Source organism: Coprobacter fastidiosus (assembly GCF_030296935.1).
In the GTDB taxonomy this organism is placed as follows: domain Bacteria; phylum Bacteroidota; class Bacteroidia; order Bacteroidales; family Coprobacteraceae; genus Coprobacter; species Coprobacter fastidiosus.
The window spans coordinates 3,402,613-3,444,538 of the sequence record NZ_AP028032.1 but is presented as its reverse complement, the minus strand read 5'-3'; the positions used below and the strand labels follow the sequence as shown (position 1 = coordinate 3,444,538).

The following is a 41,926-nucleotide window of genomic DNA, read 5'->3' as shown; positions in this document are numbered from 1 at the left end:
AAGAATATAATATACTGTCTTGCAGCTAGTTATCGACACCTTATTTCTCCCCTATTAAAGACTGCAATTTCAACATATTATCAAACTGTAAATCAACATATTAATAAGAAATACAAACTCAAAACAAACGACAAAGAAAAATAATATTCCAATAGAATTCCTTTGCTGCTAAATACTTTCAAGTTCTTATTTCAAAATTATTACAAAAACCAATTATTTATATTGATTCTAAATAATAAGATTTATTTTTTCCTTCCGAATAATGAAAAATGAACATACCTTTTAGGGTTCAATCTTAAGTCTATCAACAAAGAATCTGCACTTCCTACCGTATTCAACAAACCGTCATATAACTGTTTGTCATTAAGAAGCAATCCTAATGTATTATCGTTATTATTCAACTTATTCGTAATGCTCTGCAAACCTAATAATGTAGAATCGACCGAAACTACTGTTTTCTTCAAATCCAATTCGTTCAACTGGGATGAAAATTCATTTACATTTTCTGTTATACCGGTAACATTTGCTAAAATAGGAGGCATATCCTTATCCATAATATGAGAAAGTTTTTTAGAAGAAACCTCCAGATCAGCAGTAATACGATTCAAGTGATCTATTGATTCGGATAAAGCCGGATTGGTCACAATTGTCTGTATTCCTGTAAGAATTGTATCTATTTTAGGAAGCATGGCCGTTAATTGCGGGAGTACATTATTTTGAATACTGCCCAACATATCGGGAGCATTCTCTCCGATCAACACATCACCTGCCGAATGATAAGTACTTACGTACTTATTCAACCGCAAATCGATTGTTGCCGTACCCAAGAAATCAACCATTAACACGGCTTTGCTTCCCGAAGGGACTTTCAACTGATTATCCAAACTCACTTCAACGGTTACAGTTCCCGGTTTATCATAATTATAATTAATCTCTCGCACTAAACCGACTTTAAAACCATCGATCACAACAGGGGTGGAAACGGTTAATCCTGTCACATTTTTATACTCTATGTAATAATAATTGGTAGGCTTCATCAAGTTAATGCCTTTCAAATACTCTATACCTACCACCAAAATAACAGCACTTATCAACACGGCAAGCGCAATTTTGACCTCTTTTGTAAAAAGCTTTTTCATATTTTAATCTCTAAACACTGCACCTCGACATAATCCATCGAACAAGTTCATTGTTTCTGCTTCTCGATCTGCAGTTTATTTTAATATCTCCGTTCGTCTTTTATTTCACTTTTACACCATCCTTAAAAGAAACAATAAAAGCGTCTTTAAATAATTTCCGAGCTCTTGGTAATTCTTGTAACAATTTTTTCCGATCGGTTGTTTCCCCATAAGTATATTTATATAATCCGTTTTCCCGATAATATGACACAGGAGAAAGACCTTTAAAGCAGGAATTCTTTTCTCCGTACTTTTTAGGTGAAACCATGATCTGTATTTTATATACAATTCCGCTACCGGAAGATACCGAACTCTTTTCCGAATCTGTTTTTGTCGCGACAATTGTTCGATTCTCATTCCGAAGCGACGAATCCGTCTTTTCTTTTGCTCTATTTCTGCTTATGACAGCACCTTGTTTTCGATCACAATCCGATTTATAGTCACAAAAGGCATTATAAATAGATTTTGCCATCTGCAACTGTCCCTTTTCCGATGCAAGATAAGCCTCTTCATTCCTATTGGATATATACCCTACCTCTATAAGGACACTCGGCATACCTGTATTACGCAATACAAGAAATCCTGCTTGACGCACCCCCCGATCAACTCTTTTCGCCGAATTCTTAAACTGCCTTTGTATAGAAGAAGCAAGATTAATGCTTTGTTCAAGATGTTTATCCTGCAAAAACTCAAACATAATATAAGATTCGGTAGAGTTCGGATCAAAGCCTTCATAACGTTTAGAGAAATCATCTTCCAGAAGAATTACCGAATTTTCCCGTTTAGCTACCCTCAAATTTTCTTCTGTTCTCGCCAAACCTAAAGTATAGGTTTCTGTCCCGTAAGCGGAACGATTTGTGGCAGAATTGGTGTGTATAGAAATAAAAAGATCGGCCTTAACACGATTTGCAATATTCGCTCGTTGCTGTAATTCTACGAAAATATCACGATCACGAGTATATACAACCTTTACATCTGGATGATTTTCCCGAATAAGTGCACCTAATTTCAAAGCAATACCCAAATTTATATTTTTTTCCCGGATTATTCGTCCTATTGCTCCCGGATCTTTTCCTCCGTGTCCGGCATCAATCACAACAACGAATTTCTTTCCCGAAGCCTGAGTATATGCAGAAAAAGGGAATAGAAAAAGAACAATAAAAATATATAAACAAAACCGACATATAGATTTCATCATCGTAATCTGCTGAATAAAACAGACAACCGTCAAAAAAATTCGAGCTATCTGTATATATCACTTAACTTGCAGTTACAAAGATAAAAATAAAAGGATATAAAAGAGGTTAAAGGTTTATGATTTTTTATCTCAAGTATCAATTTACAATATAAAAGACCTCTATATCTGAATAAAAATTCTATTTTTGCTTTTCGAAAAAGAGAGAAACAAAATGATAAAAAAAAGAGTATCAGAATTTCTTATTATTTGTATTATCGGATGTATATGGGGATGTAAAAACAGGGAAAACGATTCTGTTTCAGAAACAAAATCCATCACACTGGAACGATTCGACCAAGACCTGCAAAAATTCATATCGGGAAACATGAGCGACACTGCCCGTTTTATAAAAGAATATTCTGATTTTCTTCCCATTTATTGTTATGGAATATTGAATTTGATACAGAACAATCCACAAGATTCCTTATATAGCAAAACCGGTCTAAACAAATTCTTTTCTAACTCTGCAATAAAAAAGTTGTATAAAGATACCGAGTCTGAATTCAAAACGACCGATGATATAGAATCCGGATTATCGGATGCTTTTTCCCGATATTCCCTCCTATTTCCCCAGGCCTATCTTCCCAGAGTGTTAACACACGTGTCCGGATTGAATCAATCGATTATTACTACCGATTCTATAATATCCATCTCTTTAGACCATTATCTTGGAGCATCATATCCAGGTTACCAAAACATATATAATCCTTATCAACTTCCGACAAAAGAACGAAGCCGCATTCCCGTCGAGGTCATGCAAGTGCTATTATATACTCAGTACCCGCAAGAAAATGAAAATAAAACTCTTCTTGACGAGATGGTCTATGAAGGTTTCATATTATATACGCTACAACAACTATTTCCACAAAAAGATATAGGAGAAATACTTGGTTATTCAGACAACAATATTTCGTGGTGCAAAAAAAACGAACATGCAATATGGGATAAAATAATACGTCAAAGGCATCTTTTCTCGACAGACTTATTATTAAAGAATAAATATCTCGGACCTGCTCCATTTACATCACCGATTTCGCCCAATTCTCCGGGCAGAATAGGTCGTTGGATAGGTTGGCGCATAGTATCTGAATATATGGAAAGATGCAACTGCTCTCTTCACGAATTATTGGAATATCCGATCGACGGGGAACAAATACTAAAGGTATCGAAATATAAAGGAAAAGGATAATAAAAACAATATGAATACAACCAACTCTCAAAAACAGCTCTACGGATTATTAGGATATCCGTTAATACACTCTTTCTCAAAAACATTTTTCAATGAAAAATTCATTGCAGAAAACATACCTGCCGAATACATTAATTTTGAAATAGACAAAATAGAACTTATCAAAAAAGTAATTGTCGAAAATCCGGAATTAATGGGACTGAACGTAACTCTTCCCTATAAAGAAGCCGTTATTCCATATATGAACGAAATGGATGAAACCGCCCGTATGATCGGAGCTGTAAATGTCATCAAATTTATACGTGAAAAAGGAAAACTTAAACTCAAAGGGTTCAACTCAGATATTATAGGTTTTACCGATTCTATACGGCCTTTATTAAACTCTGAACATAAAAAAGGTTTGATATTAGGGACTGGAGGAGCTTCTAAAGCAGTATGGTACGGATTATTATCTTTAGGGATTACCCCCCAGTTAGTTTCCCGTACAGCAAAAAAAGATGTTCTTACATACGAAGATCTCACTCCCGAAATTATGTCTGAATATACGGTCATCATCAATACTACCCCTCTGGGAATGTATCCACATACAGCGACCTGTCCTCCTATTCCTTATGAACAATTAACAAATAAGCATCTTGTCTATGATTTGATTTACAATCCCGATCAAACTTTGTTTATGGAAAAAGCATCTAAACAAGGTGCTGTTACTAAAAATGGACTCGAAATGTTACTGCTGCAAGCTTTTGCATCATGGGACATTTGGCATCGATAAACAAAAATTAAATATTCTGCAACTATTCGTCCGGTCGATTGTTATATCAACAAAACCTATTAAGAATCGACCGAACGAATGATAACGTTATTATCTCCTACACGAACGATGAATATGTCTCCGGTTTCCGGAACATATCCTCCAGCAACAACTCCACAATTCTTGTCAGAGGCCGAACGTATCATATCCGGTGTAAAAAAACTTTCTGCAAAAGAATTGGAAGGACAAATGAACTTAAGTCAAAAAATAGCAGAAAACGATTTTCATTATTTCCAACAATTCGATTTACCTACAACAATACAAAAACAAGCTGTATTAGCATATAGCGGTACTATTTATCAAAAACTCGACGCATCGACATTTAAAGAAAAAGATTTTTTATATGCCCAACAACATCTACGCATTATATCGACTTTATACGGAATCCTCCGCCCTCTCGACGCAATCAAAGCATACAGATTAATGTTCTCATTAAAAGTTCCCGATTTAGGGACAAAGGATCTATACCAATTTTGGCAACCTATAATAACAAAGGCATTAATCGACGATATAGTAGCAGATGACGGTATTCTGATAAATCTGGCATCAGAAGAAATATTTAAATCGATAGATATTTCAAAAGTTCCAAATCACTTGAAAATCATTCATATCAAATTCAAGGAACACAGAAACGACTCTTATAAAAGCATACAAATATATTCAAAACAATACCGGGGAAACATTGCCCGGTATATAGTAAAAAGTCGGATTAACCGTCCCGAAGACATACAACAATTCAATCAAGATGGTTATAAATTCAATAAACAACTATCAACTCTTGATAAATATATTTTTACCCGTTAAATAACAATTATATTATGAATAAAAAAAACGTATGGAAAATTATCGGTGTGTTTATCGCTATCATTCTTATGCTTTACTGGCTGTTTGCCGGCACAAAAATAGAAGAAGAGAGTGACGGGATATACACGCCGGAAGCAATAGAACAAGCTGTGCCTTAAATACCATACTCACACTGCGTAATAAAACGAGGTTTTAAAGCAAAAAAAAGTGAAAATTTAAAACATTTCCGAACCGATACTTGTTATTGGTTTAGATTTTACATATCTTTAAATACAGTTTTCACTAAAACCCAACATGTTATGAAAGCGCTCATTATTGCACAGAATGCCGGACGGATATGGTGCTTGCTCGAAGGTACTTACACCATTACGGTCGATCGTATGAAACGGACATTGGGGCTTGATGATGCTGCTTTTTTTGCGGCAATCGGATGGCTGGCACGGGAAAAAAAGATTTATTGTAGTGAAGACAACGGTGAGTGGTACATCAGTAATAAACAACCTTTAGGATTCTTTAGTTTTGGATAAAGCTTTTTACCACGTAACATTCTATCAGAGGAGTATTAACGAATAATACTCCTCTGTATTTTTATAACCAGGAAAACTAATTTTATCAGAAAATATGCTATAAAACATATTTATTATCTATATTTGCCCCCGAAATATGACTCTTCCGGAGGGATAAACGGATACAGAAAGTGTTTCGGAAAGAAGAAATGAATTGATTTAAAACGACTTCTTCTTAAAATTTTAAAGATTTATCGATATAACTAATTAATTTAATAATTATCCCAATTATTAAAAAGCCTGAGTTAAGGTTGAATTACACTACAATACTATATAACAGGGAAATTAGAAATTCCGGTCAATTAAAAAAACGTAGATTTTAATCCTTACTCAGACATAAACATAATTAACAAAAAACAATGATAAAGAAGATATTGGTAGCCAATCGCGGCGAGATCGCTGTCCGAGTGATGCGGTCGTGCAAGGAGATGGAGATACGGACCATCGCCGTATTCTCCGAGGCCGACAGGGCGGCCAGGCATGTGATGTATGCCGATGAGGCGTATTGTATCGGCCCGGCTGAGGCCAGGGAGAGTTATTTGAATATCGACAGAATTATTCAGGTGGCTCTCGAGCACGGGGCGGATGCGATTCATCCCGGATATGGCTTCTTGTCTGAGAATCCGGATTTTGCCAGAAGGTGCAGGAGGGCTGGCATCGTTTTCATCGGTCCTGAGCCCGAGACTATGGAGGTTATGGGGGATAAGATTTCTGCGCGTAGGAGAATGAGGGAGGCGGGTGTGCCGGTTGTACCCGGTACTACTGAGAACCTGAATTCTTCTGAGGAGGCCATAGACGTCTGCAATCGTATCGGATATCCGGTGATGTTGAAGGCTTCGGCCGGTGGCGGTGGAAAGGGTATGAGGCTGGCAAGAAGGCCCGAAGAGGTCGAGGAGGCGTTTCTGGCGGCTAAGTCCGAGGCTTTGGCTTCTTTTGGGGATGATACCGTATATATCGAAAAATTCGTAGTGCATCCGCATCATATCGAGTTCCAGATTCTGGGGGACAGGCACGGGAATGTGATTCATCTTTGTGAGAGGGAGTGTTCGGTGCAGAGGAGGAATCAGAAGATCGTGGAGGAGACGCCTTCGCCGTTTATTTCCGAGGCTTTGAGACGGGACATGGGTGAGAAGGCTGTGGCAGCGGCTAAGGCCGTGAATTATGTCGGGGCTGGAACGATAGAGTTTCTTGTGGACGGGGACGGGAATTATTTCTTTCTCGAGATGAATACTCGCCTGCAGGTCGAGCATCCGATTACAGAGGAGGTCCTGGGGATCGATCTGGTAAAGGAGCAGATTCATATTGCTAATGGAAGGCCTTTGAGATTGAGGCAGGGGGATATTATCCAGAGGGGGCATGCGATTGAGTGCCGAATTTGTGCCGAGGATACGCTGGCGGATTTCTTGCCTGCGCCCGGGATTGTCAGACAGATTACTGAGCCGAACGGTATCGGGGTAAGGGTGGACAGTTATGTGTATGAGGGATATGAGATTCCTGTGTTTTATGATCCGATGATCGGTAAGTTGATCGTGTGGGCTACTTGCAGGGAGTATGCGATCGAGAGGATGAGAAGGGTTTTGTTCGAGTATAAGATTACCGGGGTGAAGACGAATATCGCTTATTTGAGGAGGATCATGGATACGCCGGATTTTGTGACAGGGGGGTATGATACGGGATTCGTCGAGAAGAATGCGGTGTTTCTTCGTGAGGGGTATGATGCCCGGGACGAGGTTTGTGTGGAGGTGGCGATGATTGCTGCTTATATTGATTATTTGATGGGGTTTGAGGAGAATGTGACGGGGAGAACCGATAACAGGCCGATCAGCAGATGGAGGGCGTTCGGTATTCATAAGGGGGTTTTGAGAATTTAATTTTATTGGGATATGGAGATTCGTGTTGGTAACAGGATAGCGGAGGTCGAGTTGATCAGTAAGGTGGGGAATTGTGTGAGGATGTCTATTGATGGCAAGGTCTTGGACCTGGATGTGATGATGGCTGAGAATGGGGTGTGTTCGATTTTGATGGACGGGGTTTCTTATAATGCCGAGTTGATCAGGGCTGAGGGGGGAAAGTCTTATACCGTCAATACGGCGTTTGCTTCTTTGCCGGTGGAGATTCTGGATGCGAAGGCCAAGTTGTTGTCTGCCCGAAGAAAGGAGGGGGAGAGACAGGCTGACAGGATTGTCGCTCTCATGCCGGGAAAGGTCGTGAGGGTGATGGCGGCCGAGGGGGACAGGCTGGCGGCCGGGGATACCGTATTGGTAGTCGAGGCCATGAAGATGCAGAGTAATTTTAAGGTGAGTGAGGATTGTGTGGTCAGGGAGGTTCTCGTCAAGGAGGGGGATCTGGTGAATACTGATCAGGTGTTGGTGTGGCTTAATTTAAATGGTTTGGAGGCTTATGGAGAATAAGGATAGTTTATATGCCGTGTTTGACGAGAGAAACAGGGCGGCGGAGATGGCCGGAGGGGCTGACCGAATCGGTAAGCAGCATGCGGCCGGTAAGTTGACGGCGAGGGAGAGGATCGAATTGTTGTTGGATCCGGCTTCTTTTAATGAGCTGGACAAGTTCGTGGTGCACAGGTGTAAGGATTATGGAATGGACGGGGCGAGGATTCCCGGGGACGGGGTCGTGTCGGGGTATGGCAGGATCGAGGGCAGGCTCGTGTTTGTGTATGCTTATGATTTTACGGTGTTCGGGGGTACGTTGAGTGCGGAGAATGCTCGGAAGATCATGAAGGTGCAGGATCTGGCTTTGAAGAACGGTGCTCCGGTGATCGCTTTGAATGATTCGGGCGGCGCGCGTATTCAGGAGGGGGTGGAGAGCTTGTCCGGGTATGCGGGTATTTTTTTCCGCAATACCATGGCTTCGGGGGTGATTCCGCAGATTTCGGCTATTCTCGGACCTTGTGCCGGGGGGGCGTGTTATTCGCCGGCTTTGACCGATTTTATTTTTATGGTCAGGGGGTACAGTCATATGTTCGTTACCGGGCCGGATGTGGTTAAGGCGGTGACGCATGAACTGGTCGGTAAGGAGGAGCTGGGGGGAGCGGTGACGCATGCTTCGGTCAGCGGTGTGGCCCATTTCTTGGGGGATTCCGAGAAGGAGGTGATATTGGAGATCCGGGAGTTGTTGAGTTTCTTGCCGGCTAATAATATGGAGGATGCTCCGTGTGTCCCTTGCAGGGATGATATTCGTCGTGAGGTGACGGGATTGAGAGAGGTGATTCCGGATGATCCGAATATTCCTTATGATATGAAGGAGGTCATTGTGCCGGTGGTCGATGATGGATATTTTTTTGAGGTCATGCCGGATTTTGCCAAGAATATTGTGATCGGATTTGCAAGGTTGGGGGGACGGACTGTCGGGATCGTGGCGAACCAGCCTGCTTTCCTTGCGGGGGTGTTGGATATCGATGCTTCGGATAAGGCGGCTAGGTTTATCCGCTTTTGTGATTGTTTTAATATTCCGTTGGTGACGTTTGAGGATGTGCCGGGATTTTTGCCGGGGACGGTACAGGAGCATAACGGGATTATCAGGCACGGGGCGAAGGTGGTATATGCTTTTGCCGAGGCGACTGTTCCAAAGGTCACTTTGATTACCAGAAAGGCGTATGGCGGGGCGTATATCGTTATGGCCAGCAAACTGACCGGGGCGGATATCAATCTGGCTTTCCCGAATGCTGAGATTGCTGTCATGGGGGCTGAGGGCGCCGTGAATATCTTGTTCAGGAATGCGGATAATGAAAAGAGAGCGGAACTGACCGAGGAATACAGGGAGAGGTTCGCTAATCCTTTCAGGGCCGCGGAGCTCGGATATATCGACGAGGTGATTCTTCCTGAGCAGACCAGGGCCAAGCTAATTGCCGCTCTGGAAATGGCTCAGAACAAGAATGTTTCTAATCCTCCTAAAAAGCATGGAAATATGCCGTTGTAATTATTGAATTATTGAAAATTTAATTTATAAAAAGCCATTATCAATTCTCAAAATAGAGTTTGATATGGCTTTTTTCAATGCTATCAGAATCTGTGTAGATTCACAAATAAGTTTCGACAAAAGCAGAAGAAGCACATACTTTTATCGAAACTTATTATTTTGTAATGCAATCGTTTTTGAAGCTAACCTATTATTACATTACGCACTTTACTTACTGGAGAGCTATGTTTTGTCTAACTTATAATCAGAAATTTATGCAATAGAAACCGATTTAGGTGCTGGAGCTGGATTTTCAGTCTTAGTAGAATCTTTCTTTACAGGTTCATCCATTAAAGCAAATTTCTTTGCAGGCTCGGTCTTGGTTGTATCTTTTTTCACCGGTTCATCCATCAAAGCGAAATTCTTTGCAGGCTCGGTCTTGGTCGTATCTTTTTTCACCGGTTCATCCATCAAAGCGAAATTCTTTGCAGGTTCGGTCTTGGCCGTATCTTTTTTCACCGGCTCGTCCATCAAAGCAAAATTCTTTGCAGGTTCGGTCTTGGTCGTATCTTTTTTCACCGGTTCATCCATCAAAGCGAAATTCTTTGCAGGCTCGGTCTTGGTCGTATCTTTTTTCACCGGTTCATCCATCAAAGCGAAATTCTTTGCAGGCTCGGTCTTGGTCGTATCTTTTTTCACCGGTTCATCCATCAAAGCGAAATTCTTTGCAGGCTCGGTCTTGGTCGTATCTTTTTTCACCGGTTCATCCATCAAAGCGAAATTCTTTGCAGGTTCGGTCTTGGCCGTATCTTTTTTCACCGGTTCGTCCATCAAAGCAAAATTCTTTGCAGGTTCGGTCTTGGTCGTATCTTTTTTCACCGGTTCGTCCATCAAAGCAAAATTCTTTGCAGGTTCGGTCTTGGTCGTATCTTTTTTTACCGGTTCTTGAGCACAAATTGTTGTTGTAATACCTAAAAACAGAATTGTAGCAACACTAAAAATCATCTTTTTCATAATCATCAATTTTTTAGTTTATTATATTGGTATTTTATTCATAAACACACCAACATAATATTCCAAAAATATGCCAAGAAAATGATATATAACAATTACACAATGATTATCAAATGATTACAAAACAACGCAATTAATATACATCCTACCAAATGTGGAATATTCCACACATAACATGTAGATTTTTTCCTCAATTGTGTAGGGTAATGTACCGTTCTGCCTCTGAAATCGTATTTACAATATAAGTTTCTACAAGTTGGCATTTTTGATCAATCTCGAAATTGAATTCTCCTTTAATTTTCTCCAACTCAATCAATATATCGGTACACTCTCGATGTTCCAACAATGTAAATAGCGGTATCAATTTATGTGACACAGCAGATATCGTACTCATATCTTTATCTTGACGAGCACTCTTGAAACGTTCCAGATTTTGTCTTGTCTCAGAGACAAACGATGCCAATATCTCATTCGCCGCATCTTTATCATCTCCTGCAAATGCCAATAACGCAGAAAAACGAAGTTCCTCCTCTGGATTATGAACGGTTTCTTCCGTATATAAATCAGAAATATAATCCGGATAATATCGGACTACAAGATCATATAACTCCTTTCCCGTAAAAGGCTTGTTTAAATGTGACGTAAAACCCGCTGATAGAAATTCATTATCAGACATATTAGACCGGGCAGTCAATGCTACAACAGGAATGGATCGAACTTCCGGCAAATCAGAAGCACGAATTAAACGAACTAATTCAAAGCCGGATAATTCAGGCATCTGAATATCTGTGAATACAAAATCGAACTTTTGGTCTGACAATAAGCCAAGCACTTCTTTCGGATGTTCACAACAAACACAAGAAAAATTATAACGTTTCATCAATGACGCCGTAAGCTCAAGCTGCAAACGATCATCATCTACCAACAAACAACGAACATTCTTTCCCATATCAAGCACAGCACTTTCTTCTGCAGTTTCTTCCGGTATTACCATATCCGTTTTCTTAAACGGAATAATTACCGTAAAACATGTTCCTTGCTCGAGTGTACTATCGACCGAAATTTTTCCGCCAAGAAGCAAGACCAGTTTTTTTGTTATAGATAATCCCAAACCAAAACCTTCAGCACCCTGCGCTCCGGGAAGTCTCGTAAACTCCTTAAAAATGCGTTCACGGTCATCTTCCGCAATTCCCATACCGGTATCTTCTACCTGAATTTTCAACCGACTACCTAATAGCTTGACTCGCAATGCAACTGAGCCTTTTTCTGTAAATTTTATAGCGTTCGACAATAAATTATTTACAACTTGCCGAATACGGAAAGGATCTCCCAGATAAGCGCCCTGCAAATCTTTATCGATTTCGGTTATCAGTTCTAAATTCTTTTTACCTGCTACAGGTATAAAACTATCTCCTATCTCACAAAAAAAACGATACGGCTCAAACGGCACATCATGTATCTCCATTTTATCAGAATCCAGTCTATGATAATCCAGTAAATCGGTTACCAATTGAAGAAGATGATCTGATGAACTCTTCATATTCTCCAAATAATATTTTGCCCGGGATTCACGAATATGTCCGGATAAAAGATCGATATAACCGATAATCGAACTTAATGGAGCTTTAATGTCATGTGTAATAGTCAACATCAACTGTTCTCTGCTTTTCAATAATTCTTCTGCCCGACGATTCGATTCTTCAAGTTCTCTCCGATAACGGTTACTCCGGGAAATATCTTTCCAAATAAAAATGATGAAAAGAACTATCAAAATCAAAGAGAACACGGCAATACCTCCCACCACCTGTACAGAATGCCTCATCACCTGGTCTCTGTCCTGATAACGTGCCAAAGATCTGTCTAACTCTTCTTGTTCGAAAGCTCTTACCAAATTATTGATTTTGACCAACAAAATTTGGTTATTATAACGTAGAGCCTCACTCCTGCGAGTAACCCGATTCTGCAATTCTTTTTGCTGATCGAAAACGGCATACTGTATATCGGAAAATATATTGGCAATCGTATCTGCTGCATTATAAGGTTGAACAACCGTATCGGTAATCAATTGCTGAGATTGACTATACACCGTATTTTCATCTTCTTTCCGTGTAGAAAAAGCATCTGCCAAACGCTTAAAGAAACTTTTTCTCGGATTTCTGACCGTGAGGGTATCTTGTTTTACTACAATTTTTTTCCTGATTTGTACCGACTTAACTACCGAATCCCTACGGGTTATTTCTCTCTGAATGTTTTGTTCATACAAATTACCGACATCTGCATTCCGGCGTAATCTCAACCATGCCAACGAATTAGATTCTTTCTCGGTTAAAAGCACGATAATACTATCCATCCGCTGCTTTTGTAACGTATCGGTAACCAACTGTTTCAAAGAGTCTAAATTTCGGTACATTTTATCAAAAGTTTGACGATAATGCCTGCTATTGCGGACATGTCCGCTACTCAATGCTTGCAAGTCACCCTCCGACTCATATAATAATGCCAATGTCTCACTAATTAGAGAACGCTTACTTCGCATAGCTCCTTCTTCCTCATCGGGAAGAGAAAGGCGGGAAAATTTATCGAATAAAAAGAACACAGAAAAAAAGGCTATTACTATCAGCAACAAATACCCAATCAAAATCTTTACTCTTATTTCTTTGAACAGCCTAAACATCTTCTACCTCCTTACTTTTCTTAAGAGCCTGTCTAATAATTTTCCTGAATATCTAAAAAAAACGGATGTAAATCATTTGTCAACGTATCGGATAATGGTATATAATCGAGAAAAGCCGTCCAAGCTTGGCCGACTACTCTTTATTATATCCTCTACATAATTATTGCGACCAATGCACATCTTATTTTTCTAATCAAAACAAAGATATAGAATAAAATAAAAGATAGATTATTCTTCTATAATTTTTCAGTATACACAGCCGCCTATCCTCAACAAAAAAGAACGGTTGCCATCCCGACAACCGTTCTTCCTTAATCTTAAATCTAAAATACCATGAAAAACTATTCTTGACGTAAAGATTACTATTCTATATAAAAATATACACACATCATTTTTCAAATGACTTACAACAAACTATATTTTCATTTAAAAGACCTTTCGCTCATAATAATATTTGTCGAACCAGTCAAAACAAATCCTCCGATAGGTTCATATATAATGCCACCCCATTCATTAGATACGACACACAATGAATGATACTTTTTCCCTTTATAACTCCATTCCAATTCTAAATATTCAAAGCCGATCTGGACCAAATTCAACAATTGCTTTCTCATCTGTGCCATCAAATCTTCTCGTCCTATAGCCTTATTCAATTCCTGCATCTTACGAATTGTAATTATTTCAAATTGCGGAAACGACTTTTGTCGAATCTCACGAGACTTATTTGTGATTATCGTATCTGCTTCGATTATTTGAGGTAAGTTCAAAACAATGGGAGCATCTGCCGAAAGCAAAGAATCCAAAATTCTTTTCCTTTCAACTTCTGATTTTATCATTCCTTTATATGTATAACTTAATAAACGAAGCTGAGCAACATCTCCTTTAGCATCTTTGTCATAATTATTTTTAGCATATTCTAATTGCTTTTGCCACGTATCAGGAATATACAGCGAATCTTGCAAAATATTTGCACTTACATGAATATACCCAACAGGCATCAAAGCCATGCACAAGAAACTCAATAATCGTTTTTTCATGTTTTTTTATTTTCAAACTCTCGTTCAATAATAACCGATTATAAATTCAAAAACACGTTTTATTTATGTTGTACAAAAGAATATATTTTACACATCAAAACATAGCAATATTTAATCAAATAATAGCAAATTCATTGCAATCAAAAATTAAAATCACAAAATCTTTCATTTTTATAAACACTCTTATAAAAACCTAGCATCAAAATTTTTCAATGTATATTTATTCCCCAAAAATTGAACCAGTATGAATATTTCCAACAAGCCACTATATACATAAATAATGAAAACATAACAATTACATATTTAACTCTTTTATTTTTGGAAAATTTGAAGAAAATATAACCTAATAAAATAGCGAAACAGTGCCCTAATAAATCGGGTAAAGTTACTAATGAATCATTCCACCTCCATAAATGGAACGGAAGCCTTATTAACAAAACTCCGGCTAATAGCGTTAAAACAATATGAATAACCGACAATTTTCCTATAAACTTACCCAACATCCAGACTGTTATACAGAAATAAGCAATATCCCCTATTAACAATGATAATTGAGACGATAAAAGAAGAGTATCTAATGACGTAGCTTTACGCACCGGTATCAATAACAGCGTACATAATAAAGAAATGCAATATATAACCAAAGTATTTTTCATAAACCTATATTTAAGCATAATAAAAACAAGGATCTCATTACTATTCTTGTATTACACTATTTTTTAAAAAGCCTATATATCTTCGCCATATTATTCGGAGAAGAGTACTCAAGTCCCTTTTCATTAAGAGTAACACCCTCACCCGTCCAACACTCATAACTTCTAGAAACATCTATATTTTCGGGATCGATATTCATATACGAAAAATTGATAGTTCCGGTTTTATCTCCCGATTCGTAATTAAAATGAGCAATATAATAGGAATCTTCGGTCTCGAGATAAAATAAATCGACTGAATTATTACGCCCCGACAATTTATGTCCATAAGCCGGACGGAAAGATTTTCCCAAACGTATGACATCATTTACTTTCTCAACAGTAGAAAATTTTATGGCTTTTTCCTGACTGATTTTTGAACCGACGGCAATTCCTTTTGTTGACAAATTATCTCCAAGAATGCAATATCCGGTTACTGCTCCGGTTGTCATTCTCGATATATTTTCCGCTTCACTACGATCTCCCATTACCAAATGATCCGGGTCATTAAAGCAATAAACACGACTAAGCCACCAGCCGAAAGAGAAACTGTTCATCATATAACTCGTATGCCACATTTCCCCCCAAGCATCGCAACTGATACGACGGGCATGGGCATAATTGGCAGGAAAAAGCGGAGATATCGATTCGATGATAAAAATATCGTCTCCGGCACGTTCCCTCAAATGCTTCATACCATAGTTATAAGCCTGAATGCCCGTAGTAACTTTCGGATTACGATAACTATCTGCCTCGATAGATCCGTTACTCAAAAAATCCAATTTCAAACATTTGATTCCGGCATCCTTAAATTTATCTATAAAAAAGTTGATGCGGGAAAGCGTAGCCGGGGCTGTCGGATCCATACACGCTGCACCGGCTTCCCACTTAATCTTACCGAAAACTTTCAATAATGCTTGTCCATACACATAACCGTTATTTCCTTCTACGGCACGATCTTCTACTCCCGCATAATCGCAGAACGGAGACCAATAAGCTCCGGCCATCTGCCCGTTTGCTTCACAGTGCTTTACAAACTGTTTCAATTCATCCCAATCGAGTTTATCCCAAGATGCATCTAAATTGATAAAAATAACACCATCATCACCAAATCCGCCTTTATTCTGAATATTCTCCTTTATAAAATCCGATACCGACACAACACCATCATAACTGATCTCAGTACCCATGCCGCCCCAACTACTCCAGCCGTAAGGTGCAGGTTTATCCCAGCTTCTTTTCGGAGCGATAGCACAACATACATCACCAAAAGTCTCCAATCCGGTACGCCAGTCACCGGAATAATGCACAATCATACGGGCAGATTTTACCTGCTGTCCCTTTACAGCACCATGAGGTTTTAATACACCATCTATCATATCGCGCGTTATATGATGCGTAACACCGCTAAAACATTCAAGATTGGTGATCTTACCTTGTGCCAGCGGGCTTCCGGTTATCCTGACAGCAGATTTCCATGTATCATGATCAACAGAGCCGATAACCAACCCCAACTGTGTTTCACCATTAAATATTGCCGAGACTTCCATCGAAACAGAGTCTCGGGCAACACGCCCGATAGCCAAAGACTCCGGATCTGTCTGACTACAGCTCAAAGGATAAGAAGCATACGTTATAAACCCGTCATTATCAAAAGGAACTGTTATAAATCGATTATTAACGTCGGCAGGTAAAAACAGATTATCGGCTTCGGTACTGATAGGCGCAATATAATTGCTCGATATAATCGAATTGTCCGGAGACTGCAATATTACATCGGTAAGAAAGTAATCTTGTCCGTCATATAAATAAAAATTTTGATAGACTATGGGGTTATCCGAATTTTCACTGCCGGTATATTCAATAGTAAATTTCCGGGCCTTACCCACTTCATCAACAATATCCTCTTGTTTTATTTTTACAGAATTATACGAAGAAGCATCCAAAAGTACATCCCCATTTTTAAACTTTATTTTGACATCTTTAAGCACTGTCACACCTTCTTTTACGAATTCCCCTTGTTTTGTCTCATCATTAAATTTAATACTCCACTTTCCAAAACTCATCTCAGAAATGGTCGCATTTGCAATAAAAGGTATAATACACAAAAAGAATAAAACTGTCAGCTTTTTCATGATATATCATATTTTAATTGACTCTCATAGATTATTATTCAGATTCTTTATCCAATGAATCCAAAACGGTCAACATCCTGCGCATGCCTTCTGCGACAAACACATCTTTTACTACCAGATTACGATCTACAATTACACTGAACGGAGCTATTTGTATTTCTTTAAAGAGCGGGTATTTTTCCTCATAGCTGCAATCCGAGATAAGATGAATATTTTCCCATTTAAAATTATGTTTTTGCATAAAAGAACGGACTGTGTCCCGACTATTACTTGTAATGGCAAAAATGTCGGTCTCGGGATATTCTTCTCTGAGAGCATCCAATATTTTGAGCTCTTTAATACAGGGAGGACAATAGATATTCCAAAAAACAATTAACGAGATATTCTTATTTTTCCCGACCGCCAGTTTATTCCCGGCTAAATCCTTAATCTCCAAATCGGGCAGTTTTTCACCGATACATTCCCGATAATTTTTAGAAAATTTTCTCGTCAACAGAAAAACTGTAGTATCCTCTACATTTCTTGAGCTCATAAAATATTTTAATGTTGCCAACGAATCATTAAACATCTCCGTAGATATTCTTACACTGTCAGCATCAAAAAAGGCTATATGTTTTTTCAGCTGAACGATCAGGCCTTTACCATCTTCACTCTGCGTTACTGATTCTTGAGCAAACACTCCAAATGGGATCAAAAATAAAAATAGAATAAACAAATTTTTCATGATATCTGCAATTTAATTTTCAGCATAATAGACATAATCTTAATCCTTGATAAAAGGATTTATCAAAATTAGAAATAGATACTTTTTTTTGTAGTAAAAAATCTGTCAATTAATATAACAATTAGACCAATTTACTTCAATATCGATAATCTGTTATATAAAAAGACTGTTCAGAAAATAGTTATCAGTTATTTTCTGAACAGTCTTTTACCAACTCAATATCTACGTGATATTTAGAGCCTGCCGTAAATTTCCCAACAAAAAAATATTATCAGGTCATTTTTTTGTTGAAAAATTCAGGCTCTTAAAATCAGCAGAAGCCTTCTATTAACAAATACTTTTTCTGCTATTGTTCACTAACGTTTTTTACCCAATATTATATCACTACTTATAGAAAGATTTTTTCCCTTGGTCCGCACCACAAGCATATATGATTTTATTGTATGCGTATCTTTCTCGGAACTACCGTACATAATATCCGGTGCTTCTGCCCAAAAAACTTCAATAGGAGTTTTATAGGTATTCCTAATTTCAAATTTAGTTGTTCCGGCTTTAAAAGTCACGATGCCATTCTTATAAATTTTAGACTTTACGCTTTTTATAAATTCATAAGCCGGAGATTTACCTTCGAAACGAGCATCTATAAAGCCGTCTCCGAGTTCCGGCTTATCAGATAAAGCCAGAACATAATCATAAGTGTGCTCTTCTTCAGACTGCGCCTCAAACCGATCTATAAATTTATTGCGATCAAGTTCTACCGTACGAGTCAGTTTTACCCCGGTATAACCATTATTATCCAATACAGCGGAAGCAACTCCCCCGTTTTTATCGGGATCGAACGATAATAAACGACCGGCAGTCTTAGCTCCCCTGATCTGCATATCTTGCCCGTCCACCAATACGAGGTTATGAGACAATCCTCGCTTTTGCCATCCTAAATATGCAGGTTGTGCATAACTATAAGTACCGCAATCTGTAAGAATTTCTCTCTCTCCATTGTGCAACGTAACCGAAAGTCGGTCGGGATGACTGTGCCCTCCATCACTAAAACCATAACGGAAGACCAACGTATTATCTCCTGAACGCAAAATTGCGATTCCCGTATCATCAAACAGATAACTATCTTGTTTCAACGGCGTCTTATCCGGTTTAATATCGACATTCGTCAGTAAAGCCAATGCCGAATTCCGATCTTTGGTCGCATAGACTTTTGCTAAGATTTGCAAGATAAAAGGATCTTTGAAGCGGGAATATCCCATCTCATATAAAAAATCCTGATTTGAAATATCGGACATATATCCCCCGTCATTATGAGCAGGAAAAGTCATGTTCGGATACATTGCTTTAACAACACCCGTAAGCATACTTTTCAGTTTCTCATTATAAAGATCTATACCGCAAGCCCTTGCTGCATTTGCCGTCTGCAAAAGAGCCTTAAGCGGGAAATAGTGATACCCGGGCGAAGCTTCTTTATACCAGCCGTCATCATAAACCATCTTTTTGAACTCTTCGATATAGCCGACACTGCCGTTAACCGCATAATCCATCATCTCGTCATTTTTTAAGGTTACAGCCAACGATGTTCGCATAGCATTATTCCAAGCCTGCCAATTGTGCTGTCCACGACGGGCCGTAATCATATCGGCAGCTTCCTGAAACAGATTTTTCTCAATTTTTTCTCTCTCTTGCTGTGTCAGACCATCCCTTATGATTTCATAAATCGGACAAACATCGGAAAACCACATGGCATCTTCTAACCATTGTTCAAACATTCTGCCCAAATAATAAGATTTAGCAACTTGCTCTTTTGTATAAACCGGATATTGCGGATATTTATCGGCATATTCCAAGAAGATTTCCTTTAGGTAATCAAAATATTTTTTGTCTTTTGTAGCTAAATATAAATAACCGCAATCGACAATAAAATATTGCATATTATGCTGATAGATATTGCGCCAGCAAGCATCGAAAAAGTCACTTTTATAAGATTTTCCGCAATCGGGACAATAGTGGTCATGAGGCTTGTCAAGCTCGAATTTAAACAGCTTTTTATGTACAGGACAAATATAGTTCTGACTACGTCCAGTCGATTTATCGGGAATGTCAAAACCGTAACGGACACGTTCATCGACTCTTTCTTTCAACATACCGACAATTTTAGTACCCCATTCGGTTTTAGCAGAGGCTTCTACATTCCTCAAATCTTCATCCGTAAAAAAACGATAAGTTTTTTCGCAAGAGCGGTTATTTACTCCTTCTGTTAAAGTATTCGCTTCATTATTTGCTCTGAGTTGCGAAGCACTTATAAAAGCAATAAAAACAAGCGATACCGTCAGTAACATCTTTCTCATGTTATTTCGATTTACTTTTAGTTAAACATTAAATTCTTACTGATTGTCAATACGCATAATACGACATTTTTGCAACAAGCCTTTTTGTTTTACAAAGAGATAAAAGAAGCATTAATTTTTTCAAGTTATTCGTATTAGCAAATAATTAAAAAAATATTAAATGCAAATTAAGAGCATATCCTCCCCTATCTTACATTAAAATAATCTTGTTTATTCAACAAATTGAGAATTTACTCTTACAAAGTAAAAAAACGGTATCCTACAAAATCGATTTAAGCAAACATGCCAATTTGCCTGTCTCGGGAGCAAAAGACAATTTCCGGATATTTTTGTTCAAAAGGGAACAGACTGAAAGAAAACGCAAAGAGAACCGAATAATTTTTCGCTATCGGGAAATTCAAACAGAGTATAAAACTAATTTTTTGATTTTAGCAAACTGAAAAGTAGAGATAAAAAAAATGGTTGTCATCCCGACAACCAATCTTCGTTAACCTTAAATCTAATACCATGAAAAACACATTGCAAATGTACGGCATATTTCTATTTACGCAAACAAATAAACAAAAAATCGACATATAATTAACCATATTTAATTATTATAGTAAATAATCGAAATATCAGAAACACAATTTCACAATTAATCTATTCTCAAATCTATATTTCATACTTTTGTATAGACATATTACCTAAAAATATTACTTTTGTGAAAAACAAATAGCATGTCAATGAAAGTCATAGATTTAATAAAAAACAGTCCTACGACCGCATTTTCTTTTGAAGTGCTTCCCCCTCTGAAGGGGAACAGTATCGAAAAAGTTTTCAATACGATAGATACATTACGGGAATTCGATCCCAAATATATCAATATCACGACCCATCGAAGCGAATTTTTATATAAAGATATGGAAGGGGGATTATATAAACGTGTGACTGTCCGCACCCGACCCGGAACTGTTGCAGTGGCTGCCGCTATTCAGAATAAATATCAAATTCCCGCTGTTCCCCATATAATATGCAGCGGATTTACTCAAAGTGAAACGGAATACGCCTTGATAGACCTGAGTTTTCTGGGAATATGCGACTTGCTGATTTTGCGAGGAGATAAAGCAAAACATGAAAACAGATTTATTCCGACTCCCGAAGGGCATGCGCACGCTATCGATCTGCAGGCCCAAGTAAACCGGTTTAATGAAGGATACTTTCTGGACGGAAGCAAAATGTCCCTCATAAATACTCCGTTTTCTTATGGTGTAGCAGGATACCCGGAAAAGCATGATGAAGCTCCCAATCCCGATTCAGACCTCTTCTGGCTTAAAGAAAAAGTAAAAGCAGGAGCAGAATATATCGTAACGCAAATGTTTTTTGATAATGAAAAATACTTTTCTTTTGTCGACCGTTGCAAGAGCGAAGGTATCGATGTACCCATTATTCCGGGCATCAAACCCATAAACTTCCGCAATCAACTTACGGTTCTACCCAAGGTTTTCCACGTCGATCTTCCTGAGGCACTGGCCTCTGAATTAAGAAAATGCAAAACCGATGAAGAGGCTAAAGAGGTTGGCGTAGAATGGTGTATATTACAAGCTAAGGAACTAAAAGAAAAAGGTGTACCAAGCATCCACTTTTACTCGATGATGGCTACCGAAAGTGTAAAACGTGTAGCACGGCAAGTATATTAAAACAATAAGAAGGAGGTAATTATCGTGTTTTTCAAAGATATTATCGGACAAGATGAGGTAAAGAAAAGATTGATACATTCTGTAAAATCCGGACAAATAGCTCATGCCCAACTGTTTTGCGGGCCTGAGGGAATCGGAAAATTACCTTTGGCTCTTGCTTATGCCCGATATATACAATGCACGAACAGGGGTGAAGATGATGCTTGTGGTGTGTGTCCGTCATGCAAACAATTCAGTTCGGTCATGCATCCCGACGTTCACTTTGTATTTCCGATTTATAAGAATGAAAAAAAGAAAAAACGTTTGTGCGACGACTATATAGATGAATGGCGCAAATGTCTCTCCGAGAATCAGTATCTTTCATTGGAACAGTGGCTTTCTTATATCGATGCAGAAAATTCCCAAGTAAGCATCTATACTGACGAAAGCCGTGAAATTATTCGGAAAATAAGTCTCAAAACTTATGAATCGGATTATAAAATCATGATTATCTGGTTACCCGAATTAATGAATCCCGTGTGTGCCAACAAATTGCTGAAAATACTGGAAGAACCTTACGAAAAGACCGTTTTTTTGTTGGTCAGCAATCAACCCGATAAAATATTGGGTACTATACTCTCCCGTTCACAACGCATTAATATGCGGGTCGTTTCACCCGAAAAAATATCGGAAGCCTTGCAAAGGCGATACTCCTTAGGACAACAAGATGCCGATGCTGTGGCACACATTGCAAACGGAAATTTTATTAAAGCTCTGGAAACGATACAGCTCTCAGAAGAAAACCAATATTTCTTCGATCTTTTCGTACGCCTCATGCGTCTGGCCTACGGCAGAAAAATAAAAGATTTAAAGGTCTGGAGTGAAGAGGCCGCCGATATGGGAAGAGAAAAAGAAAAACGTTTTCTGGCTTATACTCAACGTATGTTACGAGAAAATTATATTTATAATCTTCATATTCCCGAAATCAGCTATTTAAATAGTAGGGAAGAACAGTTTTCCACACGTTTCGCACCGTTCATACACGAACGTAATATTATTTCATTGATGAATGAACTGAGTAAGGCAGAATCGGACATATCACAAAATGCAAACGGAAAGATCGTATTTTTTGATTTGGCAATAAAAATGATTATGTTGCTGAAAAGTTAAAAATTAAAACTCTGTTCGCTACTATTATCAAAAAGCATATCTTTGTAGTCCGTAAAAACCAATAATATTTTACGGTACACAAATCTACGGGGCTGACCGGTTTTGACAGCGGGTAGAAATGGTGTGTAAGCATGCAGAGCGTGGATGGCTTGCTCTATAATCTCAGACATCAAAAATTTAACTGGCGAAAATAACTACGCTCTTGCTGCTTAATCGAAGTATAGTAGATTAGCTTAATCTCCGCAACAGTTGTGGAGACAAGACATCACCCGGTTGCTGTTGTTCCGAAGCGTTCCGAAACGGTGGTGCAATAATATCGGAAATAGTGGGTAGCCGGCCTTGTGCCGCCCATGAAATTTTAAAGGCTAAGGTATGAATTGGTGGCTTCGGTCTTGTTCATACCCGACAATCAAAGCGAAGATAAGCATGTAGAAAGCTCATTAGTTCCTCGTTTGGACGAGGGTTCGAATCCCTCCAGCTCCACTTTGTTTTTATAAACTATTATCATCAATAGTTGTATAAATATTTTCTTTAAAGAAAAATTTATACAACTTCTATATAAGGAATAAATACAGCAAAAACAAGCTTATATATAATTTTTACTCACGTCGAATCGAGTTCGTTATCCTATCTATATTACACATATCCAAATTTTTATATTAAACCTTTTTCTGTACTATTGAAAATATTCAGGAAGCTGATTCTTAATCTTTTTTCTAATATTGTGAATTCTACTTTTTACTGTACCTTCTTTCATGTTGAGAATATTTCCTATCTCTTTATAACTTTTACCCTGTATCAAAAGTCCAATCAAAACACGAGTCGGAATATCCATTTTATTTATTAAATTCAAGATATAGTCATAATCATAAAGGATCATATTATTTTCAACCTGAACATTATACTCCATCTCTTGTTCTATATATAAAATTTTGCTCTTTCTCATTAAAGAAATAAAGCGGTTCCTTATAAAAACAAAAGATATTTTCAAAGAGTACTGCCGTGATTCGAATTTGTCTCTATTTTTAAGAATTTGATAATTTACATCCTGTACAATATCTAACGCATCATCATAGTCATGCGTCAATGAGACAGCATACTTAAACATTATAGGCTGGTATTTATCCAGCTCACCGTCAAGATCGAAGTTTTCCATTTGCTTTAAGATCAACATTAAATAAAAAGAAACCTCCATCCCGTTCTGGTATAACTGAAAAGACATGAAAGCACATCATCTCCATGAGTGCTTTTGGGAATGGAGGTTTCTATACCTTCACTCCAGAACAACACTCTGAAGCCTATGCTTTCATGTCTTTTCGTTAATAAAAGTAGCTATAAAATCTGAATTAAAAAATTATTTCAGATACTATTTTAAAATAATTGAAACATTTCTACTTATATTTTTACTTAAAAATTTCAATAACACACCTATAAATCAAGACAATAAGACAACATAAAATTACAATTTCAAATTCAAAAATTTTCAAATCGACAAATATTTTCCGATGCAAAAAATTCAATCTTTGCTACGACAAAAATAAATAGAATTACTTCATTCTTCCAAATACAGACACAATGGTATCCTCAGAATCTTTTAATCCCCCAGCTATCGAACGAACGGCGTTTAGCTGCCCAAAGTGTCAATAAGACAGATATTAATGACGAAGAAAAGATCGTAATCATAAGCATAATCTGGTATTTGATCGCGACATTGGGACTACTTCCGCCCAGTATCTGACCGGTCATAGTCCCCGGTAAAGCAACCAACCCCATGACAGCCATCGATGCAATAGTCGGATTAAATGATTTTATTAACGCTTCACGCATAAACGGCGCTGTCGCTTCACCTCGTGTCGCCCCGTTTGCCAATAAATAAAAATAAAGCTGGCGTTCTCGGTCAAGACTTCCATAAAAGACATTAAGAGCTATAACATTGGCCGAAAGCATATTGCCGAGTATCATACCGCTGACAGGAACAAAATAACGTGCTTCGAACAGATGATCTAACTTTATAATTATTCCTAAGAAATAGACATCTATAATACAGATAGAACAAAAGAACGCAACTATTACCGGGATAAAGAGCTGCTTTACCGGTAATTTAGTCCGCCCCAATACCGTCCACGAAGCTACACAAATCATAACAATCACCCACAACAAATTGATCCATGCCGAATTCCATGTAAACAAATATTCTAAATAAAAACCGATCAAAAACAATTGTAAAGTCATCCGACTTGCCGCAATGAGCGTATCCTTCACCAATCCCGTACGATAATAGGCCAATGCCGTCACAGGTATCAACAATAATAAAAAACCGAGGCACATGCTGCCCCAACCGATATCGACAATTCCGTTCATCTTTCTTCTCCTATTTTTATACTGCGATCAAACGCCCGGATAAACCGCTCGTCATGCGATACGGCAACCATTGTCATACTCTTATAAGATTTCAAGAATACGATCAGCTTTTCAATAGAATCAGAATCTAAAGCCGACGTAGGCTCATCCAATAACAAAAGCGGTTTATCCAATAAGACCGCAATAGCGATCATAACTCGCTGACGTTGCCCTCCGGAAATCTCGACAAGATGTTTTGTATATATCTCCTGCTCCAGTCCCAAATGCCCGAATATATTTAAAACGGTTTGCTCTGCCGGTATTTTATTCCTATTTTGCCGGAGTTTGAAAGGCGCAAACACACATTCCTTTACAGTGTCATAGGGTAAAGTAAACTCCTGAGGTACCCAAGCTATAAGACGACGAATATCCGATACAGTAGCACCGGTAAGCAATTGTCCGCCAACCCATATTTCACCTTCATCGGGCTGCACCAACCCTGCAATACTACTCAATAAAGTACTTTTTCCCGTTCCCGAAGCACCATAAACGACAACCTTTTCGCCTGAAGATACCTCATCCGAAAAATGAGTCATCAGAGGTTTCCCGTCATAGATGAATGTCACATCTTTAAATAAAATCATCCGCATCTTTCCTTTTTAAGAATACAAAGATAATTCATCCTGATATTTTCATCAATATAAGATTGACAAGCCTCCTTTCAAAATACATTTAAAGAAAAAACTCCCCGTATCCTTAAATACGAGGAGTAATTTCAAAAAAGTAACCGATGATTTCATTTTCAATGAAACCGATCAAGGCTCTACGATAGAACAGATACTTACCCGATTCCAATCCGGATCTGTAAACATATCTCCGATTCCTTGCCCTTCTGCCGTAATGCGACTTGCATTGATCTTATATTTTTTCACAAGAATGTTCTTTACTGCTTCAGCCCGAGCCTGAGCCAGCTTCTTATTGAATTCGAGATTTCCTTCAGGAGATGCATAACCTTTGATAATCACATTTGCCTCGGCATGCTTTTTCATATAAACGGCGACTCGTTCTACATTAGGTAATTGCGAAGCGTCAACTGTCGATCTGCCCTGTCGGAAGGTAATGATAGATTCCGGAATACGGCTGGTTTCTACCACAGTTTCTACTTTTACAGGACGATTGCGACAATCGGCCAACTCTTGCTGTAACATACCGATCTTTTGATTTGCATTGTTTACGACACTGTTTTTCTCGTTTACTTGTGTACGAAGATTATTAATAGAAGCGTTCAATTGATCGATTTCGGTCTGATTATAAGCTCTGACCTTCGTAAAATGGTGCTTTCCATTACTACCTTTAAAATGATAAGTTGCCCCGGCTGTCAATTCAAAAAATGCATTATTTGCATTAAAGCGGCTTTTTGCTCTATTAAAATCACCCTCCATATCATATACAATAGCGGGTTTAATCCCTAAAGTCCAAGCTTTCGTTTCTCCGAAATTAAAATTCAGATTCAACCCGAAACGAGTAGACCAAGAATTATCGTCATCAGAACCGTTTACATAATAATGCATCCAACCGATACCAGCCACCGCTTCAATTTCGAATAAACGGGGAGTACCGGGATAGCCTCCGAACAGATTCATCAAATTAAATTTGTTCAACAAACTGACGTCAGAAGCATCGATAGCATTTTTACTATCTGTCGTATTTATATACCCCATACCCTGAAACTCCATTCCGAAAATCGGAGTTAATTGTTTAGTTACTCCAAGTCCGAAAGTCGGACGAGCATCTTTAAAAAAAGAACTGTGAGTCAAAGGGGTTACCATACCCGCTTTGAGTTCTATAGACCAATTATCTCCTATTTTAGTACCTTGGAGAGCAGTCTGGTCAGTCTGAGCATTTGCTGCAAACGCGCTTATCACAAATGCTGATAAGATAATAGACTTTTTCATAATTAAAAATATTAATAGATAACTCGATAAAATTATTATATCTTGGATTTTATTTTTTGACTTTTAAATAACCGAAGACGCACTTCACGCTAAATAGCAATCTTAATAGACTATCATCACGGTTCTCATATTTCCGCTCAACCGATAATTCATGATAAAAAAAATCTTTCCGTATTCATAATTCAATTTTTGTTATTTATAATTTAAGATGTTTTCTTTTTAGATAACATTATAGACGAAACCTTTGTTCGCTATTTGTGAATAAAAATAACGTCCTCTTTTTTTCTCATTTCATAACATAAAATCCCATACACCCTAAAAAGCACATCTTATCTCAGATATAATAGTTAGATAATAAGCACATTAGTCTTTATAATGGGAAATTAAAAACAGATAAAACAAGTGATTTTCTTGAAATTTAAATTAATCGGAATATAAAAAAGTACTCACAAATTTCATATTTGCATAATCTATCGAAAAGCGATTTATCGACCTAACAGCACAAAAAAGTGCATGCGGATTTTTAATCGCACATGCACTTTTTTCAGAAACTCTTTTTCAGAGAAACAGAATCTAAGAGCCTATCTAAATTTTCCAACAAAAAATATTATCAGGTCATTCTCGTGTTTTCTTCCGGTCTTTTTTCCCGTTTTCACTCGTCAGATAGCCCGCTATCCTCCTCGTAAAAACTGAAAAAACAACCTCGAAAGAAATTCTCAAACCTGACCCAAGTAAAATTTAGACAAGTTCTAAATCTGACTACAACTCCAACTTATTCTTATATAAACCTATCAATCGATACCTCCTCCCAAAGCATGATAAAGATTAATTACACCTTGTATCTCTTCAAAATAATCCGATACTGCGTCCAACTCGGCCTGCAGCAAAGTTTGACGAGCGGTAAGGACTTCCAGATAATTTTGAGAACTGTAACGCATCAACAGTTCTGAACTACGAACTGCCGATTCTAAAGAGGTAATCTGCTGCTTATTCAGATTATGACGTTTACGTGCCGTTTGCCATTGTAACAAAGCATCATTTACCTCTGTACCTGCATCAAGTAAACTTTGCTTGAACGAAAGCAATGCTTCTTCTTGCTGAGCTTTGGCAACCTTTAAATTGGCAATATTCTGCCCCCGGTTAAAAAGAGGTTGTACTAATGAGCCTATGGCTGAAAATAGCCACTGCCCGGGATTAGAGATAACAGCTCCTGCGGCATTTGTCCATCCGGCAGAACCACTCAATGTAATTGAAGGATAAAATGCCGAATGTGCTTGATTAGTAACATAAAACGCAGCAGCTAAAGCGGCCTCGCTTTGACGCACATCGGGACGACGGTGCAATAATTGCAAAGGAATGCCTACTGAAAGTGTATCCGGGAATTTTTGTTGTTTTAAAGTCGAACGGGATATTGTTTCCGGAGTCGAACCTAACAACGCACAAAGAGCATTCTCCGTCTCTGTAATCTGACGTTCTATCGAAAGCAAGGAGGCGTCCACAGAAAGTTTACTCGCCTCGGTCTGAGCAACAGCCATATCAGTCGTTTGTCCGGCCTTTTTCAACGCCTTCATCACACGCAAGTTCTCGCTCCAATTTTCAGCAGTACGTCTACTGATTTCAAGCTGCTCATCAAGCATCAACAACGTATAATAACTATTAGCAATAGTAGCGACCAACTGAGTCTGTACAGCCTGACGATAAGCCTCGCTCTGTTCTAATACGGCTTTTGCCTCTCTTTTGGCATTCGTCACACGACCGAAGATATCGATTTCCCAATCTGCAGAAACAGCCAAATTATAGCTTTTAGTGAGTTTAGACTTTTCCGCTTTATTCAATGTACCTTGCGGTGATAACGATATCGAAGGTAAATAAGAAAGTCGAGAAGTCATAAGCAAAGCTTCTGCCTCCTTCACTTTCAATCGGGCAATGTTCAAATCGGTATTATTCTTTAATCCGGTGTCGATCAGCTGCTGTAACTGCGAATCTGTAAAAATTTCTCTCCACGAAAGGGCAGCTATCGAAGCTGTATCCGTTTGTTCCTGAGTATGACGAAAAAGACTGTCTGTAACAGTTTTCATGTCAGGTTGTTTATACATCCGATATATCGAACATCCGCTCGTTCCTATGATCAAGGATATACATATTATTATTTTTTTCATACGAATCTTCTTTTCAATTAGTTCTCCTCCTCCAATTTCGATACTTTACGCTGAGGCATAATTTTCTCTTGCAGATATTGGAACACGATAAACAAAACCGGTACGATAAACAACAAGGCTATAGTACCGATCAACATACCGCCGACTGTCCCGACACCGATAGAAATATTTCCGTTTGCTCCTACCCCCGAAGCAAACATTAACGGCAACATACCGAAGATCATCGTCAATGAGGTCATTAAAATAGGTCGCAAACGCACTTCTGCTGCAGACACCGCAGCTTGTGTAATGCTCATCCCTTGATGACGTCGTTCCGAAGCATATTCTGTCAACAAAATAGCTGTTTTTGCCAACAAACCGATCAGCATGATCAAACCTGTCTGCAAATAGATATTATTTTCCAAACCGAACATTTTGGCAAAAAGGAAACTTCCTGTCAATCCGAACGGTACTGATAGAATAACCGCCAAAGGAATAAACAAACTTTCGTAAAGAGCACACAGAATCAAATAAATAAATACTACACAAATGACAAACACCAATACAGTCGTATTTCCTGTTGAAGATTCTTCTCGTGACATTCCGCCAAACTCGAAACCATAACCGGCAGGTAATGTCTCTTCGGCAACTTCACGTACCGCCTGAATAGCTTGTCCGGAACTATAACCGGTAGCAGGCGCTCCATTGACGGATATAGCGGAAAAAAGATTAAAACGGGTTAAAGTCTCAGAGCCATATACCCGAGTTAACGTCAAATACTGGCTAATAGGGGACATCTCTCCATCTGAATTACGAACGAACATATTATTCAACGCTTCTGTATCTAACCGAAACTCAGGAGATGCCTGCACCATTACACGATAAAGTTTTGAAAAACGGTTCATATTCGAGGCATAATTACCACCGATATATCCCGATAAGGTACTTAACACATCTGACGGCGATACTCCGTTGCGCTTACAGCGAGCAGCATCGACCTCGACCATATACTGAGGGAATTTGGTATCAAACGAGGTCGTTGCACGTCCGATCTCCGGTCGTGCATTCAGTTTCTCAATCATTTGCCTCGTGTATTTCAGCAAATCTTCTACAGAACCGCCTTTTTGATCTTGTACATAAATTTCAAAACCACTACTCACTCCATATCCCGGAATCATGGGTTGGGCAAAAGCCATGATCTGAGCCGAGGATATATCATCTGTACGCCGGTATATCTCATCAATAACGGCATTTATTTCATCCTCTTTTTCCTGACGCTCATCCCACTGTTTCAGACGGACAATAAACATACCGTTAGACGATCCTTGTCCACTGATCATTCCGTTACCCGTCACTTTAGAAAACATTCGTATTTGCGGAATATCACTAATACGTCTATCCACTTCATCCATAATAACTTTTGTCTCTTCCAAAGTATTTCCCGGTGAAGTTCGCACATCAACAAATATAGTCCCCATATCTTCCTGCGGAACAAGTCCGGTTTTAGTCGTTTTCATCAAAATAAACAAGCCGCCAAAAGCTACCAGCAGTAAAACTAAAGCCAACCATTTCCGTTTCAGCATAAAGAAAACTCCCGTTTTATATTTCTGTACCAAACGGTGAAAAGCACTGTCGAATGCAATATGAAAACGAGAGGAGAAACTCATTTTCTTTCCATCGGCTGCAACTTCGTGAGGAGTCATAATCAAAGCACAAAGAGCAGGACTTAACGTCAAGGCATTGACCAAAGAGATTGCTACGGCAACAGCCATTGTCAAACCGAATTGCGTGTAAAACGTACCGGTCGTTCCTCCCATAAAACTGACAGGAATAAAGACTGCCATAAAGACAAATGTCGTCGTTACCAATGCAGAAGTGATCCCCCCCATCGCATCAATCGTAGCCCGGTATGAAGATTTATACCCTTCATCGAATTTTGCCTGAACAGCTTCTACGACAACGATAGCATCATCCACCACAGTACCGATTACCAATACCAATGCAAACAAGGTCAACATATTCAAGCTAAAACCTGCCACATATAAAAAAGCGAATGTACCCACTAAAGAAACAACTATCGAGATTGCCGGAATAAAAGTAGAACGCATGCTTTGCAAAAACACATACACCACCAAAATCACCAGTAAAATAGCTTCAACAAGCGTTTTTATCACATTTTGAATAGAAGCATCCAAAAAATCTTTAGAACTCATCAAGTCCACCAACTCCATACCTTTAGGCAAAGTTTTCGAAATTTCTGCTGCTACTTTGTCTATTTCTTCTATAATTTCATTAGCATTCGACCCGGATGTTTGTGCAATCATACAGTTAGATCCGGGATGTCCGTTTACTTCTCCTATATAGGTATAAGAGCTAGAACCCAATTCTATACGCGCCACGTCTTTCAAACGAAGGACTTCTCCGCTTTCTAAAGAACGGATTACCAAATTTTCATAATCTTTTTCTTCTTCATAACGTCCCCGGTATTTCAGGACATATTGGAATGTGTTTTCAGATTCCGCACCAAGTGTTCCGGTAGGAGCTTCTAAATTCTGCTCATCAAGTACGGCAGCAATATCCGACGGCATCAAGTTATATTTAGCCATTTTACCGGGATCAAGCCAAATGCGCAAAGAATAATCCGCTCCCATTACATTAACCTCACCTACTCCGGCAATACGAGAAAGACGCGGTTCGATATTAATCTTCAAATAATTATTAAGAAAGCTCTCATCAAACGAATTATCCGGACTATAAAGGGCCAATGCTTTGATATTACTTGTCTGACGCTTACGTACAGTAATACCGCTTTTCGTTACTTCTGCAGGTAATAATCCCTGCGCCGTTGCAATACGATTCTGGACATTGACTGTCGCCATATCGGGATCAGTACCTTGACGGAAATAAATAGTAATTCGTGCCGAACCGGTATTGGTTGCAGTAGAGGTCATATACATCATATTTTCCACTCCGTTCAATGCCTCCTCAAGAGGAACAACGACACTCTTTTGCACAGTCTCGGCATTTGCTCCTGTATAAGTAGCAGAAACACTGACGGTAGGAGGTGCGATTTCAGGGAATTGTTCGATAGGGAGCTGCGAAAGTCCTATCAATCCAACAATCAAAATAACAACCGAAATAACAACCGATAAAATAGGCCGGTCAATAAATGTTCTGATTTTCATAATGCAGATTATTCATTAGTGGAAGTATGAGAATCGATTACTGTTCCTTCACGCACAAGACCTGCACCTTCGGCAATAATAACATCACCGGGGACGAGTCCCGCCTCGACAATATATTCCGTACCGTTATTCAGTCGGAACACTTCAATCGGTGCAGACTTCGCCTTACCGTCAACTACTTTATAGACAAAAATGCGATTTTGCAATTCATAAGTCGCAGTTTGAGGAATAACAATTACACTGTCTCGATGAGTAGGAACGATCACTTTTCCGCTACCACCATTGCGTAACAACTTATCCGGATTTTTAAATGAAGCACGAAGACTTACTGCACCCGTCCCGCTATCAACGGTTCCGCTAATAGCATCAATTTTACCGGAATATTGATAAACTTTACCATTACTGAGCATCAATTCTACTTCAGGCATTTGCTCCATTGTTTTCTGCAACGAACCATATTGTTGTACAAGATCCAGAATTTGATTCTCGTCCATCGAGAAATAAGCAAAGACTTCGTTATCATCAGAAACCGTGACTAACGGTTCTGAAATATTACTATCGACAAGAGCTCCTACACGATAAGGAATCATACTGGCGACTCCATCTACCGGACTTTTTACTTCTGTATAAGAAAGATTATTACGTGCATTTATCTCCTCGGCACGAGCCAAAGCAAGTGCAGCTTGAGCTTCGGCAAGAGCATTACGGGCAGTTTGCAAATCGAATTCAGAAACCACATTCTCCCGAAACAGTTCCTCTTTACTTTCAGCAGTAAGTTTTGCTGTCGCAAGTTTAGATTCGGCACTCTTCACATTAGCCATAGCCGTCTCAAGCGCAGCTTTATACGGAACTTGATCGATAACAAAAAGAACTTGTCCCCTATGTACGACATCCCCTTCATTCATACAAATTTTCGTGATTATACCGCTTACCTGCGGACGTATCTCCACATATTGCCGCCCTCGAAGCGTAGCGGTATAATCTCTCTTAAGCGTTTGATTACTGAATCCAACATTCAAAGTTTTATACTTAGCAGATGTTTGTTCCTGAGGCTGAGATCCGCACGAATAGAGCAGTATAAGCCCCGATAAAATAGGAATAATGAGGTATTTCATTGGGTATAGTTGATTAATTATTACATTACATAATGAGATACAAAACAAGTAATGGCAAAAATAAAAGGATTTTGCTACATATTATAAAAGTGTTGATTAACGACAGGAATGTGTTGATTAACGACAATAAGTAATTTTTGAGGTATAGCATCTAATATTTATCTTTGTGATAAAGATTTGATATTTTACGAATATATTATAATACCCTGATGCTATTTAAAAATCTCAAAGGTAAAGGCAAGGAAACTGCATATTATACATTTATACGGTATCCTCAAATAATACACTATGTCGATTTACTTTTCTGCTTGGTTATCTTGCCATTGATTATCCTATTAGTTCCGGTTGACAAATGGATCAAAACCCAACCTGTTTTTGTCGGAACTTTGGTTTTATATTTATACTTACTTTATTTTACTTATAGAAAAGCTAATATTCCCTCGCTCTTTTTAAAAAGAAAATATTTACATATCATTATCCTGATCATCATATTGACACTAATTACAGAACTATTAACACATTTCCCCATATCCGATAAATTCGGGTCTAAATTACCCATAGATTTTCGCCGTCACTTACACGCCCAAACCATATGGTTTTTCTTCTTGATCGTATCCGGATTTAGTTTAGCCATTGAAGTAACCTTCGAACTATTCCGCCAAATGTTACAAAAACAAGAAATTGAAGCAGAAAAAAACAAAGCCGAGTTAGCGATGTATAAAGCTCAGATAAATCCGCATTTTCTATTTAATACGCTCAATACGCTTTATGGTTTGGTCATCACTAAATCAGATCTGACAGAATCTGCATTTGTAAAATTTTCGAACATTCTTAAATACATGTACGATAATACTTCAATAGAAAAAATAGACATAAATAACGAAATCGAATATATACGGCAATATGTGGAATTACAGAAACTCAGATTAAATCACCACACAAAAGTCATTTTTGAAAGCCGTACAGACGAAGAACTCGTTCTTATCCCTCCTATGATATTGATTACATTTGTCGAAAATGCTTTTAAATACGGGACGTCGTCTTCTGAAGATTGCACTATACTTATACGAATCATAGTCGAAGACGGTGTTCTGCTTTTCAAGACTCGCAACTCTATCATGAAAGAAAAAAAAGAAGGTGAATCATCTATCGGCATCGAAAATTGCAGAAAACGTCTGCAATTGCTCTATCCCGGACTTTTTACTCTTATTACCGAAAAAGATAATAATAAACAGGAGTTCTTGACTAAATTAACGATACAATTGTCTCGAACATGAAACGAATCAACTGCATAGCTATCGATGACGAACCGATCGCACTACTGGTAATCAAACAATTTTGCGAAAGGAAAGGGAACATTGAGTTAAAAACTTTCTGTGAGCCTCGTATAGGATTAGAAGAAATAAAAAAAGATAAACCCGATATAGTATTTCTCGATATAGAGATGAACGGTCTTAACGGATTGGAAATTGCAAAAAAGCTGCCTCATAACTGTTGCTTGATATTTACTACGGCTCATGCTCAATATGCTCTTGACGGCTTTAATCTCGATGCAGTAGACTTCCTACATAAACCTATAGCTTATGACCGTTTCGACAGGGCAATTGAAAAAGCCATACGGAATATTTCGGTATGGAACAATAAGAACGATCAAGAGACAATCGTTGTCAAGCAGGAATATAACAACATAAATATATTGCTATCCGATATTTTCTATATCGAGGCTTTAGAAAATTATTGTAAAATACACAGAATAAACGGTAATAGCGTAATATCACGGCTCAATATCAAAACCATTCATAAAATGTTACCACAAAACACTTTTTTAAGAGTACACCGTTCATTCCTCATACCCACAAACCGCATACAAAAATTTTCTAAACAAGAAATATGGCTAAAAGGATTATCAAGGCCTATACCGGTAGGAAGGCGTTATGCAAAAGAAATATATGATTTTTTGACTGATAACAGACAGCAGTAACAAATATCGACTATCAAAAGCTATATATATATTTAAATCAGAGTAATACGCAATTAAACTCTATCCCAATAATATAAATAGATGAAACTTATCGAGACTATATCAATATTGTCTCGGATAAGTTTCATCTATTTAATTATCGAGCATTATAATTAACATCACTTAAGTGCATCCGTGAAATGATCTCCATACTGAGCCGTATTATAAATTATCGCCCATAGAGTAGCCCACAATACTCCGCGACCATAATACTCATTATCCGTAACAGTCGCCAAACCGCTATAAGTTGGTGTCCACGTATTGGTATGTTGAGTATCTCCGATAAATATGACTCTTTTTTGCAGATCAATAGATAAAGAGCAACCATTACCCGCAACTTCCAATACGTTAGTTACTCCAGCCGGGACATCAAAAGTTCCGCTTATTCCATCCCTATAAAACGATGCGTTAAAATTAATTTGCTGAGATGGTCTATAATTACTGAACGGCCCATTCTTAACTATATAATCCCATACTGGGTCATTGGCATGGGTTGTCACCCAAGTAGCGTACGATCCGCTATTCCCTCTATATTTATAACCCCAAGAAGCAAATTTTGCAAATAATGCTTGATTTTCTGAATTACTATTATCAAGAGAAATCACAGCAAATCTGTTTTTATTAGGACTATTCTCTAACCAAGTAATCAAATTATCATAGTAATTAGAAACTGAAGTCGCATATCTTCCTGAGAAAAGGACATTGACATTATCAGGAATATTAGAACCTACTCCGGCACTGTTACTTTCGTTATTTGGCAAAGTAGGCGTTACCGGTGTATAAACTATTCCCTGAGGACCAAAGAATGTCGGATAATTACCATAATCTCGGAATGTACTCAAAATTCCATTTCCCAATGCACCGTATCCTCCATAAAGATTGGCAACATTAATCGCTATAGGCTTAAGCACTGTCCTAACAACTGCAAGACGAGCCGAAACATCCGTCCCTACCAAATTCAATTTCACATGATAAGTTATATCACGGTTTGCATCTTTATACAAAGTTTTAGGCAATTGAATCTTAAATTTAGTTCCTATTGCATATTCAGTTCCCCACGGCATTTCCGTACCGTTTTCTCCAACCATTTTTATGACATAAGTATGAGCCAATGCCGGTTCTGGTTGTTCCAGTTCTGCAATCCACTTCATATTCTTACCGCTTTGCAAATTTACAAATTGCGTTTCATCCTTATTTTCAGATACATATAATGTATTACCTACAATACCCGTATTTAAAGTCATCGGTTTTTGAGTGATTGTAATCACTTGAGATTTTACATTAGGATCGGCTACTAACTCTAAATGCAATCTGGCATTCAAAGTATTATTACTTGCATTCTCCTTTGCCGTCACGGTTATGCGGTTAAGTTTTAAATTCGCGTCGTCATGAACATCTTTTATTTCAAATGCACCAGTATTATCACCTTCAAGAACATATCGCCACTGGTTCACAGAAGTTCCATCGGTATTCAATCCCGGATTGACAAGGAAAGTATTAGTATTATTCCCTGTAATTGTCAATTCTCCATCATATTCAAAATCAATAGAAGATACAGACGGAGTCAATTCAAATCCGGGTTCTCCATTTTGAATCAACAACATTGTACTCTGTACCGAAGGATCTTCCTTCAGACTGACTACCAAAAAACCGTAACGAGGAGCGGTCGCTGTGTTAGCTGTATGAGTATAGATCGGAATAATGTTATTAAAAGCCTTATCACTATCATAATCGGTTACGGCAGAAGTACCAGTTTGCACGAAAGAAAAGAATGCTCCTGCACCCGGAGGATAAATAGTAGCATTCCAGTCTCCCGAACCCTCTACGGCAATAGAAGGTGCTGCGACACCAGCACCATTTGCAAAATTAGGTATACTTTTAGGATTCAACTTCAAATAAAGATCTCCTCCTTCTAACTGAACGATATCGATAGTTGCCTTCAAATTGCCAAACGTAAGTTCGACAATGCCATTGCGTTCATCTTTTACATCATTCAACATTGTAGCTGTGACTGTCAATGTCTTACCGTTCAAACTAACAGATATACCGTCATCAAGCACTTTTTTACTAAGAGATAATGTTCCCTCTCCAAAAGTAAATATCCCCAAATTATAACTGCCTCCATTAGGAGTAAACATTACTTTTTTTGTCGGTATAGCCAAAATATTGTCTCCGTCAAACTGTACAGTTCCATGACTGTCCATATCCCAATAATTAATAGAATAACTTAACGATGCTGTCTCCCCCTTATAAGCTTCCAGTTCTGTAGTATAACCTTCTTTCTTAACTGAGTTTATGGTCAATTTATATACATTGTTACGTTTGAGCGACTGTCCTGATTCAAGCGGGTGTACATTGGCCCGATGATATGAAATCGTACCGGAGCTATTATTTCTTACACCAATAATCAAGCAAGTCGTAACCTCATCGTTTTGCTTAGGAGATGCTACATAATTCTCAAAAGCATACAATTTTCCGACAATATTACCATCAGCTTCATTCTCCACACCATAAAGTCTTGTAATACGTTTCGCTTTTTTATCGAAAGAATTCGGTTCTCCATTCCAGACAAAGAGAGACGGATATGCATTCCAGACCGACACTGACTCAAGAGTATATCCAGCAGCCGAATTATAAACGTCAAAACGAGAAACAGCACGCTGCAATACTATGCTGATTTTTGTATCCTGAGACTCTTTTCTTAATGAAGTGCTCATCAATAATGCCTCACTTTCTAACGGTTTAGTCGTATATTCCGGTGCGTTTTCATCCGTACCTGTCAAAAATACCTTAATATCGGCTTTTGCTTCTTTAAAATTTTTACTTTTAATCGCAGCCTTCCACTCATCCAAAGTCTGAGAACTATCTGCTGATAAATAGTTATCGCCAATATTGGCTACTACCAAAATATCATAAGCATCTGTCATATTTAGTCCAAGATCAGAAAAATCAAATGCCATATCAGTATTCATCACCAACGGATTCTCCGATGTGGCAGACAACTCTTTCCAACCTTTAAAAGTCCCCGTACCATTATTATTCGATTCAAAAAAGATCAAATCGATTGTCTTTACATTTTCCTCACCTTCCTCAGGAGCTATTGCCGCTCGTGTTGCCAATCCACTGGTAGGATCTTGAACACTGAAATTTATAATCAATTTACCGTTCTTTCCTGAAGAAAACCGATCTTCATCATCTATTCTACAAGACGTAAAAACAGCCGTTATCAAAAGGAAAACATACCACAATATTTTTTTCATACTATAATTTTTATCGTTATACATATCAATTATTCTCCTAAATCAACGTTAATATCTCCATCCAATTCCCAGTCATTTACACCTTTATTATAACGTAAGATCTGTATTTCTAGCCTAATTCTTCCAGAAAGTAACACAAGAGTATCAGAATTAGCAGCAGCCATTGTTGGATCAAATTCTCCTAATGCCGTTATTCTAAGACTCTTTGGATATCCGTCCTCATCATCAATCAATTCGACTTTAAAACGATTATTCTGAATACCGTTCGTCAACACATGAACAGGCCCATTCACATCGGTTTTAAATGATAAGTCTATAACTTTAGAGAGAATATTACTTTCCACCCCGACAACAACAGATGAATTCAAATCACGGTATAACGTAACCTCACGACTTTCTGTCCACAAATAGTAATTTCCGCTCGATCCCATTTGTCCTGCAGCCATACTCCACTCGACCACATTGACATTCAAATGAATAGAAGGCTGTTCAGCAGCAGTTTCCTTATCAGTATATCCAGGACCGCTAACCGAATTAATATTAAATACATATTTTCTATTTCGTACAATTTCAACAAGTTTATCCGTCTCAGAACTTTCAAAATCTATAGGATAATAATATTTTGTGCCCTTATATTGGGCTCCAATCACCAAACGAGTATGTTTTTGATTTCCAAATTCGTCTTCAGTATCATTATCATATAAATAAAGTTTATTTGCAATAGATCGGTTAATCTCATCATAACCATTTGATTCTAAAGTCAAAATAGTTTTCATATCTGTAGGAGAATCAGATGTTTGAACCTGATTGTTTATGATATTATCCGAACTATTACCTAAAAAACCTCTATCCGGAACATGATATAAAGTAGCATCATTTAGCATAAAATCATCAATATTGGCAGATACATAAATATCTACTGAAGCTACCGAACGAATAAGACTTAGTAATGGCCAATAATTAATCACTCCATCTTTTACTTCCTGCCCCTTCAAAATTCCCCACATAGGTAAACTTGTAAAAGACGTACCATTTTGTAAGAGCCTTTGAGGAGCTATATCGACCAACTCTTTTCGAAATACTTCCCAATCGGCAACCCCTTTATATCGGATAACAGCAGCTTCATCAGGAAGCAACTTCTCAATAAACGAACGACAATTAGCAAAAAAATAGGCATCATAACCTTCTCCCACCGGAAGAGTAGTTCGTAACTTTCCATTTATTTTAAAAGTAGTTCGCCAGCAAAGAAATTTTCCATCAGAATCAAAAAGCAATACATCAAGGTCATCGATAATACTTTCATCCGGAACAGACAGCTCAACACCACGGGTTGTAAAATCCGTCAAAATAGATATTTCAACTTCAGACTCTCCAGAAGAATAAGCAACTGACGATTCATCATCAAGTTTATTTTGACAAGAGTAGAATCCTACCAATACAAAAACAATCTGTAATATAGATAAATTTTTCATACTATTATTATTTTTAAAGCATGACCAAAGCTTTACGAATCTGCCATGAATCGACCGTAATAATTGCCTCCTGCTTCGTAGGTCTGATCACAATATCTATTTGAGAACCTTCTCGTGCCTTAGCTTCTGTATCTACTCTCAATCGGGCTATTCCATCCTCAAAAAGCGTGACCACAATGTTATCTTCCTCACCACTCTCCGAATCTATAGAAGCCGGTAATACCTTATTCTCGGAAACATATTCATCACGACTCTCGATATATGAAAATTTATCTTCTATCACAATCCCGTCACCAGATTGTTGGTTTTCAGAAACATGGTATGAATCTGACGATCCCCAAATATTCACTCTGAGTTCTCCAGGATACTGAATCTTAAAACTGTTTCCCTCTTCTATTGTGACAGTAATATTGCATAACAGTTTCTTGACCTCAACATTTACATTTTTTTCTTCCAAAGGATTTGAATCAAAAATAAGATTCTTCCAAAAAAGGTCTTGTGCAGAACCATTATACATCTGCGATTGCCGCATTGTTTTTTTGCTCATTGCAAATCTTATCTCTGAATAATTTTCTTCATTAAGAAACATAAGCGGTTCTTTATCAATATCTTTATCTCCCGATAAAGTCCATGCCACGAGATATGTAGTTCCTGTATATTGCAACTCAAAAGAATAAGGTTGCCCTCCTTTTATATCGTTATAAGGAATATGCCTCATTTCTATCTTATTACCTTCACTATTATACAAATACAATTCTATATCACTGGCTACCGATAGATCAAAATTATCAGTATTACCCTCATACGTGAAGACCAAATTCAGAGATCCTCTATCACAGCCGTAGTGCGGACCTTCGTAAGTACACCCCATGCAAGATATTATTATCAACAATATCAGAATTACTTTCTTCACGATATAACAATTTACTATTAATTATTTACCGTTATTCCTAAGAGTCTGTTTAAGTTTTACACAGGACTTTTTTGAAAACTGTTTTCAAGGACATTTTTTGTTCCGATAAAGAGCGTAACAGGCTACATAACATACAGGAACAAAAAACAACACCCAGAAAACTCATAAAAGTCGGAGACATAATTTTTAGCAGAAAACTTAAACAGATTTCTAAAACTGAAATAATATTCTCCTTAGGAATAACGGTAATAGTCGTTCATCTCAATTATAAATCAACATTTTGGGTTCTCACATCCCATTTTGCGACTTCAATATTGATAGAGATAGAACTTTCCTCCGGACTAACTACTGGCCCTTCTTCTTCAGCATC

General features: G+C 38.0%; 32 protein-coding genes and 1 other RNA gene (1 of these 33 cut by a window edge). 13 read left to right on the top strand and 20 right to left on the bottom strand.

The window, feature by feature from the left end:
* Positions 1-242: 242 nt before the first annotated feature.
* Positions 243-1,139: an MlaD family protein gene (locus QUE35_RS13645; RefSeq protein WP_022602502.1), complete on the bottom strand. Its 897-nt coding sequence runs from the start codon at positions 1,137-1,139 to the stop codon at positions 243-245.
* Positions 1,140-1,239: 100 nt separating this feature from the next.
* Positions 1,240-2,373 carry an N-acetylmuramoyl-L-alanine amidase family protein gene (locus tag QUE35_RS13640; RefSeq protein ID WP_174371911.1) on the bottom strand — a complete coding sequence of 378 codons (1,134 nt, stop codon included), beginning with the start codon at positions 2,371-2,373 and terminating at the stop codon, positions 1,240-1,242.
* A 214-nt stretch (positions 2,374-2,587) separates the two neighbouring features.
* Here QUE35_RS13640 and gldB point away from each other — a divergent pair, with 214 nt between their 5' ends.
* The 8 genes from gldB to QUE35_RS13600 all read left to right on the top strand — a co-directional run bounded on the left by gldB (position 2,588) and on the right by QUE35_RS13600 (position 9,721).
* Positions 2,588-3,604, top strand: coding sequence for a gliding motility lipoprotein GldB (gldB, locus tag QUE35_RS13635; RefSeq protein ID WP_009317292.1), 1,017 nt, complete (start codon positions 2,588-2,590; stop codon positions 3,602-3,604).
* A gap of 10 nt (positions 3,605-3,614) precedes the next feature.
* A complete protein-coding gene (locus QUE35_RS13630) occupies positions 3,615-4,376 on the top strand; it encodes a shikimate dehydrogenase family protein (RefSeq protein WP_009317293.1) in 762 nt (253 codons plus the stop codon).
* Between the two features lie 78 nt (positions 4,377-4,454).
* Entirely contained in the window at positions 4,455-5,219 is a 765-nt protein-coding gene (locus QUE35_RS13625) for a YaaA family protein (protein ID WP_009317294.1), read from the top strand.
* A 14-nt stretch (positions 5,220-5,233) separates the two neighbouring features.
* Complete coding sequence (locus QUE35_RS13620; RefSeq protein WP_009317295.1) at positions 5,234-5,377, top strand: hypothetical protein; 144 nt, start codon at positions 5,234-5,236, stop codon at positions 5,375-5,377.
* A 141-nt stretch (positions 5,378-5,518) separates the two neighbouring features.
* Positions 5,519-5,746, top strand: coding sequence for a winged helix-turn-helix domain-containing protein (locus tag QUE35_RS13615; RefSeq protein ID WP_009317296.1), 228 nt, complete (start codon positions 5,519-5,521; stop codon positions 5,744-5,746).
* A gap of 398 nt (positions 5,747-6,144) precedes the next feature.
* Complete coding sequence (gene accC / locus QUE35_RS13610) at positions 6,145-7,656, top strand: acetyl-CoA carboxylase biotin carboxylase subunit (protein WP_022601566.1); 1,512 nt, start codon at positions 6,145-6,147, stop codon at positions 7,654-7,656.
* Positions 7,657-7,668: 12 nt separating this feature from the next.
* Positions 7,669-8,196 (top strand): acyl-CoA carboxylase biotin carboxyl carrier protein subunit, encoded by a 528-nt coding sequence (locus tag QUE35_RS13605; RefSeq protein WP_022601568.1) that lies wholly within the window; start codon positions 7,669-7,671, stop codon positions 8,194-8,196.
* 46 nt (positions 8,197-8,242) lie between these two features.
* Positions 8,243-9,721, top strand: a complete 1,479-nt coding sequence (locus tag QUE35_RS13600) for an acyl-CoA carboxylase subunit beta (RefSeq protein ID WP_432416280.1) — start codon at positions 8,243-8,245, stop codon at positions 9,719-9,721.
* Between the two features lie 252 nt (positions 9,722-9,973).
* Here the strand turns inward: QUE35_RS13600 and QUE35_RS13595 are convergent, their stop codons facing one another.
* The 7 genes from QUE35_RS13595 to QUE35_RS13565 all read right to left on the bottom strand — a co-directional run bounded on the left by QUE35_RS13595 (position 9,974) and on the right by QUE35_RS13565 (position 20,330).
* Positions 9,974-10,714 (bottom strand): hypothetical protein, encoded by a 741-nt coding sequence (locus QUE35_RS13595; protein ID WP_286261174.1) that lies wholly within the window; start codon positions 10,712-10,714, stop codon positions 9,974-9,976.
* A 190-nt stretch (positions 10,715-10,904) separates the two neighbouring features.
* On the bottom strand, positions 10,905-13,352 hold the full coding sequence (locus QUE35_RS13590) for a hybrid sensor histidine kinase/response regulator (protein ID WP_169721110.1): 2,448 nt from the start codon (positions 13,350-13,352) through the stop codon (positions 10,905-10,907).
* Between the two features lie 458 nt (positions 13,353-13,810).
* Positions 13,811-14,428: a hypothetical protein gene (locus QUE35_RS13585; protein ID WP_022599868.1), complete on the bottom strand. Its 618-nt coding sequence runs from the start codon at positions 14,426-14,428 to the stop codon at positions 13,811-13,813.
* Between the two features lie 209 nt (positions 14,429-14,637).
* Positions 14,638-15,084, bottom strand: coding sequence for a hypothetical protein (locus tag QUE35_RS13580; RefSeq protein ID WP_022599866.1), 447 nt, complete (start codon positions 15,082-15,084; stop codon positions 14,638-14,640).
* A 56-nt stretch (positions 15,085-15,140) separates the two neighbouring features.
* Positions 15,141-17,255 (bottom strand): alpha-amylase family protein, encoded by a 2,115-nt coding sequence (locus tag QUE35_RS13575; protein ID WP_022599864.1) that lies wholly within the window; start codon positions 17,253-17,255, stop codon positions 15,141-15,143.
* Positions 17,256-17,289: 34 nt separating this feature from the next.
* Positions 17,290-17,979 (bottom strand): TlpA family protein disulfide reductase, encoded by a 690-nt coding sequence (locus QUE35_RS13570; protein WP_022599862.1) that lies wholly within the window; start codon positions 17,977-17,979, stop codon positions 17,290-17,292.
* Between the two features lie 356 nt (positions 17,980-18,335).
* On the bottom strand, positions 18,336-20,330 hold the full coding sequence (locus tag QUE35_RS13565; protein ID WP_081705575.1) for an alginate lyase family protein: 1,995 nt from the start codon (positions 20,328-20,330) through the stop codon (positions 18,336-18,338).
* A gap of 725 nt (positions 20,331-21,055) precedes the next feature.
* On the opposite strand from QUE35_RS13565, the gene metF reads away from it, so the two are divergent.
* The 3 genes from metF to ssrA all read left to right on the top strand — a co-directional run bounded on the left by metF (position 21,056) and on the right by ssrA (position 23,644).
* Positions 21,056-22,009, top strand: coding sequence for a methylenetetrahydrofolate reductase [NAD(P)H] (metF, locus tag QUE35_RS13560; protein WP_022599856.1), 954 nt, complete (start codon positions 21,056-21,058; stop codon positions 22,007-22,009).
* A 24-nt stretch (positions 22,010-22,033) separates the two neighbouring features.
* On the top strand, positions 22,034-23,158 hold the full coding sequence (holB, locus tag QUE35_RS13555) for a DNA polymerase III subunit delta' (protein ID WP_022599855.1): 1,125 nt from the start codon (positions 22,034-22,036) through the stop codon (positions 23,156-23,158).
* An 88-nt stretch (positions 23,159-23,246) separates the two neighbouring features.
* Positions 23,247-23,644, top strand: a transfer-messenger RNA (tmRNA) gene (gene ssrA / locus QUE35_RS13550).
* A 190-nt stretch (positions 23,645-23,834) separates the two neighbouring features.
* Here the strand turns inward: ssrA and QUE35_RS13545 are convergent.
* The 7 genes from QUE35_RS13545 to QUE35_RS13515 form a co-directional block, all read right to left on the bottom strand.
* Entirely contained in the window at positions 23,835-24,314 is a 480-nt protein-coding gene (locus QUE35_RS13545) for an RNA polymerase sigma factor (protein WP_009317331.1), read from the bottom strand.
* Positions 24,315-24,742: 428 nt separating this feature from the next.
* Positions 24,743-25,519, bottom strand: coding sequence for an ABC transporter permease (locus QUE35_RS13540; RefSeq protein WP_022599852.1), 777 nt, complete (start codon positions 25,517-25,519; stop codon positions 24,743-24,745).
* Positions 25,516-26,142, bottom strand: a complete 627-nt coding sequence (locus QUE35_RS13535) for an ABC transporter ATP-binding protein (RefSeq protein ID WP_031258114.1) — start codon at positions 26,140-26,142, stop codon at positions 25,516-25,518. Before QUE35_RS13535 ends, QUE35_RS13540 begins: the two co-directional genes overlap by 4 nt.
* Before the next feature lie 171 nt (positions 26,143-26,313).
* On the bottom strand, positions 26,314-27,453 hold the full coding sequence (locus tag QUE35_RS13530; protein ID WP_022599850.1) for an OmpA family protein: 1,140 nt from the start codon (positions 27,451-27,453) through the stop codon (positions 26,314-26,316).
* A gap of 791 nt (positions 27,454-28,244) precedes the next feature.
* Positions 28,245-29,612, bottom strand: a complete 1,368-nt coding sequence (locus tag QUE35_RS13525; RefSeq protein WP_022599849.1) for an efflux transporter outer membrane subunit — start codon at positions 29,610-29,612, stop codon at positions 28,245-28,247.
* A gap of 17 nt (positions 29,613-29,629) precedes the next feature.
* On the bottom strand, positions 29,630-32,776 hold the full coding sequence (locus QUE35_RS13520; RefSeq protein WP_022599847.1) for an efflux RND transporter permease subunit: 3,147 nt from the start codon (positions 32,774-32,776) through the stop codon (positions 29,630-29,632).
* An 8-nt stretch (positions 32,777-32,784) separates the two neighbouring features.
* The gene (locus tag QUE35_RS13515) at positions 32,785-33,891 is read right to left on the bottom strand and encodes an efflux RND transporter periplasmic adaptor subunit (protein WP_022599845.1); all 1,107 of its coding nucleotides are present in this window, start codon (positions 33,889-33,891) and stop codon (positions 32,785-32,787) included.
* A gap of 209 nt (positions 33,892-34,100) precedes the next feature.
* Between QUE35_RS13515 and QUE35_RS13510 the strand changes: the two genes are divergently transcribed.
* On the top strand, positions 34,101-35,168 hold the full coding sequence (locus tag QUE35_RS13510) for a sensor histidine kinase (protein ID WP_022599843.1): 1,068 nt from the start codon (positions 34,101-34,103) through the stop codon (positions 35,166-35,168).
* Positions 35,165-35,872: a LytR/AlgR family response regulator transcription factor gene (locus tag QUE35_RS13505; RefSeq protein WP_022599841.1), complete on the top strand. Its 708-nt coding sequence runs from the start codon at positions 35,165-35,167 to the stop codon at positions 35,870-35,872. The genes QUE35_RS13510 and QUE35_RS13505 overlap by 4 nt, the downstream gene beginning before the upstream one ends.
* 158 nt (positions 35,873-36,030) lie before the next feature.
* Here QUE35_RS13505 and QUE35_RS13500 read toward each other — a convergent pair whose 3' ends face one another.
* The 4 genes from QUE35_RS13500 to QUE35_RS13485 all read right to left on the bottom strand — a co-directional run.
* Complete coding sequence (locus QUE35_RS13500) at positions 36,031-39,171, bottom strand: hypothetical protein (RefSeq protein ID WP_044261380.1); 3,141 nt, start codon at positions 39,169-39,171, stop codon at positions 36,031-36,033.
* Between the two features lie 29 nt (positions 39,172-39,200).
* Entirely contained in the window at positions 39,201-40,643 is a 1,443-nt protein-coding gene (locus tag QUE35_RS13495) for a fimbrial protein (protein WP_022599837.1), read from the bottom strand.
* A gap of 13 nt (positions 40,644-40,656) precedes the next feature.
* A complete protein-coding gene (locus tag QUE35_RS13490) occupies positions 40,657-41,556 on the bottom strand; it encodes a FimB/Mfa2 family fimbrial subunit (RefSeq protein ID WP_044261362.1) in 900 nt (299 codons plus the stop codon).
* Between the two features lie 265 nt (positions 41,557-41,821).
* Positions 41,822-41,926: the end of a fimbrial protein gene (locus QUE35_RS13485; protein ID WP_022599834.1), read on the bottom strand. It continues 1,107 nt past the right edge of the window; the window shows 105 of its 1,212 coding nt (coding positions 1,108-1,212); its start codon lies beyond the right edge, outside the window; the stop codon is at positions 41,822-41,824.

Bases quoted from the DNA above. Each gene is read 5' to 3' on its own strand.
- QUE35_RS13530 (WP_022599850.1), bottom strand. From the start codon at position 27,453: ATGAAAAAGTCTATTATCTTATCAGCATTTGTGATAAGCGCGTTTGCA.
- QUE35_RS13615 (WP_009317296.1), top strand. From the start codon at position 5,519: ATGAAAGCGCTCATTATTGCACAGAATGCCGGACGGATATGGTGCTTG.
- QUE35_RS13545 (WP_009317331.1), bottom strand. From the start codon at position 24,314: ATGGAAAACTTCGATCTTGACGGTGAGCTGGATAAATACCAGCCTATA.
- QUE35_RS13640 (WP_174371911.1), bottom strand. From the start codon at position 2,373: ATGAAATCTATATGTCGGTTTTGTTTATATATTTTTATTGTTCTTTTT.
- QUE35_RS13605 (WP_022601568.1), top strand. From the start codon at position 7,669: ATGGAGATTCGTGTTGGTAACAGGATAGCGGAGGTCGAGTTGATCAGT.
- QUE35_RS13565 (WP_081705575.1), bottom strand. From the start codon at position 20,330: ATGAGAAAGATGTTACTGACGGTATCGCTTGTTTTTATTGCTTTTATA.
- QUE35_RS13625 (WP_009317294.1), top strand. From the start codon at position 4,455: ATGATAACGTTATTATCTCCTACACGAACGATGAATATGTCTCCGGTT.
- QUE35_RS13535 (WP_031258114.1), bottom strand. From the start codon at position 26,142: ATGATTTTATTTAAAGATGTGACATTCATCTATGACGGGAAACCTCTG.
- QUE35_RS13595 (WP_286261174.1), bottom strand. From the start codon at position 10,714: ATGAAAAAGATGATTTTTAGTGTTGCTACAATTCTGTTTTTAGGTATT.
- QUE35_RS13620 (WP_009317295.1), top strand. From the start codon at position 5,234: ATGAATAAAAAAAACGTATGGAAAATTATCGGTGTGTTTATCGCTATC.
- QUE35_RS13630 (WP_009317293.1), top strand. From the start codon at position 3,615: ATGAATACAACCAACTCTCAAAAACAGCTCTACGGATTATTAGGATAT.
- QUE35_RS13525 (WP_022599849.1), bottom strand. From the start codon at position 29,612: ATGAAAAAAATAATAATATGTATATCCTTGATCATAGGAACGAGCGGA.
- QUE35_RS13575 (WP_022599864.1), bottom strand. From the start codon at position 17,255: ATGAAAAAGCTGACAGTTTTATTCTTTTTGTGTATTATACCTTTTATT.
- QUE35_RS13600 (WP_432416280.1), top strand. From the start codon at position 8,243: ATGGCCGGAGGGGCTGACCGAATCGGTAAGCAGCATGCGGCCGGTAAG.
- QUE35_RS13580 (WP_022599866.1), bottom strand. From the start codon at position 15,084: ATGAAAAATACTTTGGTTATATATTGCATTTCTTTATTATGTACGCTG.
- QUE35_RS13585 (WP_022599868.1), bottom strand. From the start codon at position 14,428: ATGAAAAAACGATTATTGAGTTTCTTGTGCATGGCTTTGATGCCTGTT.
- QUE35_RS13495 (WP_022599837.1), bottom strand. From the start codon at position 40,643: ATGAAAAATTTATCTATATTACAGATTGTTTTTGTATTGGTAGGATTC.
- QUE35_RS13570 (WP_022599862.1), bottom strand. From the start codon at position 17,979: ATGAAAAATTTGTTTATTCTATTTTTATTTTTGATCCCATTTGGAGTG.
- QUE35_RS13540 (WP_022599852.1), bottom strand. From the start codon at position 25,519: ATGAACGGAATTGTCGATATCGGTTGGGGCAGCATGTGCCTCGGTTTT.
- QUE35_RS13520 (WP_022599847.1), bottom strand. From the start codon at position 32,776: ATGAAAATCAGAACATTTATTGACCGGCCTATTTTATCGGTTGTTATT.
- gldB (WP_009317292.1), top strand. From the start codon at position 2,588: ATGATAAAAAAAAGAGTATCAGAATTTCTTATTATTTGTATTATCGGA.
- QUE35_RS13645 (WP_022602502.1), bottom strand. From the start codon at position 1,139: ATGAAAAAGCTTTTTACAAAAGAGGTCAAAATTGCGCTTGCCGTGTTG.
- QUE35_RS13515 (WP_022599845.1), bottom strand. From the start codon at position 33,891: ATGAAATACCTCATTATTCCTATTTTATCGGGGCTTATACTGCTCTAT.
- QUE35_RS13510 (WP_022599843.1), top strand. From the start codon at position 34,101: ATGCTATTTAAAAATCTCAAAGGTAAAGGCAAGGAAACTGCATATTAT.
- QUE35_RS13505 (WP_022599841.1), top strand. From the start codon at position 35,165: ATGAAACGAATCAACTGCATAGCTATCGATGACGAACCGATCGCACTA.
- accC (WP_022601566.1), top strand. From the start codon at position 6,145: ATGATAAAGAAGATATTGGTAGCCAATCGCGGCGAGATCGCTGTCCGA.
- metF (WP_022599856.1), top strand. From the start codon at position 21,056: ATGAAAGTCATAGATTTAATAAAAAACAGTCCTACGACCGCATTTTCT.
- QUE35_RS13500 (WP_044261380.1), bottom strand. From the start codon at position 39,171: ATGAAAAAAATATTGTGGTATGTTTTCCTTTTGATAACGGCTGTTTTT.